Here is a 56,301-nt window from a genome sequence, read left to right as displayed (position 1 = left end):
AAGGTTGTAGTCCTCGCTCTGGTGGTGCACCGAATGGGCGGCCCAGAGGATGTTGCGTTCATGGCCCATGCGGTGCAGCCAGTAATAGCAGAAGTCGTAGAGCACAAAGGCAAACACCCAGGTCCAGGCCCGGTCGGCCGGCAGCTCGATGACAGCCAGGTGTTTCAACGCAAAGGCGTAGGTCACCAGCCCCACGCCCTTGGTCAACAGGCCCGTTGTGGTCGACAGCACGCCGGTGCTCAAGCTGTTGATCGCGTCTGCCACACGATAGTGGCTCACACCCCGCCAGCGATCAGCCAGCAACTCGACGGCGATCAGCACGAAGAAGAACGGCACGGCATACAGGATGAAGTTCATGACGCAACCCGGGCATGCAAGGCGGGGAGATAGTCGGCAGATTAGGTGTAGCTGCCCGATCCCCCTATGGCAACGAGTGACAAATTAGTAGACATTTAACGCCATGAATCTGGAGAAAAGCCCATGAGCAAAAAAATTGCAGTGATCCTTTCCGGCTGTGGCGTGTATGACGGCGCCGAGATCCACGAAAGCGTGATCACCTTGCTGCGCCTCGATCAGCGTGGGGCTCACGTCCAGTGCTTCGCCCCCAACATTGCCCAGTTGCATGTGATCAATCACCTGACCGGCGAGGAAATGCCCGAGAGCCGCAATGTGTTGGTGGAATCGGCACGGATCGCCCGAGGCAACGTGAAGGACTTGCGTGAAGCCAGGGCCGAGGACTTCGACGCCCTGATCGTACCCGGCGGTTTTGGCTCGGCGAAAAACCTCTCCAACTTTGCCGTCGAAGGCGCTGGCTGCACGGTCCAACCAGAAGTCCTGGCGCTGACCGAGGCCTTTGCCGAGGCCGGCAAACCGGTCGGGCTGATCTGCATCTCACCGGCCCTGGCGGCGAAAATCTATGGCCCGGGTGTGGTCTGCACCATCGGCAACGACGTCGACACTGCCGCCGCCGTGACCAAAATGGGGGCTACTCACGAAGAGTGCGCCGTCACCGATATCGTTGAAGACCGCGCACGCAAACTGGTCAGCACCCCGGCCTACATGCTGGCGCAGAACATCAGCGAAGCGGCTTCTGGCATCAACAAGCTGGTGGACCGGGTGTTGGAACTGACGCACGAGAACGACGCCTGACCCCACCACCACTACCCCTGTGGGAGCGAGCTTGCTCGCGATAGCGTCGGCTCAGCTACATTTGCATTGGCTGATACACCGCATCGCGAGCAAGCTCGCTCCCACAGGGGGTCGGGCAAGGCTCAAGCGATTCGGGTCAGGCGCGTCAGGATCCGATCCAGCGCATTGGCAAACCCCTGCTTGTCCCGCTCGCCATACGCCGCCGGGCCGCCGCCCATGTGGCCCTGTTCGCGCAAATCGGTGAACAGGTTGCGCACCGCCAGCCGATCGCCCATGTTCTGGGCATCGAACTCTTTGCCTCGTGGGTCCAGGGCGGCGACGCCCTTCTTCACCAACCGGTCGGCCAAGGGCACATCGCTGCAGATCACCAGCTCACCCGGCTCGGCGTGCTCCACCAGGTAATCGTCCGCCGCATCAGGGCCACTGGGCACCACGATCAGCTTCACACAAGCCAGGGCTGGCTTGATCTGCGGCTGACCAGCCACCAGCACCACCTGGAACCGGCGCTTCAAGGCGAACTTGACCACCAGGTCTTTCGCGGCCTTGGGACAGGCATCGGCGTCGATCCATACGCGCATTGAATGGTTTCCTCTAAATTAAAATGCATCGCGGGCAAGCCTTGCTCCCACAGGCGAGTGCCGACTGTGGGAGCAAGGCTTGCCCGCGATTATGAGCGCAGCGAATGGTTTTCAGGAAACCTGGAGCCGACGCTTCTCCACCACCCAACTGCGCCCATACAGCACCACGATCGCCAGGATCGCCACCACTTGAGCGGCCAGCGAATAGGCGTCGGCATGAATGCCCAGCCAGTCGAAGTCGAAGAACGCCACCGGATGGGTGCCGAAGATCCCGGCTTCCTGCAACGCCTTCACGCCGTGACCGGCGAATACCACCGACAGCGCGCACAGCAACGCGGCATTGATACTGAAGAACAGCGCCAGCGGCAGTTTCGCCGAGCCGCGCAGGATCACCCAGGCCAGCCCCACCAACAACACCAGCGCCGTCGCGCCACCGGCCAGCACCGCGTTGTGCCCGGCAGGGCCCGCTTGCAGCCACAGGGTTTCGTAGAACAGGATCACTTCGAACAGTTCGCGGTAGACCGAGAAGAACGCCAGGATCGCAAAACCAAAACGCCCACCGCCGCCCACCAGGCTGCTCTTGATGTAGTCCTGCCAGGCCGCTGCGTGGCGACGGTCGTGCATCCACACACCCAGCCACAGCACCATCACACTGGCGAACAACGCCGTCGCGCCTTCAAGCAGCTCACGCTGGGCACCGCTGACGTCGATCACATACGCCGCCAGCCCCCAGGTCGCCAGGCCGGCCAACAGCGCCAGGCCCCAACCGGCGTTGACGCTGCGCACGGCCGACTGCTGGCCGGTGTTGCGCAGGAACGCCAGGATCGCCGCCAGCACCAGGATCGCTTCCAGCCCTTCGCGCAGCAGAATCAGCAACCCGGAGATGTAACTCAACGACCAGCTCAAGCCATCGCCGCCCAGCAAGCCGGCTGACTCCTTCAACTTGGCCTTGGCCGCGTCCAGGCGCTGTACCGCCTGCTCGATCGGCAAACCGTCCTGCAAAGACTGACGGTAGGCCATCAGGGACTTTTCGGTGTCCTTGCGCACATTGGCGTCGACGTTATCCAGCGAGCTTTCCACCAGCTCGAAACCTTCCAGGTAAGCGGCTACCGACAGATCGTAGGCCTGGTCGTGGTCACCGGCACGGTACGCCGCGATGCTTTTATCCAGGGTGGCCGCCGTGTAGTCGAGCAACTGCGCCGGGCCACGTTGCACCTGCGGCGGCTGGGCGCGCTGGGCACGGAACGTCGCCGCCGCTGCCGGGCCTTGCGCGGCGAGGACTTCGGCCGGGGTCTGGCGCGCCAGGTCAGCGAGGTTGAAGACCTGTTCACCTTTGGCAGCGGCCGGGTCGGCGCTGAAACTGGCGATGTAGGTCGCCAGGTCCCAGCGCTGACGATCGTCGAGCTGATCGGCGAAGGCCGGCATGTCGGTGCCTTCGATACCCATGCCGACGGTGTTGTAGATCGCATAGAGACTCAGGCGATCCAGGCGCTGGGCGTCCCGCATGTTGGCGGGCGGCGGTTCCATGCCGACACCGGCAGGACCGTCGCCGGCACCGTTGGCCCCATGGCACACCGAGCAATTCTGGGCATACAGCGGCGCGCCGCGGGAGGGATCGGGGGTAATCACCGGCGCCTGGCTGACTTCATATGCCACCGCCAGCTTGGCCCCTAGTTGCCGCGCCAGGCGCGCGACGTCGCCGCCGTCCTGGCGCTGGGTGATCGCGCTGCGCAAGGTGTCGATACCCTGGGTCAGCTCAGCCTTTTCCGGTTTGGCCGACAGCCCGGCGATCAACCCTGCCAGCACCTGGGTGAATTCCAGCTGCTCGCGGTATTCCCCGTCCTCGATGACTTTGCCTGCCTCGACCGTCGCCGGGTAGTCCGCACCGATGTAATCCAGCAAATGCAGCGCCTGGGGGGCGCCCTCGACGGTGTCGGCCAGCAGCGAGGTGCTGCACAGCGCAAGCAATGGCAGTACAAGCCAGGCCAGGAAACGGAACGGCGCAGTCATGAATGACTCTCGATTGGTAATAAGAAGTAACACATTGTTCACTTCCAATGACTTTGGCTCAAGAGCCGATGTGCTTTGACGGCACATTTTCATCGGATTCCTGCTTTGGAGGTGATGTCACAAAAACGGCATTTCGAGATTGAAAAGCCATTACATAGCCAAGCGCCATGTTTATAATCGCGCCGCCTTCTTATTGTTCGATGGCATAAAAGCTCCTCTTCTTATGAGGAACCGACAGCGTCCCGACGTTTGTCCGTGGGATCGCTCCAGCCCGACCCGCAAACCCCGGCTGTTACTCAGGGAAGAAATGTTCATGGCATCCCGTGCCGTTTTTTCGGTCGCCCTCGGTGCGATCACCTTGTTGTCCGGCTGTTCAGCCTTTCGCAACTACGACAGCGAATTGGCCCAGACCAACCAGCAGTTGGCTTCCGGCAACGTCGACGGCGCATTGACGCTGCTGGAAAAGAACAACACCAGCCAGGACAAGGACCTGCTGTATTACTTCGAAAAAGGCGAGTTGCTGCGCGCCAAGGGCGACCTGTCTGGCAGCCAGACGGCCTGGACCAGCGCCGATCAACAGGTTGGCCAATGGGAGGACGCGGTCAAACTCGACACGGCCAAGTACCTGGCCCAGTTCGGCAGCTTCCTGGTCAACGATAAAGTGCGCCGCTACGAAGGCTACGATTACGAAAAGGTCATGCTGACCACGCAGATGGCGCTGAACCTGCTGGCCGTGAATGACTTCGACGGGGCGCGGACCCAGATCAAGAAGACCCACGAACGCGAAGCGGTGATCGCCGACCTGCGGGACAAGGAATACCTCAAGCGCGAGGAAGACGCCGAGAAACAAGGCGTCAAGACCGAATACAAGGACCTCAAGGGTTATCCGGTGGCCAGCCTCGACGCCCCGGAAGTGGTCAGCCTGAAAAACAGTTACCAGAGCGCGTTCAGCCATTACCTGGCCGGCTTCGTCTATGAAGCCCTGGGTGAAAAGGACCTGGCCGCACCGGGTTACCGCAAGGCCGCCGAACTGCGCCCCAACACGCCGCTGCTGGAGCAGGCCCTGCTCAACCTCGACAAGCCTGCTACCAAGAACGATGACAGCGACATCCTGATCGTAGTGCAGAGTGGCCTGGCACCGTCCCGGGACTCGATCCGCATTCCCCTGCCCTTGCCGATCAGCGGCAACGTGGTCATCACGCCGTTGTCGTTCCCGCTGATCAAGCCTGATACCTCCACGGCCACCTTCAGCCAGATCGGTGTCGACGGTCGTCAGTTGGACCTGACCCAGCTCAACAGCACCACCGCCATGTCCCGCCGCGCCCTGCGCGACGACATGCCGGGCATCATCCTGCGCACCACCGTGCGCGCCGTCACCCGTGGCGTGGCGCAAAAGCAGATCAACGACACCAATCCCTTGGCCGGCCTGGCCGTCGGCCTCACCTCGGCCGTACTCGAAGGTGCCGATACCCGAACCTGGCGCACCCTGCCCGACTACACCCAGGTGGTGCGCCTGCGCCTGAAGAAAGGCGAGCACCAGGTCACCTTGCCAAGCTCGGTGGGCGGCTCGGTGGTCAAGGTCACCGTCGACCAGCGCTATCAGGTCATCAGCCTGCGGGCGGTGGGTAACCAGGTGTTCGCCGGTGGCCTGGCGGCCCAGGTGATGCCAAGCGCCAACCCGACCGCCCTTGCCCTCAAGCAACCTTAAGAACGGAGTCTTGTTCACATGCGTTTAAAACTGATCGCCGTCGGTGCCCTGGCCTTGCTGGCCGGGTGCGCCACCCCACCGCCACCGGAGCCGGGCAGCGCCGCCAGCAAGGTCGTGGCGATGGGCAAGACCAAAAACATCGTGGTCGGCGCCATGCGCGTGGCCCGGGAAAACGGCTACATGACCGTCAACGTGCAGCTGAGCAACACCAGCTACAACAACAAGACGATGTATTACCGCTTTGCCTGGCTGGGGCCGGAAGGCTTTCCGATCGCCGAGGAAGAAACCTGGAAAAGCCTGACGCTGTACGGCGAACAGACCAGTTTCCTGCCGGCCATCGCACCGACACCCAAGGCGGTGGATTTCCGCTTGGAAATCAATACCCCTTGAGCCTGGGCCATAGGAGCTGATGTAGGCACTGTGTAGGAGCTGACGAGTGCAACGAGGCTGCGATCCTTCCCCAGACACTTGAGTCGCAAGCGAAAGATCAAAAGATCGCAGCCTTCGGCAGCTCCTACAGTGCGCAGCCAGCGGGGATAAATCCCCTCGCAACAAAACCTTTTATACAGTTATTGAGAGCACCCACATGTTCGTACGCATCTCCTCCCTCGCCCTCGCCGCCTTGCTGGTCAGCGGCTGTGCCAACAACTCGCCGGTCCTGGGCAACAAGAACATCAGCTACGGCGACACCAAGGCCGTGGAAACCGTGACCAACGAGTTCGGTTCCACCGACCTGCAAATGATCGCCGAGTCCATGACCCGCTCCCTGGCCCAGTCCGGCATCCTGCAGGGGCGCCCGGTTGTCCAGGTCTATGACGTGAAGAACAAGACCAGCGAATACATCGACACCCGTGAAATCACCACCAGCATCAAGACCCAACTGATGAAGACCGGGGCTGCCCGTTTTGCCAGCGACAACACCGCCATGGACAGCCAGGTCGACCAGCTCAAGCTGCAGAACCAGAGCGGTCTGTACAAGAAAAGCACCGTGGCCAAGACCGGCAACATGATCGCTGCCAAGTACCGTCTCGAAGGCTCCATCAGCTCGATCGTCAAGCGCAGCAGCGACTACAAGGACGTCTTCTACAAATTCAGCCTGCAATTGATCGACGTCGAAAGCGGTCTGGCCGAGTGGATGGACGAAAAAGAAATCCGCAAGACCACGGAGCGTTAAGCCATGCGCACATGGATAGGCATCATGGCCCTGGCCTGCGCATTTGGCGCGCAGGCGGCCCCGAAAGTCGCAGTGACCGACCTTGCGTACCAGGAACGGGTGGAGGAATACATCCACACCGTTTCAGCGCAGAGCAACTTCCAGGCGAACCCTTACAGCGCCAGTGCTTCCTCGAGCTACGACGAGATGGAAGCCACCAGCAGCTACATCGAGCAGGGCGAACTGCGCAAGTTCACCGGCGACATCAAGGGCGAGATCCTGCGCAGCGGGATGTTCCAGCTGACCCAGGGCACGCCCCACACCGCGGCATCCACGGGTGACGTCTATGACGTGATCAAGCGCATCAAGGCCGGGAACTTCAAGGGCGCCGACTACGTGCTGTTCGGCACCGTGTCGGACATCGACTTCACCCGCGACATCAACGAGCTGGCCAATACCGACAGCTACTCGGCGGTGCTGGCGCTGACCCTGGTGGCAGACTTCAGCCTGATCAACACCAAGACCTACGAAATCACCTCGGCCTTTACGGCCATGGGCGAAGGCCAGGACACCAAGCTGTTGAACCACCGGGACGTGCACATCAGCCTCAACCGCCCGCGGGTGGTGCGCGATGTGTCCAAGGCCCTGGGGGAAGACGTGGCGCGGCAACTGAGCGAACAGCTCGGCGGCCCGAGCTACCAACAACCCAGCGAGCCGGTGCAGCGCAACAACCTGCCACGGGATACGGCGCCGGTGATTTTGCGCTGAATCACTGAGCGAATGCTCTGTGGCGCAGAGGTCTTGTGGGAGCAAGGCTATGTGGGAGCAAGGCTTGCTCCCACAAAGTAACCTCGCCACGGGTTTTGTTTTACGCCGCAGCCTTGCGAATCGTCGCCAGCAAACCCGCCGCGCCAATGAACATACCCGCGAAGGCACGGTTCATTCGCCGTTGCTGTTTCGGGGTGCGCAACAACCGCAGGACTTTGGACGCCAGCCCGGTGTACCCGGCCATGACGATGAGATCGACCACGACCATCGTTACACCCAGGATCAGGTATTGCTGGATCAACGGGGCATGGGGATTGATGAACTGCGGCAACACCGCCAGCATGAACACCAGCGCCTTGGGGTTGCTGATGTTGACCAGGAAGCCGCGAAAAACCAGCGCCAAGGGCTTGCCGATGGGCCGCGGGCCCGTATCGTCGGTCATTTCACCGGGAATGGCTCGCCACTGTTTGACCCCCAGGTAGACCAGGTAGGCCACGCCGAACCATTTGATTGCATAGAACGCAGTGGCCGACGCAGTGAGGATCGCGCCAACACCGGCGGCGACGATCACGATTTGCAACGCCAGGCCCAATTGCAGGCCCAAGGCGTTCCAGTAACCGCGCCAGAAGCCGTAGCGCAAGCCACTGGACATCGATGCAATGGCACCGGCACCAGGGGAAAGACTGATCACCCAACATGCGGCAAAAAACGCCAGCCATGTTTCCAGCAACATTGCACACCTCAGCTCGGATTCATCGAAACGACTAAGCTAATGCGCCGCCAGGCCGTTGACCACCGTTTTTTGCGCAAGCACTTAAGCCGGCTTGAACACCGTGGCAAGGGAGCTTGCCCCCGCTGGGCTGCGCAGCAGTCCCTTACTCGACGAAACCACCCACCGGAAACGCCTCGCTGCCGCGCCAGCGCCGCACCGAACGCTGGAAGAACAGGCTGTTGGGTACTTGCACCATGGCGCTGCCGGTGCCGAGTTCCTCGGGCTCGATCAGTGTGGTGTACAGCAGATTGATCGCCACCACGCGTCCCTTGATGCCGGGCTTGTCGGTGGTGTCCACCAACTCGACCACATCGCCCAGGCGAAACGGTCCGACGGTGTAGATCAAAACGGCGCAGAACAGGTTCGACAGCACGCTCCAGATGGCAAAGAACGCCACCGCTGCCACCGCGACGAAGCCCGACAATGCGGTCCATAGCACCGTGGCCGAGACGCCCAAGCGCTCGAGCACCACCAGCACCGCAGTGCCCATGATCAGCCAGCGCAGCACACCCCGCAGGATAATGACCAGTTGGGGTGGGAACGGGTAACGCTCACCCAGGCCGGTAAGGGCCCGCGCCACGACACGCTGCGCGACATAACCGGCCAGCAGGATCAGCAGGATTTGCACACCCAGCCAGATCGGCTCGATCCACATGACGGGTACAGGCAACGCCAACGCTTCCATCAGGACAACGCCTCCAGCTCCGCTTGCAGGTTTTCCAGCAGTTCCAGCGCTTGCATCCACGCCTCCTCGAGCTCCGCTTCCCGAACCTTCAGCTTGGCCTGCTCGGCCAGCAAGTCGCGCAACTCATCTTTGCGCGCCGCCTCGTAGAGACCACTGTCGCCAAGGCTGGTTTCGATCTTCTGCAGTTTTTCATGCAGCTTGCCCAGCTCGGCTTCGAGCTTGTCGGCCTCACGCTTGTGCGGCGCCAGTTGCTGGCGCAATGCGGCGGCGGCCTGCCGTTGGGCTTTCTTGTCGGTCTTGTCCGGGTTGACCGGCGTGCTGCTGACCGGCGCGTTGCGCTGACGGTATTCCACCAGCCAACGGGCGTAGTCTTCCAGGTCGCCGTCGAATTCCTCGACCTTGCCATCGGCCACCAGGAAGAAGTTATCCGTGGTGCTCTTGAGCAAATGCCGATCGTGGGACACCACCAGCACCGCGCCACTGAATTCCTGCAAGGCCATGGTCAAAGCCAGGCGCATCTCCAGGTCCAGGTGGTTGGTCGGTTCGTCGAGCAGCAACAGGTTTGGCCGGCCCCAAGCGATCAACGCCAGCGCAAGGCGCGCCTTTTCGCCACCGGAGAAATTCAGCACCGGCTCGTCGATGCGCGCCCCGCGGAAATCGAAACCGCCGAGGAAATCCCGCAGAACCTGCTCGCGCTCGGTCGGCGCCAGGCGTTGCAGGTGCAACAGCGGGCTGGCCTTGGAATCCAGAGAATCGAGCTGATGCTGGGCGAAGTAGCCGACCACCGTGTTCTCGCCCCGGGTGAGACGCCCGGCCAGTGGCTCGAGTTCACCGGAAAGGTTCTTGATCAGGGTCGACTTACCAGCACCGTTGGGGCCCAGCAGACCGATCCGCGCACCCGGGGTCAGTTGCAGCTTGACCTTCTCCAGCACGGTCTTGTCGCCGTAGCCCAGGCGCGCGTCGGACAGGTCGATCAACGGGCTGGAAATCTTGGTCGATTCGCGGAAGACAAAATCGAACGGCGAATCGACGTGGGCCGCCGACAACTCTTCCATCCGCTCCAGCGCCTTGATCCGGCTCTGGGCCTGGCGCGCCTTGGTGGCCTGGGCCTTGAAGCGGGCGATGTAGCTTTCCATGTGCGCACGTTGCGCCTGTTGCTTCTCGTAGGCCTGCTGTTGCTGGGCCAGGCGTTCGGCACGCGCGCGCTCGAAGGCGCTGTAGCCGCCGCGGTACAAGGTGAGCTTGCGCTGATCGACATGGGCCACGTGATCCACCACCGCGTCGAGGAAATCACGGTCGTGGGAAATCAGCAGCAGCGTGCCCGGGTAACTCTTGAGCCAGTCTTCGAGCCAGATGATAGCGTCGAGGTCCAAGTGGTTGGTCGGCTCATCGAGCAACAGCAGATCCGAAGGACACATCAAGGCCTGGGCCAAGTTCAGGCGCATCCGCCAGCCACCGGAGAAGTCCCCGACCTGGCGATCCATCTGCTCATTGGTAAAGCCCAGGCCGGCGAGCAATTTGCGCGCACGGGCATCGGCGGTGTAGCCGTCGGCACTGTCGAGTTCCGCGTGCAGGCGGGCCTGTGCGGCACCGTCGTGGGCCGCTTCGGCCGCAGCCAGGTCACGTTGCACCTGGCGCAGGCGCAGGTCGCCATCGAGCACGTAGTCCACCGCCAGGCGCTCGAGGGTGTCGACCTCCTGGCGCATGTGGGCGATGCGCCAATCGGACGGCAACAGGCAATCACCCGAGTCCGGGTGCAGCTCGCCTCGCAGCAAGGCGAACAGGCTCGATTTGCCGGCGCCGTTGGCACCGATGAGGCCGGCTTTGTGGCCGGCGTGCAGGGTCAGCTCGGCGTCTTCTAGCAGACGTTGCGGGCCACGCTGTAAAGTCAGGTTCTGAAGTCGGATCATAATGGCGGCGGAGTCTACCAGCTTCGCTCGCAACTGGCGCGAGTAGCACGATGTCCCCAGACCTGTGGAGCTTTTCCCTCGACCTCTATGCCAAGCCTGGCGTAGAGCCTGCCTGCCTGACGTCGCAAGACGCGGGCGCCAACGTCTGCCTGCTGCTTTGTGGCCTGTGGCTGGCGCAGCGCGGCGTGGCCTGCAATGAACACAGGCTGCAGCAGCTTCGACTATTGGCCGAGCCGTGGGATGCCGAGGTGGTGCGGCCACTGCGCACACTTCGCAGCCAATGGAAAACCAGCGCCCTCCAGGACACGGCACTCAATGGCCTGCGCGAGCAGGTCAAGCAACTGGAGTTGGCAGCCGAACGGCAATTGCTGGAGCGATTGGAAGCGCTGGCCAAGGATTGGCCCGGGGAACAACAGAACGACTCAGCGCAATGGCTGCAAGGGCTGGCGGCGAATGCCGGGCCAGCGAGCCGCGACGCGCTGCATCAGCTGCGCGTCGCGGTGTCCGGCACTTAGGAAGCGCTGGTTGGGGTGCTGCTGGAGCTCGGCGCAACGGCGGCGGATGGGCTGGTCGCCGCAGCCGGAGCGCTGGCGGTTGAAGCCGGTGCCGCGGTCGGAGCCGGTGTCGCTGGCTTGGCAGCTGGCGCAGTCGCAGGTTTTGCAGCGACTGGCTTTTTCACGGCAGGCTTGGCCGCTGGCTTGGCAGCAGGTTTTGCAGCGGCCGGCTTCGCGACAGCTGGCTTGGCAGCAGGTTTTGCCGCAGCCGGTTTGGCGGCGGGTTTAGCCGCTACTTTGGCGGGTGCTTTGGCAGCGACTGGCTTGGCAGCCGTTTTCGCAGCAGGCTTGGCCGCAGCCGTTTTGGTTGCTGCTGGTTTGGCAGCCGGCTTGGCGGCAGCAGGTTTTGCAGTGGCTTTTACCGCCGCTTTGGCAGCAGGTTTAGCGGCGGCGGTTTTAGCGGCAGGTTTGGCTGCAACTTTTGCCGCAGGTTTGGCGGCTGGTTTAGCAGCAGCTTTTACCGCGGGCTTGGCGGCAGCAGGTTTAGCGGCCGCCGTTTTAGCGGCAGGCTTGGCCGCAGCTTTGACGACTGGTTTTTTTGCCGCAGGTTTTGCAGCGCTGGCAGCGACCGGCTTGGCAGCAGGCTTGCTGGCAGCTTTGGCCGGTGCTTTCGCCGCAGGCTTGGCAGCGACTTTGACCGGAGCTTTTGCCGCGACGGGTTTAGCCGCCGGCTTCTTGGCCGATACAGCGGCAGGCTTGGCAGCACGAAGCGTCAGCGCCTTGCCTGCGGCTTCCTGCACGCGACCGACACCCTGGGCCAGTTTCAGGCTTTCCTGGGCATCACGCTTGAGTTGCAGAATGTAGGTGCGGGTCTCGGACTGACGATCCTTCAAGGCATCGAGCAGGTCCTCGAGTTCTTTCACGACATCTTTGGCCTTGGCTTGTGCCTTGGCCTTGCCAGCGGTGGCTGCGTCTTGCAATTTGGTGCGCGACTTGTGCAGTTTTTCCTGCGCTTTGCCGCGTTGTTTTTCAAGTTTGGCGAGCAGTTTTTCAGCATCAGCCAGGGCTTGGGAGCAGGCATTTTCCAGATGTTCGAGCAAGCTGCCCGAGAGTTGTTGGAGCAAGTGCAACGGAGTGTTTACAGGCTTCTTGGTGGCCGACATGGTTTACCTCCTGACTGACGTGAGTGCGGCTCATACTAGACCTCTGCTTCAACCGCCGCTAGGGCATGTTGACAGTACACAAGACGTTGCGTTGCAAGAGACGAAAAATCTTCTGCGCCAGTGCCTTGGCAATCCACCTCTATAGATATCGGCACTGGCATAATTCCTCGATTCGAGGCCGGAGAGCACACATGTCGCGTCACCTGTTTTTATTCCTGTGCATGGCTTGCTCCACGGTCCAGGCCGTTGAAAAAACCAACGCAAACGATGCCCACGATTTGGCTTACAGCCTGGGCGCAAGCCTTGGCGAACGCCTGCGCCAGGACGTGCCGGACCTGCAGATCAAAGCCTTGGTCGAAGGCTTGCAACAGGCCTACCTGGGCAAGCCGCTGGCCCTCAAGGATGAACGCATCGAACAGATCCTCGCCGAGCACCAGGCACAACTGAATTCGCAATCGACGACGCCGCAGATCGAAGCCGCGTTGAAAACGGAGCAGAAATTTCTCAACGAAGAAAAGAACCGTCCCGGCGTCCAGCAACTCGCAGACGGCATCCTGCTGACCGAGATCAAGCCAGGCCACGGCGCGAAAGCCGGCCCTCACGGCAAAGTCCAGGTGCTGTATACCGGTCGATTGCCGGACGGCACCGTATTCGATTCCAACCACCAGGCACAGTGGTTCAACCTCGACAGCGTGATTGACGGTTGGCGCAGTGCATTGCCGCAAATGCCGGTAGGCGCAAAATGGCGGCTGGTGATTCCGTCGACCCTGGCCTATGGCGCCGATGGGGCGGGAGATGTGATCCCGCCGTACACGCCACTGGTGTTTGAAATCGAATTGCTGGGCGCGACGACCTGACGCGGGCCCAATAAAAAACGGTGCGCAATGCGCACCGTTTTTTCATGACCGCGAAACCCTCAGGCCTGGACCGCAGCTTCTTCCTTGTGAGCGTTGTGCAGCACTTCGATCAGGCAGTCTTCCAGTTCGAAACGTTCATGCAGCAAGCCGCCCAGCTCCTTGAATTTTTCCGCTACGCACTTGCCTTCATCGCAGAGGTCGTTGAACGCCAGCAGCTTTTCGGTGATGACATCGATGCGCGGGTAGATCTGCTCGGCCAGTTCCAGGCCGCGCTTGTCGTTGAAGGCCTTGGCCTCGCCCGTCAGTTGTTCGTAGATCTCGAAATGACCGGCAGACACATAGTCGACCAGCACACCGCAGAATTCCTGCAAGGGTTTGCGGCTTTCGCTCAGCGCTTCAGGCTTATCGCCGAGGGCATCGTAGGCCCGAACCAGTTCGTGACGCTCCTGCAACCAACGATCGATCAGCAGATGCACCCCACCCCAGCGTTCCTGAGCATTCTGACAACTTTCGAGCATGGTGATTTCTTCCCTTGTGAGTCATGCCACTCGCAGCCTGTGCACGCCTGATGATCAGGGACAAGCCAGACACAACATGATCGAGCGGCACAATTCCAATAACACGTGCGGGCCAGATTATGCCCGCACGACAATGGCTTCAAGGTACGCAGGAGATAAAGTTCATACAAGTGTTTAATCCACGGCCCTGAGCATCTGCGACGTATCGCCGCTGAGCGGTCGTACCAGAGCACTCCAGGCAAGGCGCAGCAGTAGATAGGCCATCGCGCTGGACACCGCGAGAAAAAACAACAGGCTCCATTCGGGGATACTCAGGTCGAACAGCGTCCAGGTGATGTTCGCGCAATCGACCGCGCCGTCGAGGACGCGATGCAACGCGCACCACCACGAATCCATCAGCTTGGGCTGGGCAATACAATCAGGAAACGGCTCGAACGAATGGCTTTGCATCAAGACCTGACGCCATGCCAGGGTCATTCCCCCCGTCGCAAAAACCAACCCTGCCGCGCCATAGAAGAGACTGCCTCTTTGGCCTGGACCGTGTACGCATGCCACAAGGCTGTTCACCAGGAGCAGCATCAGACACAACCGCTGCAAGACACACAGGCTGCAAGGCGTCAGGCCGACCGAATATTCCAGATAAGTGGCGATGCCCAAAGCCAGGGCTGCGGCGATGGAAGCCATGAAAAACAAGAAGCGTGAGCTGGCCAAAGACATGGCGGTTCCGTAACAGAAGAGACAAGCAGTTACGGTAGAGGAAAGCCCTCGGGCCTTTCAAGGCAGGCCCGCGCAGACACTTCACCAGGGATGTAGGGAATTCCCGACAGGCCAAAGAGGATTCAGCGCGATGGACTGTAGGACTTTACTGATGGCATGACCAAAGCCCCAAAAACAAACGGGTATCACCAGTGGGAGCAAGGCTTGCCCGCGATGAAGACGACGCGGTCCTTCAGAAACCGAGGCGCCTGTTTCGCGAGCAGGCTTTGCTCCCACCCGTACAGGCGCGCCACAATGACTCATCTCAAGTGGACAACACCTGGGCCGGAACCGGCAACGGCGCGGCCAGCAGGCGCTCGTCCAGCAGCCCCAACCCCTCCTGAAACAACTGGTTGCTGCGCTCGGCATCCCCCAGTTGCGCCAGCAATCGCGCCAGTTCAGCACAGGCTTCGGGATTGCGTTGGACGCGCAGGCTGCTTTCCAGATAGTCCCGCGCCTTGCCCCACAAACTGCTCTGCAGGCATAGGCGCCCCAAGGTCAGCAACAGGCTTGGATCGGCCGGATGATCCTTGAGCCAGCCTTCGGCCGTTTGCAACTGGCGGACCGGATCATTGCCCCGGACCAACCCATACAAGCGCGCCAGATGGCTGTCATAGTGACGCTTGAGCGCACTTCGCAGTACTTCTTCGGCCTCGACCTGGGCCCCCAACTGGCGCAACTGCTCGGCATAGGCCAGCACCAGCGCCGACTCCTGGCGCTGCGCGGAGGTCAGTTGTTGCCAGGCGCGATTGAGCGACTGCAAACCGACGCTGCCATCCTCCTCACGGTGGGCTGCCAGGGTGAGATTTTCGCCCCAGGCACGACGCTCCAGTTCCGCCAGTTCAGCCGGTGGCAGGACCTTGTCCTTGCGCAGCTCCGGCAACAGTCGGATCAATGCCGACCAGTCGCCGCGCTGCTGATGCAGTCGTTGCAGTTGGCGCAGGACCTGGACGTTATGGGGATGACGCTCATGCATGGCCTGCAGCGTGGTCAATGCGCCGTCCGTGTCGCCTCGGTCCGTCTGCAGTTGTGCGTGCGTCAGGGCAATGGCCAACTCCGCCTGGGGCTGACGCTCCAGGGCGCGTTCGAGCAAACTGTCGCTCTGTTCGTAGAGACCTTGTTCGTTGGCCGCACGGGCGGCACCGAGGTAATACAGCAGCGGCTGGCGCTCGGCTTCGGCGGCACGATGCAGGTGTCTTTGGGCACTGGCCCAGCGACCTTCGGCCAGGTCCAACTGGCCGTGCTCGATCGCCACTTGCACCCGCCGGCTGCGGTTGCGCCGCGACCACGGGTTGACCACACCACTCGACGTAGTCACCAGCCCAATCAGCGCCCTCAGACCTCGCCATAGCAGCCAGAGCACCGCCACCAGCGCCAGGGTGACCCACAGGCCGGCTTCATAACGGAAGTTCTTGTACGCCACCAGCACGTAACCCGAATGCTCGGCAATCGCCACGCCCAGCAAGGCAGCAGCAGCGATGACCACGAACAGAATCACGTAGAGACGCTTCATGGCGTGGCCTCCTGCGCGCCAGGCGCGGGCAGCGGCTTGACCGATTCCTGGGCATTGAGGTTGCGGCGCTCAAGGTAAGCCTGGACGCTGCTCAGCGTACCCGTCAGGTCCGGGGTGACCACCGTCACCGGCTGCTTGGACAGCTCGACCACGCGCTCGAGCATGATCTTGCTTTGCGGGTTGTCCTGGTTGAAGTTGTTCTTCAACACGTCCCGAGCCTCGGTCAGCGCCTGGGTGTAGACCGGCGCCTGACCATTGAGGGCGGCCCATTGCGCCTGTTCCAGCGCCAGGCTCAAGGCCAGGCGCACTTGCACCAGGCTTTGCCCGGCCAGCAGCGGACGGACATTCTCATCGGCGTTGAAGTCGATACGGATATAGCGCGAGATCTGGTCCCACCACTGCGCCCAACGACTTGCGCCATCGCCGTCGGCGGTCAGGCCCAGCAGGGATTCACCGCGGTCCTTGTACTCGGGCGCCAGCTCGGTCAGCTCCAGGACCTGATCACGCAAGGCGCCCAGTTGCAGGAACAGCCCGGTGCGATCCGGTTGCTCGGTGCTGCGCAACGCGGCGAGGGTCTTGGCCAGTTGCTCGCGGGCGGCGAACGAACCGGGGTCGTTCTGCTCGCGCAGGATTTCGTCAGCCCCCTGGACCAGCGCCTGGGCACTGTTGATGTCTTGCAGGGCGGAAAGACGCAGGCTAGCCAGGCGCAACAAGTGCTCGGCCTCCGCCAGACGCCAATCCTTGCGGCTGGCACCGAGCACGGTTTCCAGGCGCTGGTTCAGGTGCTGCTGATCACTTTGCAACTGAGCCACCAGGCGCCGCCGATCCTCCAGCTCTTCGGCCGGGGGCAATTGCGCCAGGCGTTCGCTCAGGCGTTGCTCGTTGAGCTTGAGGCTCTGGGCCTGGTCATTCAGTGCCTGGACCTGGGCGGACTGCTGCTGGTTATTGGTTTGCAGGTGACGCACCTGCCACACGCCCCAACCGCCCACGGCCACGCCGGCGGCGCCGAGCAGCAATGCAACAATGGCCAACCCGTTGCCGCGACGCGGCGCCATCGGGGGCGGAGTTTCAACCGGCGCATCGATCGCTGGCTGGTCTAGATCTTCTTTTGGCAAGGCTGTTTCGCTCACGTATCCATCCTTTGCATTAGAAAACGGCACGGAGTGTTCCCGTAACGCCGCCAGCAAAGCCGCGGCATTGGCGCCACGACAATCCACAACTGTTCGGGCCCCGGCGGCACGCGCCATCTCGGCAACCCTTGGGCTTGGAACAAACAACGGTAACCGCGCCAGGGCCGGCCACGCATCGCCGGCCAGCCGCTGCAGATGCTCGAAGCCCTGCCCACTGCTGACCACCAGTGCGTTCAAGCGTTCCGCTTCGACTTTCGCCGGCAACGCCCCTTCGCCGTAATCGGGCAAGTGGCGGCGGTACAATTCCAGATAATCGACACTAGCACCTTGCTCGCGCAAACGCTCTGCCAGCAAGCCACGCCCGCCCTCACCCCGCACGATCAACACCTTGGGGTCGGGCCGCGCAACAGCCTGGCGCAAGACCAAGTGTTCCAGCAAGGCTTCGCTGTCATCGCCGTTATCGGGATAAAACACCGTGAGGCCGGCATCGACGAGAATCTGTCCGGTGGCCGCACCCACGCTGAACCATGGTTGGTCTGGAGGTTGGGGCCAGTATTGGTGCAGCAGCTCGACGCACAGGCGTGCGGCCGGTTTGCTGACGACGATCACGGCAGAGTATTGGTCCAGCGCCTGGAATATCGCCCGCCCGGCATCGGACAGCGGGACCGGCTCGATATCCAGCAAGGGCAGGCTGCTGCTGTAGACCCCCGCTTCGGCCAGGACAGCCGCCAGCGCCGACGACTCGTCCGTCGGCCGGGTGAGCAGCAGCCGCCAACCCGTCACGTGTGGCCGGCCTCGCCGTAGACCGCCTTGAGAATGTCGGCGGCGCCCTGGCTCAGCAGGTCTTCGGCCACCCGCACGCCCAACGCCTCGGCATCGTGGCGCGGCGCCCGGGCTTCGGCGCTGAGCAGCCGGCCACCGTTGGGATCCCCCACCAGCCCGCGCAACCAGACCTGTTCGCCTTCCAGCACGGCGTAACAGGCGATCGGCACTTGGCAACCGCCATTGAGGTGTTTGTTGAGAGCGCGTTCGGCGAATACCCGCGTGGCGGTGTCTTCATGGTGCAGCGGCGCCAGCAAGGCGTGGATGTCGCTGTCGGCGCTGCGACACTCGATGCCCACCGCCCCTTGCCCACCGGCCGGCAGGCTGTCGTCGACGCTGATGGCCGAGGTGATGCGATCTTCAAAGCCCAGGCGGATCAGGCCGGCGGCGGCGAGGATGATCGCGTCGTACTCACCGGCATCGAGCTTGGCCAGGCGCGTATTGACGTTACCGCGCAGGAAACGGATTTGCAGGTCCGGACGGCGAGTCAGCAACTGTGCCTGGCGACGCAGGCTGGAAGTGCCGACCACGCTCCCGGCAGGCAGAGCTTCAAGACTGGAGAACGTGTTGGAGACGAACGCGTCGCGTGGGTCTTCCCGCTCGCAGATGCAAAACAGGCCCAGGCCTTCGGGAAAGTCCATGGGCACGTCTTTCATCGAATGCACGGCGATGTCGGCTTCGTTGTCCAGCAACGCGGTTTCCAGTTCCTTGACGAACAGGCCCTTGCCGCCGATCTTCGACAGCGGCGAATCCAGCAGCTTGTCACCGCGACTGACCATGGGCACCAGGGTCACGATCAGGCCGGGATGGGCCGCTTCCAGGCGGGCTTTGACGTATTCGGCCTGCCAGAGGGCCAAGGCACTTTTACGGGTGGCGATGCGGATCTCGCGAGGGGACATGGATCAATCCGTACTTAAAAGATACGGCAGATAATAACAGCTCAGCCAAAACCGCTTTGATTTGAATCACGACCCCAAGGCCTCCCTGGCCGCCAAATCCTCGAAATGAAACGCATGGAACGCCTTGGACCGCCGCATTAAAGCTGCTGCATCATTTTGCGCACGCCGGCCACGTGCCGTCGGCTGACAATCAGCGCATCGCCATTGAGGCCCTTGAGGAACAGTTGGAAATGCCCAAGGGGGGTGCGTTGCAAACGCTCGATCCGCTCGCGGGCCACGAGGGCGTTGCGGTGGATGCGTACGAAACGTTCGCCGAACTCGTCTTCGAGGGCCTTGAGTGGCTCATCCAACAACACCTCGCCACTCTCATGACGCAAGGTCACGTATTTGTGGTCGGCGATGAAATAGACCACCTGGTTCAATGGGATCAGCTCGATGCCTTTGCGGGTGCGCGCACTGATATGGCTGCGCGGGCCGCTACCGCTTTCGGCGGCCGGACGGGTCAGCGCCGCCAGTTGCACGCGGTTGGGTCGCTCGGCCTTGCGCAAGGCTTCAAGCAACGCCTCGGCCGCCACCGGCTTGACCAGGTAGCCCACGGCACCGGCCTGCAACACCTCGGGTGGGAAATCGTCCCGGGTGGTACAGAACACCACCGCAGGCGGCGACTCTCGTTCGCACAACTTCGCCGCAACCTGCAGACCGTCCAGGCCAGGCATGCGAATGTCGAGCAGCACGATATCCGGCTTGTGGCTGTCAATAAGGGCCAATGCCTCTTCGCCATTGGTGGCGCTCGGCTCCAGGACACTGTAACCCTCGAGCTCGCCAACCATTCGGCTCAGGCGCTCGCGGGCCAGTGGTTCGTCATCAACGATCAGGACATTCATATTGCGCTGGATTCCTGCGTGAGTCTCGCACAAGGATAGCGTAGACAGGGGAAGTGACATCCGTCACGGCGATCCACGCTAAGACTCGTTCGAGGGCCAAAAAGTGCCGCGCGGCGGTTGCCTATCTTTACCAGCGCTTGCCGACCGATGCCCGAGGCCCGTTGTCGCACGGCGTCGCCGTAGGGATTGTTAACTGTCGATCTGACCAATATGAGCACCCCCTTCTTATCTATATCCGCTGCGCCATGGGTAAAAAAAGCAAAAGTCCTACAGTCCACTGTAGACGGTTGCCACGACGATATTGCTCAATCGAAAAATATCGTTGCGGGAAAACCCGGTTGGATCCCAGGCTTGCATCGAAAAAACCTGCCGACCAGTGCCAGCGCCAGTCCCGGCAACCCTGCTATCATCCGCCGCAGCCTTTAACCGCTACTTTTTCCACAGCCGATCACGAGCGAATTCATGAGCACTGACAAGACCAATCAGTCCTGGGGCGGCCGCTTCAGTGAACCCGTCGACGCCTTCGTCGCCCGCTTCACCGCCTCCGTCAACTTTGACCAGCGCCTGTATCGCCACGACATCATGGGCTCGATCGCCCACGCCACCATGCTGGCCAAGGTCGGCGTGCTGACCGATGCCGAGCGCGACAGCATCATCGACGGCCTGAAGACCATCCAGGCTGAAATCGAAGCCAGCCAGTTCGACTGGCGCGTCGACCTTGAAGACGTGCACATGAACATCGAAGCGCGCCTGACCGACCGCATCGGCGTGACCGGCAAGAAACTGCATACCGGCCGCAGCCGCAACGACCAGGTCGCCACCGACATCCGCCTGTGGCTGCGCGATGAGATCGACCTGATCCTGGCCGAAATCACTCGCCTGCAAAAAGGCCTGCTGGAGCAAGCCGAGCGCGAAGCCGAGAGCATCATGCCGGGCTTCACGCACCTGCAAACCGCCCAACCTGTAACGTTTGGGCATCACATGCTGGCCTGGTTCGAAATGCTCAGCCGCGACTACGAGCGCCTGGTGGACTGCCGCAAGCGCACCAACCGCATGCCCCTGGGCAGCGCCGCGCTGGCCGGCACCACGTACCCGATCGACCGTGAATACACTGCGCAGTTGCTGGGCTTCGACGCCGTGGGCGGCAACTCGCTGGATAACGTCTCAGACCGCGATTTCGCCATCGAATTCTGCGCCGCCGCAAGCATCGCGATGATGCACCTGTCGCGCTTCTCCGAAGAGCTGGTGCTGTGGACCAGTGCGCAATTCCAGTTCATTGACCTGCCGGACCGCTTCTGCACCGGCAGCTCGATCATGCCGCAAAAGAAAAACCCAGACGTGCCGGAACTGGTGCGGGGCAAGAGTGGCCGGGTGTTCGGCGCATTGATGGGCCTGCTGACCCTGATGAAAGGCCAGCCGCTGGCCTACAACAAGGACAACCAGGAAGACAAGGAACCGCTGTTCGACGCCGCCGACACCTTGCGCGACTCGCTGCGGGCCTTCGCCGACATGATCCCGGCCATCAAGCCCAAGCATGCGGTGATGCGCGAAGCGGCCCTGCGCGGCTTTTCCACCGCCACGGACCTGGCCGATTATCTGGTGCGCCGTGGCCTACCGTTCCGCGACTGCCATGAGATCGTCGGCCATGCCGTGAAGTACGGCGTGGACAGTGGCAAGGATCTGGCGGAAATGAGCCTGGACGAACTGCGCCGGTTCAGCGACCAGATCGAACAGGACGTGTTTGCCGTGCTGACCCTCGAAGGCTCGGTCAATGCCCGCGACCACATCGGCGGCACCGCGCCGGCGCAGGTCAAGGCAGCCGTGGTGCGCGGCCAGGCGTTGCTCGCCAGCCGCTAAAAGCATCGCGAGCAAGCTCGCTCCCACAGTGGATCTTCAGTGCACACATATTTTGTGAACATGTAGAGACTCATTGTGGGAGCGAGCCTGCTCGCGATGACTCACTTCAAAACACCACGAAACTCACTTCTTGGCAGCGATCATCGCCAAAAACGCCGGCATCGCCGCCTCCCTATCCGCCGCAATCCGCTGCACATGCGGATTCTGCTCCAAGCGCTCCATCAGCGCCTTGGCCGCCGGCATGTCTGCCAGCAGGTCAATATCGAACAGTTTCCTGCCCACCTGGAGGGCCAGCGAAACGCTGTAGAAAAAATACAGGTCAGCAATACTCAGACTATCACCCGCCACATAGGGCGAGAATTTGCCGTGCCTGGCCAGTGACGCGAACCCCAGCAGCAATTCGGCCTTGGTCTTTTCCTTGATGGCCTCGGGCACCGACATGTCGAAAAAAGCCTCGGCAAAGCAAGCCCGCGCCGGCAGCTCGATGTACAACTCGATCTCCCTGCACAAGGCCAATACCTGGGCCCGCTCGAACGGGTCACTGGGCAGCAGGGCCTTGCCTGGTTGGGTTTGTTCGATGTACTCGAGGATCACGCTGGTTTCGTTGATAAACCCCTGCTCGGCTTTCAACACCGGCACCTTCCCGCGCGGGCTGATGGCCCACGCTTCGGGGGTCTGGTTGGGGTAGAACGGCACTTCTTCGAAGGGCAGGCCCTTCTCCAACAGCGCCAGTTTGACCATGTTGTAATAGTTACTGACAGAGAAACCATAAAGCTCGAGCATTACAAAGCCTCCAGGCCGTGCGGGGTTGGCAGCCTTGGGTTATAGACCGCCGGGGCATTTCTTGCCAGGCGCATCACGCCGCTGAATGCAGGTAAACTGGCGACCTTTCTCACAGGAGCCTGCCATGAGCGAGCCAACCGACATCGACAACGACGACGACGAAGAATTCGTCGAGAACACGCTGATCCAGGCCATCGAAAACCAGATCGAAAGTGACAATCCGCCTGCCGCCAAGGCCACTTTCAACAAGTTGACCCTGGTCGGTTATGATCGCGAAGAAATCCTCAACCTGATGGCCCATGTGCTGGCGGTGGAGATCGATGCGATCCTGGAAGAAGATCGCCCGTTCGATACCCAGTGGTACGAAGCCGCATTGCGCGCCTTGCCTGAGTTGCCGCCGGAAAAGAACTGAACGGCGCTTGTGGCGAGGGAGCAATCCCCTCGCCACAAAAAATGCTTTAAACAAAAAAAGCATGACACTGAGACTGGACAGCTCGGCCGAGTGCGCTCACCTTAGTGACGCTGTCGACCAAATTCCTAGAAAGTCTGGAGTCCTTATGTCGCTTACCCCTGAGCTGGTTGCCGAACTGGAAATCCTTGCACTCTTCAACCTGGACAGTTCCCAGGAAGGCCTGAAAATTCATCAGACCGCTGCCCCTAAAGCGATTGCCGCTGCCCAACGCCTGTTCGAAAAAGAACTGATCACCCAGCCCGACGGTGGTTACCTGACAAGCCTGGGCCGAGATGCCGCCCAAAACGTACAAACCGTCCTGACGATACTCAGCGTGCAAGAAGCCGCCTGATCCCCCCTGCCGCCCACGGAAATCTCCTTTACGGGATTTCCGCAGGCGCACGGGTGCCCTGCGAAAAAAACTGGCACCCGAATTCTGCTTTCAGCTTAAGAATTCCCAAGATCGGGCGCTAACCTGCCATCACCCCCCACGTTCGACGCCGCGAGCCGGTTTGAGCTGACATGACCCGCAATCACGAAATACGCCCCGATCTGGACGAGGGAATCGACCGCAAGGTCTTGAGCCAGTTGCGCGCACGTTTTCTCAAGCTCAACTCCGTGCGGATGGAACGCGCCCTCGAAGGCCTGTCGCCGCGCCAGCAAGGCGTGCTGACGTTGCTGCCGCTGTTCTTCCACGTCAACCATCCGCTGCTGCCCGGCTACGTTTCCGGCAGCACGCCTGCCGGGCTGTCGAACTACGAGCCTGACGCCAATATTCTTGCCGAAGCCCAGCGGCTGACCCGGTCGTTTTCCTACAAGCCCCGGCACGGCAGCAACCCTCCACGACCGATCCTTGGCCTGTTCCTGATGGGCAGCCTCGGCACCCTGGCCCAGGCCGACCAGAGCGACATGGACGTTTGGGTGTGCCACGGGCCGGACCTGAGCGACGACGAACTGGCCGAGCTGCGCAAGAAATGCCAGTTGCTGGAGATCTGGGCCGCGACCCAGGGCGCCGAAGCCCACTTTTTCCTGATCGACCCGGCGCGTTTCGTACGGGGTGACCGTGACAACCAGCTCAGCTCCGACGATTGCGGCACGACCCAGCATTACCTGCTGCTGGACGAGTTCTACCGCACCGCGATCTGGCTGGCCGGGCGCACGCCGATCTGGTGGCTGGTGCCGGTCTATGAAGAAGAGAACTATGAACAGTACACCCATACACTGATGACCAAGCGTTTCATCCGCGCCGACGAAACCCTGGACCTGGGGCACTTGGCCTACATTCCGCCGGGCGAATTCGTCGGGGCCGGGCTCTGGCAGTTGTTCAAAGGTATCGAGTCGCCCTACAAGTCCGTACTCAAGCTGCTGCTGACCGAGGTCTATGCCAGCGAACACCCGAATGTTCGCTGCCTGAGCCTGCGCTTCAAACAGGCCGTGTTTGCCAATCGCCTGGACCTCGAAGAGCTGGACCCGTACATGCTGGTCTACCGCCGTATCGAGGAATACCTCAATGCCCGCAGCGAATCCGAACGCCTGGAGTTGATCCGCCGCGCGCTGTACTTGAAGGTCAATCGCAAACTCACCGGCCAGGTACGCAGCAGCGGCTGGCAACGGGTACTGCTCGAACGACTGGCCCGGGAATGGGGCTGGGACCAGCGTCAACTGGCGCTGCTGGACAGCCGCAGCCAATGGAAAGTCCGCCAGGTCAGCCACGAGCGACGGGCCCTGGTCAACGAACTCACCCACAGCTACCGCTTCCTGACCCAGTTCGCCCGCACCGAGAAAACCGTCAGCCTGATCAACAAACGCGATCTCAACGTGCTTGGCCGGCGGCTGTACGCAGCCTTCGAACGCAAGGCCGACAAGGTCGAGTTCATCAACCCCGGCATTGCGCCGGACCTGGCCGAAGACACCCTGACACTGGTCCAGTCACCCAACAAGAAAGAACCGGGGCAGAACCAGTGGGCGCTTTACAACGGCAGCCTCAACGCCCTGGAGTGGGAGAACTTCGCGCCGATCAAGCGCTGCCGCGAGCTGCTGGAACTGCTGACCTGGTGCCATCGCAACGGCGTGATCGACAGCAGCACGCGCCTGGCGCTGCACCCAGGCGACAGCGACCTGAGCGAGTTCGAACTGTTCAACCTGCTGGGCAGCCTGCAACAGTCCATCGCCCTGCCCCTGACCACGGTGGATGAAGCACAGTTGCTGCGCGCCAGCGTGCCCAGCGAAGTGCTGATCCTGGTGAACGTCGGCGTCGACCCGCTCAAGCACCACCGCGACCTGAATATCCTGATGACCACCGAGCGCACCGACTCGCTGAGCTATGCCGGGGTCCGGGAAAACCTGGTGCTGACCCTCGACCAGGTCACGCTCAACAGTTGGAATGAGGTGCTGGTCAACCGTTTTGACGGCGAACACGCCCTGCTCGACTGCCTGCGCGATTACCTCAACGACCTGCCCGTCACCCAGCACCAGCCACGCTTGCAGGTGCGCTGTTTCTGCCACAACCGCGCCCAATTCATTGCGCGGCGCGTCGAAGAAGTCATCGACACGGCGCAGACCCTGCTGCTGAGCAGGCTCAATCACCGCTATCTGCTTCAGGTCCAGCAGCACTATCACGTACTGGAACTGGTGCCCGGCCAGGTCAACCACGTGGCGCTGGGCAGCCTATCGGCGCTGATGGATTACCTGGGCGAGGAACTGACGGCATACAGCCCCTTGCACCTGGACCCGATGGCCCTGGAGGACCACGACCTGGCGCTGATCCTGCCCATGGGCCAGCCCGAGTGCATCCAGGTGTTCTACCGCGTCGACGAAGACGAGGCCGATCTGTACGTGCTCGACGAGTTCAACGCACTGTGGCAACAACACGTGCCTTATCACGACGAACAAAGCCTGCTGGTGCCGCTGCAACGCTTTTTGCAATCGGTGCTGTACCGTCGCGACGCCCTGCTGCCGCTGGATGCCGCCCAGCCGCTGACCCTGGAAACCCTGTACTACCAGCTATTGCCCTCAGGCAGCGGCCGGGCGCGACGGATCGAAGCGCGGCAAGCCCCGCAGATGCTGGTCAACAAGCCGTTCTATGATGTGCAGGCGATCATCGGCAAAGCGGCGCACGGGCAGGTGCATGTCACCCTGTACTGCGATCAGCAGGAGTTTTCCGAACTGGAGCATGGCGACCAACTGTTCCGCGTGGTCGCCAGGGAGATCGTCGAACAGCGCCGCGAAGCCCAGCGCTATCGTTGCTACATCACCGACCTGGACCTCTCGGGCCTGGTGGGCGACGGCGCCTGTTCAAGCAATTTGTACCTGCGCTACAAGGCCGACCTGGAACGCGCCCTGAACGAGGCACTGAACCAGGTCTGAGACGGGTTCAGAACGCGCAGTCGCCGCCATTGACCGGCTGCGACTCGACCTCCAGCAACGTCAGCTTCAGCGTCTTGCCACCCGGGGCCGGCCAGTCGATGTGCTGGCCGACCTTCAGGCCCAGCAACGCACTGCCCACTGGCGCCAGGATCGAGATCCGGCCTTCGTCGGCATTTGCGTCCTGTGGATAAACCAGCGTCAGGTGATAGTCCTTGCCGCTGCTTTCTTCGCGACAGTGCACGCGCGAGTTCATGGTCACGACATCGGCGGGCACTTCTTCGTGGCCCACCACGTTCTCGGCGCGATCCAGTTCGGTTTGCAGCGCAATCACGCCCGGCAGCGTTTCATCAAGGCTGTCGATCAGGCGTTCCAGACGCTGTACGTCCAGACGGGTAAGGGTGATGGAAGGTGTGGTCATGATCCTGGCAGACTCCTTTCTTCTGCACAAAAAAAGCAAAACCCCGCCACAAAAAGGCGGGGTTTTCACGGACCTCGATGGATTGAGGCGTAACCGGACACTACCACAGCTCAATAAATAAACAACCCGGGCCAAATCTACCCACTGTCATGGGGAGCAGAATTACTGTGGCGGGGGGATTGTGGGAGCAAGGCTTGCCCGCGATGAATACAGCGAGGTCTCTCTGGAACCGAGGCGCTTGTATCGCGAGCAAGCTTTACTCCCACAGGGTTGCTAGGCAAGCCTTGCTCCCACGCAGCGGGCGATCACACCAGAGATTTGCGTTTAGCCGCCTCGGCACAGATGACCCGCCGGCGCTCGTCGTCGGCCGAGCGCCATTCGCGGATATCTTCCACGTGGCGCAAACATCCGAGGCAGACCTTCTGTTCATCCAGCTTGCACACGCCCGTACACGGCGACGGCACGGCCGGGCTGACGTTGCTGTAGAGCGGCTTGGATGGCCGTTGCGGGGCGGTCTGGCTCACGCCGTCACAGGCCTTCGAAATCGAGTTCCACGCCCGCCTGCTGCTTGACGATGCGCTCGAGCATTTCGCCCAGTTGCTCTTCGCTCTTGTCGCACATCCAGCGTTCGCTTTCTTCGTCGTAGTCGAAGTGAAAGCCACCGGAGACCGCCGCCAGCCACAATTGCCGCAACGGCTCCTGGCGACTGAAAATCAGCTGGCTGCCGTTCTCGAACTTGACGGTGAGCACACCGGCAGAGACTTCCAGGTCAATGTCCAGGCCACTGTCATCGAACACATCCTCCAGCGTTTGCTGGGTCGCATCGACCAGATCGTGGAAACGGGCTTCAGTCAAACTCATTGCGGCAACCTCGAAAATGTCTGCTCATGCTCAAGCGCCGCAAGATACGGACGCTTCCCGGCGATTGCAAAGGATATACCCACTGACGACCACCAGCGCCGCCGGACGGGCGCCCCGTTGCATAGGCAAGCTGACGGGTGGCCGGTATACTCCGGCGCAATTAAAGCATTTTCAAGGATTTCGCCATGAAGCGCCTGATCTCTTCCCTTGCTGCGCTCGTCGCGGTTGCCTGCCTCGTGACAGCCTGTGGTCAAAAAGGTCCGCTATACCTGCCTGATGACAGCAAGTCCCCTGAAGAACAGGCCAAGTCGTCGCAAGCCAAATCCCACTCGCACGACACCCACACCACCACTTACTAAGGGAACGCCATGGACGCTTTTAACTACCGTGGCGGGGAGCTGTTCGCGGAAGGGGTTGCCCTGTCCGCGATCGCCGAACGTTTCGGCACGCCGACCTATGTCTATTCCCGCGCCCACATCGAAGCCCAGTACCGGACGTTCGCCGATGCCCTCGAGGGCATGCCGCATCTGGTGTGTTTCGCTGTAAAAGCCAACTCCAACCTGGGTGTGCTCAATGTCCTGGCGCGTCTGGGCGCCGGTTTCGACATCGTCTCCGGTGGCGAGCTCGAACGTGTGCTGGCCGCTGGCGGCAGCGCCGACAAGATCGTGTTCTCCGGCGTCGGCAAGACCCGTGAAGACATGCGCCGTGCCCTGGAAGTTGGCGTGCACTGCTTCAACATCGAATCCACCGACGAGCTGGAGCGCCTGCAAATCGTCGCCGCCGAGCTGGGTGTCCGCGCGCCGATCTCCCTGCGCGTGAACCCGGATGTCGACGCTGGCACCCACCCGTACATTTCCACCGGTCTCAAGGAAAACAAGTTCGGCATCGCCATTGCCGACGCCGAAGACGTGTACGTGCGCGCCGCCCAGCTGCCGAACCTGGAAGTATTGGGTGTCGATTGCCACATCGGCTCGCAACTGACCACCCTGGAACCCTTCATCGATGCCCTCGACCGCCTGCTGGCGCTGGTCGATCGCCTCGGCGACTGTGGCATCTACCTGCGCCACATCGACCTCGGTGGCGGTGTCGGCGTGCGCTATCGCGATGAAGAGCCGCCACTGGTGGCCGACTACATCAAGGCCGTGCGTGAGCGCCTCGACGGGCGTGACCTGGCGCTGATGTTCGAACCGGGCCGCTACATCGTCGCCAACGCCGGCGTGCTGCTGACCCAGGTCGAGTACCTCAAGCACACCGAGCACAAGGATTTCGCCATCGTCGATGCGGCCATGAACGACCTGATCCGCCCGGCGCTGTACCAGGCCTGGATGGACGTCACCGCCGTGCGCCCTCGCGATACCGCTGCGCGCAGCTACGACATCGTCGGGCCGATCTGCGAAACCGGTGATTTCCTGGCCAAGGGTCGGGAGCTGGCGCTGGAAGAAGGTGATCTGCTGGCCGTGCATTCGGCCGGTGCCTACGGGTTTGTCATGAGTTCCAACTACAACACCCGCGGCCGCTGCGCCGAGGTGCTGGTGGACGGTGATCAGGCATTCGAAGTGCGTCGCCGCGAGACGGTAGCCGAGTTGTTTGCCGGCGAAAGCCTGCTGCCGGAGTAAGACCATGCTGCTGCGTTTTACCAAGATGCACGGCCTGGGCAATGACTTCATGGTCCTCGACCTGGTCAGCCAGCACGCGCACATCCTGCCCAAGCACGCCAAGCAATGGGGGGACCGGCACACCGGTATCGGTTTCGACCAGTTGCTGATCGTCGAGGCACCCAATAACCCGGACGTGGATTTCCGTTATCGGATCTTCAACGCCGACGGTTCGGAAGTGGAGCAATGCGGCAATGGCGCGCGCTGCTTCGCCCGCTTCGTGCTGGACAAGCGCCTGACCGCCAAGCGGCAGATCCGCGTCGAGACCAAGAGCGGCATCATCGAACTGGATGTGCGCAGCGACGGCCAGATCGGCGTCAACATGGGCGCTCCGCGCCTGGTACCGGCGGACATCCCCTTCCAGGCACCGGCCCAGGCCTTGAGCTATCAGGTGGACGTCGATGGCGCCACGGTGGAACTGGCAGCGGTTTCCATGGGCAACCCCCACGCCGTGCTGCGCGTGGCCGATATCAACAGTGCCCCGGTGCATGAGCTGGGGCCGAAAATCGAGCATCATCCGCGCTTCCCCGCGCGAGTGAACGTCGGTTTCCTGCAAGTCATCGACCGCCACCGCGCACAATTGCGCGTCTGGGAACGCGGTGCCGGGGAAACCCAGGCCTGCGGTACCGGCGCCTGTGCGGCCGCAGTCGCTGCGATCAGCCAGGGGTGGATGGATTCGCCGTTGTTGATCGACCTGCCCGGCGGGCGTCTGTCCATCGAATGGGCAGGCCCTGGCCAACCGGTGATGATGACCGGCCCGGCAGTGCGCGTATACGAAGGACAAGTTCGTCTTTGAGTGAGCCAAACCCATGACCGACCAGCCACAGGTTCCAGCCCCACAGCCCGACGAATCCCCCAGCCTGCCAGAAACCGCAGCCGTGGCGGCTTACCTGGAAGCTCATCCGGACTTCTTCGTCGAGCATGAAGAACTGCTTGCGACGATGCGCATCCCCCACCGGCGCGGCGATACCGTGTCGCTGGTGGAACACCAGATGAAAATCCTGCGCGAGCGCAACATCGAAATGCGCCATCGTCTTTCGCACCTGATGGACGTGGCCCGGGACAACGACCGACTGTTCGACAAGACCCGTCGGCTGATCCTGGCCCTGATGGACGCCAGCACCCTCGAAGACCTGGTCATGAGCGTCGAAGACAGCCTGCGCCAGGATTTCCAGGTGCCCTTTGTCAGCCTGATCCTGTTCGGCGACAACGCCATGCCGGTGGGCCGCTGGGTGACCCACGCCGAAGCGCAGACGGCCATCGGCGGCCTGCTCACGGAAGACAAAAGCGTCAGCGGCAGCCTGCGCGAGCATGAGCTGGACTTCCTGTTCGGCGAAGAACAGCGCAAGCAGATCGGCTCCACCGCCGTCGTTGCCATCGCCCATCAAGGCGTGCACGGTGTGCTGGCCATCGCCAGTCGCGATCCGCAGCACTACAAAAGCTCGGTGGGCACGCTGTTCTTGAGCTACATCGCCGAAGTCACCGGCCGGGTGCTGCCACGGGTTGCCGGTTCGCTGCGCTCGGTACGCTGATAATGGAACGACAGCTGGACGCCTACTGCGAACATCTGCGCAGTGAGCGCCAGGTGTCGCCCCACACGCTGTCGGCCTATCGCCGCGACCTGGAAAAAGTGCTGGGCTGGTGCCAGAAGCAGAACATCGGCAGCTGGGCGGCCCTGGACATCCAGCGCTTGCGCAGCCTGATCGCCCGCCTGCATCAACAAGGGCAATCCTCCCGCAGCCTGGCGCGCCTGTTGTCAGCGGTACGCGGCCTGTATCACTACCTCAATCGCGAAGGTTTGTGCGATCACGATCCGGCCACCGGCCTGGCACCGCCCAAGGGCGAGCGCCGACTGCCAAAGACCCTCGACACCGACCGCGCCCTGCAACTGCTCGAAGGCGCCGTCGAGGATGACTTCCTGGCCCGGCGTGACCAGGCGATTCTCGAGCTGTTCTATTCTTCCGGCCTGCGGCTCTCCGAGCTGACGGGGCTTAACCTGGATCAACTGGACCTGGCCGATGGCATGGTCCAGGTGCTCGGCAAGGGCAGCAAGACTCGCCTGCTGCCCGTCGGCCGCAAGGCCCGTGAAGCCCTGGAGCAATGGCTGCCGCTGCGGGCGCTGACCAACCCCGCCGACGACTCGGTCTTCGTCAGCCAACAGGGGCGGCGCCTCGGCCCGCGGGCGATTCAGTTGCGGGTCAAGGCTGCCGGCGAACGGGAGCTGGGACAGAACCTGCACCCGCACATGCTCCGACACTCCTTCGCCAGCCATCTGCTGGAGTCCTCCCAGGACCTGCGCGCCGTTCAAGAGCTGCTGGGGCACTCGGACATCAAGACCACCCAGATCTACACCCACCTGGATTTCCAGCACCTGGCGACGGTCTATGACAGTGCCCATCCCAGGGCCAAACGCATCAAGGGCGACGAATCATGACCATCGAACTGATCACTTTCGACCTGGACGACACCCTGTGGGACACCGCCCCGGTGATCGCCAGCGCCGAAGCCATACTCCGCCAATGGCTGACCGATAACGCGCCGAACCTGGGCGGCGTGCCGGTGGAGCATCTTTTTTCGATTCGCGAGCAAGTATTGCGCGAAGAACCCGGCCTGAAGCATCGCATCAGTGCACTGCGCCGACGCGTGTTGTTCCGTGCCTTGCAGGAAGCCGGCTACGACCAGTGGCAAGCTTCGGAGCTGGCGGACCAGGCCTTCGAGACGTTCCTGCACGCCCGTCATCAACTGGAGGTTTTCCCCGAGGTGCAGCCCACCCTGGAGATCCTGGCCAATCACTTCGCCCTCGGTGTGGTCACCAATGGCAACGCCGATGTGCGGCGCCTGGGGTTGGCGGACTATTTCAAGTTCGCCTTGTGCGCCGAAGACATCGGCATCGCCAAGCCTGACGCCCGACTGTTCCACGAAGCCCTGCAACGCGGCGGCGCCACGGCGCAAACCGCCGTGCACATTGGCGATCACCCGGGCGACGACATCGCCGGCGCCCAACAGGCCGGCCTGCGCGCCGTATGGTTCAACCCGGCAGGCAAGCCCTGGAATGCCGACCACGCGCCGGATGCAGAAATCCGCAGCCTGACCGAACTGCCAGGGTTATTGGCAGGGTGGCATCGCCAGCGCTGACCCCCGCCCTGTAGCCACTACAGCCCTCTGTGGGAGCGAGCTTGCTCGCGGTGACGGCGGCATATCCAACATCAATGCCAACGGACCCACCGCTTTCGCGAGCAAGCTCGCTCCCACAGGGACTGCGCCTGGCCTGGGGAATGGAATCGCACCCATGAAAAAGCCCGCAGCGACGGCGGGCTTTTTCAGCAAGCAATGAAGCCGATATTCAGATAGGGCGGCTGCCGTACTTGTTGTCAGGCTTCTTGGGTGGATCAGCGACCACGTTGGCCTCCACTTCCTGCACCTTACCGCCCCTGGCCAGGAATTCCTCCATGGCCTTGGCGAGCGCATCACGCTCCTTGTTCTTGGCCTCTACGCTCGGCAACTCGTCGACCGAAACGGCCGCCTTCGCCTTGCCTTTGGCGGTAGGAACCGGAACATCGGCCCCATCGTCGTCGGCAACGTCTTCCGCCGCCGCTTCAAGGCCTTCTTCGGTCTCGTCTTCGTCGCCTACTTCGAGGTCGTCGTTTTCCAGATCATCGTCGCTCATGTTCTACCTCATGACTTGCGAAAAGCAGATTAGTTATAGCCCAGCTTCGCCATCAGTTCGAAGGCTGCCAGAAAAAATTCAACATCCGCCGGCAATCAGCGGTTACGCCCCATCACCGTACAAGGTGGCGAGGACTTTACGAGCACCGCCGTGATCACGATGCTCGCCCAGATAAACACCTTGCCAGGTACCCAATGCCAGCCGTCCCGCCGTGACCGGCAGGCTGATCTGGCAGCCGAGCACACTGGCCTTGAAGTGCGCCGGGAGGTCGTCCAGGCCTTCGTCGTTGTGCTCATAGTCGGCGGTTCCTTGTGGGATCAACCGATTGAAAAATCGTTCGAAGTCTCGACGTACCGCCGGATCGGCGTTCTCGTTGATGGTCAACGAGGCCGAGGTATGCTGCAGCCACAGATGCAACAGACCGACACGACACGCCTGGAGTTCAGGCAGGCCGGCAAGCAACTCGTCCGTCACCAGATGAAAGCCCCGGGGCCTTGCCCGCAGGGTTATCAGCGTCTGTTGCCACATACAGATCTCCGCACGTTCGGCGCGCATTCTAGCGCGCTCTGGGAAAAAACAAAGGGCCTAATATTCTTGCTTCGGTGTAAGCCTTTGGCGGTATAAAAACCTGTGTCGCATCCACAACAAAAGGCGTCGGAAAAACCGCTGCACCTTGTGAGCAATGACAAATTCCAGACAAAAAAATGCCCGGCGAACCGGGCATTTTTTTATTGCGTGCGCTTACAGGTTGTAGCCACGCTCGTTGTGCTGGGCCAGGTCCAGGCCCACGGCTTCTTCTTCCTCGGTGACACGCAGACCCATGACGGCGTCCAGGACCTTGAGGATGATGAAGGTGACGATCGCGGTGTAGACCACCGTGAAACCCACGCCCTTGAATTGAATCCACACTTGCGCACCGATATCGGTCACGGTGCCGAAGCCACCCAGGGCCGGTGCTGCAAACACACCGGTCAGGATCGCGCCGAGGATACCGCCGATGCCGTGTACGCCGAAGGCGTCCAGGGAGTCGTCGTAGCCGAGCTTGCGCTTGAGGGTAGTGGCGCAGAAGAAGCACACCACGCCTGCTGCCAGGCCGATGACCAGAGCGCCCATCGGGCCCACGGTGCCGGCAGCCGGGGTGATAGCAACCAGGCCCGCCACCACGCCCGAGGCGATGCCCAGTGCGCTTGGCTTGCCGTGGGTGATCCACTCGGCAAACATCCAGCCCAGCGCCGCCGCAGCGGTCGCGATCTGGGTTACCAGCATCGCCATGCCGGCGGTGCCGTTGGCCGCGACAGCGGAACCGGCGTTGAAGCCAAACCAGCCGACCCACAGCATGGCCGCGCCCATCAGGGTGTAACCCAGGTTATGCGGCGCCATTGGCGTGGTCGGGAAGCCTTTGCGCTTGCCCAATACCAGGCACGCCACCAGGCCTGCGATACCGGCGTTGATGTGCACCACGGTGCCGCCAGCGAAGTCCAGCACGCCCCAGTCCCACAGCAGGCCGCCGTTACCGGACCAGACCATGTGGGCAATCGGTGCATACACCAGGGTGAACCACACGCCCATGAAGACCAGCATGGCGGAGAACTTCATCCGCTCGGCAAATGCGCCGACGATCAGGGCCGGAGTGATGATGGCGAAGGTCATCTGGAAGGTGATGAACACTGCTTCAGGGAACAGCGCCGCCGGGCCGGTCAGGCTGGCTGGCGTGACGCCTGCCAGAAACGCTTTGCCGAAACCGCCGATGAAGGAATTGAAGTTGACGACGCCCTGCTCCATGCCGGTGGTGTCGAACGCAATGCTGTAGCCATAGATGACCCACAGGATGCTGATCAGACCGGTAATGGCAAAGCACTGCATCATCACGGAAAGAAGGTTTTTCGACCGAACCATGCCGCCGTAGAACAGCGCCAGGCCAGGGATGGTCATGAACAGTACAAGAATCGTGGCCGTGAGCATCCAGGCGGTGTCGCCGGAGTTCAGGACTGGGGCTGCCGCTTCTTCTGCCATGGCCAGGCCAGGCATTGCGAAGGACAACAGGGCTCCTAGCCCTGCGAATTTACGCAGAGTCATATTGTTTTCTCCTGGGGCGTTGGGTTTGGCGGCTTAGATGGCGTCGGTATCGGTTTCGCCGGTACGGATGCGGATAGCCTGTTCCAGATTGACCACAAAGATCTTCCCGTCACCGATCTTGCCGGTGTTGGCGGCCTTGGTGATTGCCTCGATCACCCGATCAAGATCCTTGTCGTCAATGGCGACATCGATCTTCACCTTGGGCAGGAAATCGACCACGTACTCCGCGCCGCGATACAGCTCGGTGTGACCTTTCTGCCGACCGAAGCCTTTGACCTCAGTAACGGTAATGCCCTGCACGCCGATCTCGGACAACGACTCGCGCACGTCGTCCAACTTGAACGGCTTGATGATGGCAGTGACTAGCTTCATGAAACTTTCTCCCGAATTGGTGGACTTGCCCCAGGAAAACAAACCCGACTCAAGTCTAAGCGCAGTGCCTGGCTTTGTAACGCGTCGTCGGCCCAAGTTGCCCGACAGGTGCCAGTTAACCGATCCTGACGAAACTCCCCGTTCCGCCTGCTGCACTGCATTCGTCACAGCGACTGCATCAGTGCATGGGTCATCAGCCTCTAAGCAGAAACCTTGCCATCTGCACCAAACCCTCTGATTTCAGTCTCTTGGCCACCTGCTCGACGTGCGTTGCGCCAAGAACCGCAGCGATACGCACAACAACGGTGCAGCCACGCCCGGGCCTATGCGCGAAAAGCGTGCATCCCTGGCTTGCGAATTGACTATAGACACTGCGTGATACACTGCCCGCCATTGTTTTCAGGACACCTGCCATGCTTGCGCCCAAAGACCTCCTCGACGCCCTGAGCGGCCACGCCTCCCGCATCTTGAGTGGCGACACGCCGCTGCCCAAAAGCGAAATCGAAAGCCAGTTCAAGGCCCTGCTGCAAAGCGGCTTCAGCAAACTGGACCTGGTAAGCCGGGAAGAATTCGACAGCCAGATGGTTGTGCTGGCCCGGACCCGGGCGCGGCTCGAGAGCCTGGAGGCCAAGGTTGCCGAGTTGGAAGCGCGACTGGCTCCGGCACAGGAATAAGCCACGAGCCGGCGACATACGCCCGGTCACCCAGGCGTATTCACCCCGACGGGTCAGAGACGGAAACGGCCGACCAGGGTATTGAATGACAGGGCCAGGTTGGACAGCTCCTGGCTCGAAGCATTGGTCTGGTTCGCCCCAGCCGCAGTCTGGGTCGACAGATCCTGGATATTCACCAGGTTGCGATCGACCTCACGGGCCACATGGGCCTGTTCCTCGGACGCCGTGGCAATCACCAGGTTACGGTCATTGATCTGCGAAATACCGTCGGCAATCTGCTCCAGTGCCTCGCCAGTGGCCCGGGCCAGACCCTGGGTCTCGGTCACCAGCGCCTGGCTCTTGCCCATGGCATCAACCGCACTGTCGGCACGGTCCTGCACCGAGTGAATCATGCTCTCGATTTCACCGGTAGACGCCTGGGTCCGCGCCGCCAGGGCGCGAACCTCATCGGCCACCACGGCGAAGCCGCGACCCTGCTCCCCGGCGCGGGCCGCCTCGATGGCCGCGTTGAGCGCCAACAGGTTGGTCTGTTCAGCGATCCCGCGGATCACATCCAGCACCTTACCTATATCGCGAACCTGCACGGCAAGGTCCCTGACCAGCTCGGTAGACGAAGTAATTTCCCGGGTGGCGTTGTTGATCGCCTGCACCGCGCTACGGGCCTGATCACGCCCCTCGCTGGCCTGTGTGCTGGTCGATTGCGACGCCTGTGAAGTGGAGACCGCGTTGCGGGCCACTTCCTCGACCGCCGAAGTCATCTCGGTCACGGCCGTGGCGGCCTGCTGGATTTCATCATTCTGCCGAATCAAGGCACGACTGCCATCATCGGTGACCGCCGTCAGTTCCTCGGCGGCAGAAGCCAACTGGTCCGAAGCGCTGGCAATCTGCTGGATGGTGGTCTTCAAGCTCGTCTGCATATCGCCCAGGGCCTTGAGCAATTGGCCGGCCTCGTCGCGACCACGACTGGTGATGTGCTGGGTCAGGTCGCCCTGGGCGATGCGTTGCGCGCAATCGACCGCCGTGGCAATCGGTCGGCTGATCAGACGGCTGATAAACACGCCCAACAGCAGCGCGGCGATAAAGGCCACGACGATGCCGCTGTACAACACGGTCTTGGCGGTCACCTCCTGCTGCGTGGCGGCCTTGGCGTCTTCGCTGATCTGGCGATCATTGGAGTCGATCATGATGGTCAACTGGTCCATCACCTTGCGATAGGTTTTCTGCAGGTCACCCAGCAGCAGGGTGCGGCCGTTCTCCAGGTCGCCAGCCGCCATCATCGCCACGTACTGCTGAACCATGGCCTGGTAGACCGGCCAATCGCGGGCCATCTGGTCGCCGGCAAGGCGCTCGTCTTCAGCCAGGATCCCTTTACGGTAAGCGGCGAAAGCCTGTTCGCTGGCCAACTGATTGGCTTTCATCGAGGCAAGAAACTCATCCTTCATGCTCTGCGGGGCGTTGCCGGCGGTAGCGACATACAGCCGGTACATGTCGCGCGTCTGGCCGACCGCCTTGGTCTTGGTCTGCGACGTGTTGGCGACCGAGACCAGATTGTTGTTGAACACCCCCTGCAAACGTGTCGACAGCGCGGAAACACCACTGACGCCAAGCATGCCCACGGCGAGCGTGATCAAGGCACAGAGGAAAAACGAGGTGATCAGTTTGGTCGATAATTTTGCGTCATTGAGCCAGTTCATCGGTGGATCCTCATGGACTGCTGGTCCAGCAGCCCTGTTATGTGTGCATTTCCCTGCCCCGCGTAACGCCAGGTAAGGGCCTGTGTCCGGATTCCATCGCCGCTCGGGTCCGCCTGCCGACAGGACACTGTTGGCGCGACGCTTGATGGTTTTTTCGTCGTGACGTCGTACAACATCACAAACATACAAGCCAAAACCCCTGTTCCCCCTCAAGCTGGATGGAGCGACTTCCTTTCTCTCCCGCCCATTGCGCTCACGACGCTCTTGGCCATTACACTTCTGAAACACCTGAACTAGAGCCATTTCACAAAAACAAATAAATGATGGCTCTTAGCCATATTCATTGAGAAATGTTACATCATGTGAAATATCGATCGCAATGTAAGACATCGTACAACATCACAAACCTTAACGAACCGAGCCAACGGTCACGCGTCGAAACCCAACCGTGAGGAGTTACACATGCATCCGCAGAGGAGGGACCTGTCATTGCCCGGCGTGCGCAAGGCCAAGCCCATGAGGAATATGCTCGCGGGCGGCCTGGCCCTGTTGACGGTCAGCCTGGCGACCCACGGCGAGACGCTCGACACCAGCGCCTCGCCCGGCAAGCGACTGGCCGTGACCGCCGATTGCGTGGCCTGCCATAGCACCCGCGACGGCAAGCCTTTTGCCGGCGGTTACCCGCTCAACTCGCCGATGGGCGTCATCTACTCGACAAACATCACCCCCTCCATGAGCGCCGGCATCGGCCATTACAGCCAGGCAGACTTCGCCCGCGCCATGCGCGACGGCGTGACCCCGGACGGCACCCACCTGTACCCGGCGATGCCCTACACCTCCTACGCGAAGATGACCGACAGCGACGTCGCCGCCCTGTACCGGTACTTCATGGATGAAGTCGCGCCGGTGGATACGCCCAGCCCCAAGACCGAGCTCGATTTCCCGTTCAATATCCGCGCCTCGATGCTCGGCTGGAACGCCCTGTTCCATAGCCAGAAACGCTTCGAGGCGGATCCGGGCAAGTCCGCGCAGGTCAATCGCGGCGACTACCTGGTCAATGCGCTGGCTCACTGCGACACCTGCCATACCCCGCGCAACAGCCTGATGGCTGCAGATAACGCCAAGGCGCTTTCCGGTGGTTCGCTGGGGGCCTGGTACGCCCCGAACATCACTTCGGACAAGACCAGCGGGATCGGTGCCTGGTCGAGCGATGAGCTCGTTGCCTACCTGCGCAGCGGCCATGTGGAGGGCAAGGCGCAGGCAGCCGGGCCGATGGCCGAGGCAATCGAGAACAGCCTGCAATACCTCGGCGAAGATGATCTCAAGGCCATCGCCGCCTACCTGCTGCAGACCCAGCCGATCGCCACTGGCGAACGCCAGGCCCGCCATACCTTCGGCCAGGCGTCGAACGACGAACTCAGCCTGCGCGGCGGCAAGCCGCAGGACAATCCGGGCTGGCACATCTTCAGCGGCACTTGCGCCAACTGTCACCAGGCCAACGGCGAGGGCACCCGCGAGTACCCCTCGCTGTTCCACAACACCGCGACCAGCCGCCGCGACAACCTGATCGCGACCATCGTCCATGGCGTACACCGCGAAGTCGACGGCGTGGCAATCGACATGCCGGCCTTCGGTCCCACTGCACTGTTCACCGATCGCCTCGACGACCAGCAGATCGCCGATGTCAGCAACTACGTCCTGTCCCGTTACGGCAATGCCGGACTGAGCGTGACCGCCACCGATGTGGCACAGGTACGCGAAGGCGGACCCAAGGCTCCCATCACGGTGCTGGCACGATACGGCGGACCGACGCTGGTGGTGCTCGGCCTGCTGATCCTCCTGGGGCTTTACAGGCTCAAGGCTCGTCGCCGACTGCAGGAGGCCTGAGCAATGGAGACTTCAATGACCGACCAACACATGCCCGTTTCATTCACCCCCACCGACCGACTGTCCCGCCGCAGCCTGCTGCGCGGGTCGGTCACCCTGGGCCTGGCGGCCCTGGTCGGCGGCCTCGGTCCCTGGCAATCGGCGATGGCCGAAGGCGACCAGGACTTTATCGTCCTTTCGCAATTTCTCGTCAGTCGCCCAGTCAGCCCGCTCCTGGCGGCGCGCTACTACCGCGCCCTGAGCCGCCGCGCACCGAACTTCACGGGCAATGTCGGCGCCCTCAGGCAGATGATCGACTGGCAAGGCTTCAAGCATGTGGACGAATACCTGGCCCAGGCCAACCCGGACCCATCGTTGAAGGCGACTGCGACCAGCATTATCTCGGCCTGGTACCTGGGCATCGTCGGTGAGCTCGCCGACGCCGAGCTGATCAGCTACCGCGAAGCGCTGATGTATCGCCCGACCCACGGCATTCTCATCATTCCAACCTACGGTGGTGGCCCCGACTCCTGGGGTGCCAAGCCAGCCAGCACGCAGGATTTCAAACTATGAGCAGCGTTGTTTACGACGCCGATGTGGTCGTCATCGGCTCCGGCGTGATGGGTGGGCTGATTGCCAGCGGCCTGGCCAAGGCGAACAAATCCGTGATCGTCCTCGAGGCGGGCCCACGAGTGAATCGCCGCGACATCGTCGAGGCTTTCCGCAATGCGCCGGTCAAGCTCTCGCTGGCCAACGCCAAGCTGCAGGGTGCCGGCTCGCCCTATCCGAGCCTGCCCCATGCGCCCTCCACCTATGGCGACTACCTGCAACAGGTTGGCCCGGTGAAGTACAACACCTCCTACCTGCGGGTGGTTGGCGGCACCACTTGGCACTTCGGCTCCTCGCTGTGGCGCATGCTGCCCAATGACTTCCGCCTCAACTCCCTCTACGGGCGCGGGCGCGACTGGCCGATCAGCTACGACGAATTGGAACCCTTCTATGCCCGCGCCGAGACCGAGCTGGGCGTGTCCGGGGTCGACGGCCAGGATGAAAGCGGCCAGGGCGGTGCGGCCTATCCACCGCGCTCGATCCCCTATCCGATGGAAGGCCTGAAGCCCAGCTACATGTTCAAGCGTCTCTCGAGCCTGTTGAGCAAGGGCGGCTACAACCCGATCCTCGAACCCAATGGTCGCGCCACCCGCCCTTATGGCAAACGCCCACCGTGCGCGGGCAACAACAACTGCAACCCGGTTTGCCCGATTGCCGCCAAGTACGACGGTTCCATGCATATCGACGAGGCCGAGCGCCATGGCGCCAAGGTCCTGGACAATTCGGTGGTGTACCGGATCGAGGCCGGCGACGACGGCAAGATCAGCGCGATCTGGTACATGCGCCCCGACAAGACCCAGCATCGCCTGAGCGCCCGCTACTTCGTGCTGGCGGCCTATGGCATCGAATCGCCGAAGCTGCTGTTGATGTCCACGTCCGAGAAATATCCCAACGGCATCGCCAATACTTCCGACCAGGTCGGCCGCAACCTGATGGACCACACCGGCGTGAGCATGAACGTGATGACCAAGGAAGACATGTGGCCCGGCGAAGGGCCGACTCAGTTGCTGGTGTACCTGAACAGCCGCGACGGCGCGTTCCGCAAGGACTACCCGAGCTATAAGATCAAGGTCCGCAACACGGTGCCCACCTCGCAGATCACCACCAACCTGATCGCCAAGGGCGTGTTGGGCTCCAAGCTCGACGAACAGATCCGCCTGCAGTCGGCGCGCTCCTTGAACTGGGCGGTGGACTTCGAAACCCTGCCACTGTCGGAAAACCGCATCACCCCAAGCAAAACCCGCTTCGACGCAATTGGCCTGCCGGTACCGGAAATCTACTACAGCGTTCCCGACTACTGGCATGCCGGCAAGGAGAAGGCGCTGGAGGACCTCAAGCAGTTCGCCCACCTACTCGACGCCGACATCCTCAGCACCGACGTCAACTTCCAGAACCGCCAGCACATCATGGGCACCACCATCATGGGCGACGATCCGAAAAACTCGGTGGTCGATCGCGACTGCCGTAGCCACGACCACGTCAACCTGTTTATCGCCGGGACCAGCGTGATGCCGTCATCGTCCTGTGTGAACCCCACGTTGACAGGTGCCGCGCTGAGTATTCGTATCGCCGATCAATTGCTGAGGGAGGTATAGGGCCTGTTCAGCCATCCGCCACCCGCTGAGATGGGGCCGGGGCCTGTGTCAGCGGCAACTCCAGGATAAACAGCGCGCCCCTGCCCGGCCCGGCGCTCTGCACGGTCAGATCGCCACCCATCTCGTGCGCCGCCAGAATGCAGCTGTGCAAACCAAAGCCGTGGCCGTCGACACGCGTGGTGAAACCGTGCTCGAACACCCGTGCAAGATTGTCCTGCGATATCCCCTCGCCATTGTCCTCGACCTCAACTCGCACGCGCCCCTCGTCAACGACCTTCAGGCGCAGGATGATCTGCGGCGGCCGGTTCGCCCCCGCATCCAGCGCCTGCTTCGCGTTGTTGATCAGATTGACCAGGATCTGCAGCACTCGATGCTTGTCCAGGGGCATTTGCGGAACATCGCTGAACTCCTTGATCAGCGTGATGTGGTGGCGGGCCAGGGACACATCGCAAATGCGCACGACATCCTCGACCAGCTCACGCAACGAGCCCGGCTCCAGCACGCTGGCGTTGCCGGCGTAGGATTGCTGGGTGGCGACGATTTCCTTGATGTGGTCGATTCTGCGGGTCAACTGCGCCAACTCGGCGATCATGCCCTGCTGCTCGACGGCCAGCGCGTCGGCCAGCTTGTCGAGATAGTCCGGTAGCGCGCGACCTTTCGGGTCGCTGCTGATGAAGTCACCGAGGTCATCGGGATGCTCCTTCATCAACTGGGCTACCTTGGCCACCCCTGGCCCCTTGGAGGTGTGCACCTTCTCGTACAGGACCTGGGCTGACACATTGACACTATTGAGCACATTGCCCACGTTGTGCAGCACATTGGTGGCGATCTCTGCCATGCCGGCGCGGCGCGCGGTGGTGACCAGTTCAGCCTGGGCCTCGCGTAACTCGTCGTTGACCTTGGCCAATTGCTGCGGGCTGGGGATCTTCAGGGCCGCCGGCACCAGCCGGACCAACAGGATGGCGGTAATCACCGAGGCAATCGCGGTGATCACCTTGACCAGCGCTGTCAGCCAGTAATAAGGCTGCCAGATGGTCAGGATCTCCATCACATGGCTGGTCCCGCAAGCCAGGATAAACACGCCAAAGGCCGCGAGCATCCAGTCAAACGGCACGTCCTTGCGCTTGTGGATAAAGTACAGGAGCGTGAAGGGGATGGTGACGTAGGACAGGGCGATCAAGCCATCTGCGATCACATTGGTCCACAGCAGATCCGGACGCCACATGTAGCAATGCCCGTGGGGCATGAAGCGCTTGTCGGTTAACAGAGCCAGCAGATCGTTCATGGCTACTTCCTCGCTGTGCCGTTGATACCGCCAAGTGCCGACTGGGCAAATCGCAGTCTAGCAGAGGGCCCTTTCCGGGCATTTTGCGTGGCCAGGTGAGGCGGTGATATCCGCTACCGCATCACGCCTGGCGCCCCTCGGCTGTCACTTGCCCTCGAAACATCCTGCCAAATTTTCTCCCTTCAATTTCCCCGCCCAAGTTCATCCCCACGACTAATCTTCCAGAGCCGCAGGACGCGGCGCCCTATTCACTCAAGGAACGATTCATGTCGCTTGCCATCGTCCACAGTCGCGCCCAAGTAGGGGTCGAGGCTCCTGCCGTTACCGTTGAAGTCCACCTGGCCAATGGCTTGCCGTCGCTGACGATGGTTGGCCTGCCGGAGGCGGCGGTGAAGGAAAGCAAGGATCGGGTGCGCAGCGCGATCATCAATTCGGGGCTGAATTTCCCGGCACGGCGCATCACCCTGAACCTGGCGCCGGCGGACCTGCCAAAGGACGGCGGGCGCTTCGACCTGGCCATCGCCTTGGGGATCCTGTCGGCCAGCGTGCAGGTGCCAACCCTGACGCTGGATGACGTGGAATGCCTTGGTGAACTGGCATTGTCCGGCGCGGTACGACCGGTGCGCGGGGTATTGCCCGCAGCGCTGGCGGCGCGCAAGGCCGGGCGCATCCTGGTGGTACCGCGGGCCAATGCCGAGGAGGCCTGCCTGGCCTCGGGGTTGAAGGTGATCGCTGTGGACCATCTGCTCGAAGCGGTCGCGCACTTCAATGGGCACACACCGGTCGAGCCTTTCGTTTCCAATGGGCTGCTTTCGGCCAGCAAGCCCTACCCCGACTTGAACGAAGTACAAGGCCAGGCCGGAGCCAAGCGGGCCTTGCTGATTGCCGCCGCGGGGGCTCATAACCTGTTGTTCAGCGGGCCACCGGGCACCGGCAAGACGCTGTTGGCGAGCCGCCTGCCGGGGCTGTTGCCACCGCTGGCCGAGAGTGAGGCGCTGGAGGTCGCGGCCATCCAGTCGGTGGCCAGTTGCGTGCCGTTGAGTCATTGGCCGCAGCGTCCATTTCGACAGCCGCACCATTCGGCTTCCGGGCCCGCGCTAGTGGGTGGCGGGTCAAAACCGCAACCGGGAGAGATCACCCTCGCCCACCATGGCGTGCTGTTTCTGGATGAACTGCCGGAATTCGACCGCAGGGTGCTGGAGGTCCTGAGAGAGCCGCTGGAATCTGGGCACATCGTGGTTTCTCGCGCCCGTGACCGAGTACGCTTCCCGGCGCGCTTCCAGTTGGTGGCGGCGATGAACCCCTGCCCCTGTGGATATCTTGGCGAACCCAGCGGCCGCTGCTGCTGTACACCGGACATGGTGCAGCGCTACCGCAACAAACTCTCCGGCCCGCTGCTGGACCGCATCGACCTGCACCTGACCGTCGCCCGGGAAGCAACGGCGTTGAACCCCAGGAGAGAATCCGGAGACGATACAGCCACGGTCGCCGAGCAGGTGGCCGAGGCCCGGGAGCGTCAGCATAGACGCCAGGGCTGCGCCAACGCCTTCCTCGATTTGCCGGGGTTGCGTCAGCATTGCAAGTTATCCACAACCGATGAAACCTGGCTGGAAACCGCCTGCGAACGGCTGACCCTGTCGTTGCGCGCCGCCCACCGCTTGCTCAAGGTCGCCCGGACGCTGGCAGACCTGGAGCAAGCGGCGTGTATCCGCCGCGAACATCTGGCCGAAGCACTGCAGTATCGGCCGACTAGCTCCTGAACCGCCTTATGGTTTGCTCAGGTCCACCAACGGCGTTTCCCGCACCTCGGTTTTCTGACCGTTCTGGATGGTATCGATGCGCTTGAGGGCCTTATCCACAGCGCCCTTGTCCGCCAACAGGCTGTAGTGGATCTGGAACTGCTTGTGTTCTTTCGGTGCGATGGTGGGGACCAGACCCAAGGGGCGCTGATACCGACGGTTATAGGAAAAACTGGTGCCTGGCTCCAGACCGGTCACGTAGCCCTGGCCTTGGGTGTCGGTGTTTTTCCACAGGGAGAACACCGGAAGCGTGCTGGTGTTGAAGCCCACTGACACACCGAGGCTACCGGCCTTGTTGTGCAGCACGGTGAGTGTGTCGCCCTTGGCGTCGGCGTATGGCACGACGTTGTAGACGGTTTCGTCGTAATCCTTGGTGGGACCCCGGTAGGTTTGCCAATCGGACAAATCGCCCTTGGCCTTGTCGTTGAACGGCGAGACCTGCTTGACCGGTGCCACGAAACGGGCGCCCTGCTCCAGGAACGGCGTGCTGAAGTTGCTGTGGTAGAGCGCCTGGTACTCCTTCGGATAGTCACCGTTGTTGGTCAGCGTGTCGCTGAGCGCGAACGTCACGCTGCCGGGCTCGGTGACCAGTTCGGTCTGCACCGAGAAGTCGACCTTCTTGAACGCCTGCTCCTTCAACTCGCCGCGCAGGGTGATGGCGTAAGGCGGTTTTTCATCAATGTGCAACGTGACTTTGTTGGCTGGAATGTTGGCGGCGCGGCCATGCAGGGTCAGCAGCTCACCGTTGTCCATGCCGGGATGGCCGACCCACTCGTAGCCGCAACGGGTGACCAGCTCGTTGAAACCTTCGAGCCAGCCCAGCCCGCCTCGGCCGTTGAGTTCGATGAACGCCGGATTGACCACCTCCTTGACGGGCGAATCCCAACCCATGCGCACATTCCCGACCGAAGCCTGCAGCACGTTCATGCCACGGGTCGGTACGACTGACAGCTTCAGGGTGCCATTGTCGATGTCGACGATGCTGACGCCTTCCTGGCGGCCGCCGTGCAGGGTGCGCATCGTCACGGAAAAGGGTTTGCCGGTCTTCACGCCGAGTTGCTGGCTGGTGATTTGCCAGGGTTGAGCGGCTTTATCCGTATCCAGCAGGACGTAGTCCCAAGCCATCGCATGGGAGGCAGCGCCCAAGGCGCCAAGGGTGATGAGGAGTTTGAGCGGAGTCATGGTCACGACCTTTTATTGGAGTTGTGCGGTTTTTATAGACTTGAAGAAACGTTTCAGCAAGCTTAAAAACAGCAATATTCCTAAAAAAGAAACGACACCAGGGTGGTAGCTTTTGTGGGAGCGAGCTTGCTCGCGATAGCGGTGGGTCAGATTGAGATGATGTTGGCCGGGAAGCCGTCATCGCGAGCAAGCTCGCTCCCACAGGGGTGCGGGTGAACTTGCTCGTGACGGGACGCCTCAGCGGAACCGATCAACCTCTTGGCGCAGGTCCTGGGCCAGCTTTTCCAGTTCCTTGGCGGTGAGTGCCAGGTTCGAGACCACTTGGCGCTGTTCGCTGTTGGCCATGGCGATGCTTTGCAGGTTGCTGCTGAGCAGGGTCGCGGTGCTGCTTTGTTCCTGGGTGGCGGTGGTGATCGCCGCAAATTGCTGACCGGCCGAGCGGCTTTGCTCGTCGATGCGGGCCAGGGCCGTGGCCACGTTGGCGTTGCGCGACAGGCCTTCCTGCATCAACAGGTTGCCCTGCTCCATCGTGCTGATGGCATTGCCGGTTTCCTGCTGGATGCTGTTGATCATGCTGGAAATTTCGTCAGTGGCCTGGCGGGTGCGAGAAGCCAGGCTGCGGACTTCATCGGCCACCACGGCGAAACCACGGCCCTGCTCGCCTGCGCGGGCAGCTTCGATGGCGGCGTTCAAGGCCAGCAGGTTGGTCTGCTCGGCGATCGAGGTGATCACACCCACGATGCCGCCGATTTCCTGGGAACGCTGGCCCAAGGTATTGATGACCGTGGCCGTGCTGTTCAGCGCACCGGCAATTTGTTCCAGGGATGACGATGCTTCGTCCATCGAGGTCCGGCCAATGCGGGTTTGCTGGGCGTTTTCCTGGGCCAGGCGCTCGGTGTTGCCCATGTTGTCGGCAATGTTCAACGAGGTTGCGCTGAACTCTTCCACTGCGCCGGCCATACTGGTGATTTCGCCGGATTGCTGTTCCATGCCTTCATACGCCCCGCTGGACAACCCGGACAGCGCCTGGGCACGGCTGTTGACCTCCTGGGAGGCCTTGCGGATGTGCTCGACCATGGTCGACAAGGCCTGGCTCATCTGGTTGAAGGCACGGGCCAACTGACCAATCTCATCATGGCTGGACACGTTCAGGCGCACGCTCAGGTCACCGGCGCCCAAGGCTTCGGCCTGGCGTACCAGATCGCCGAGCGGTGCCAGTTTGCTGCGCAGCAACCACATCGCCGAGCCGACCGCCAACAACATCGCCAGCAGGCTGCCAATGGCCAGTTGCGTACCGACGCTCCAGGTCACGGCGCGAATCTCGGTTTTGGGCATGCTCGCCACCACCGCCCACGGCCCACCTTCGAACGGTACGGCAACGCTGTAGAAGTCTTCGGCGGTATCGGTCCAGAACGCGCCCTTGCCCGGTTTCTTGACCAGGCCAACGATGGTCGTGCTTGCCTGGTCCAGCGCCTGGACGCCGGCCGGTGGCACCAGCCACTTGTTTTGTTCGTCCAACAGCGCCAGGGAACCGGTCTGGCCGATGCGGAACCGTTTGAGGTTCTCGAACTGCGTGTTCTGCGCATCGGTGTAGTCGAAGCCTACGTACAGCACGGCAATGATCTTGCCGCTGCTGTCGCGTACAGGCGTGTACTGCGACATGTAGTAACGTCCGAACAGCAAGGCTCGACCAATGTAACTCTGCCCGCTGACCACCGGACCATAGGCAGGGCCGGCGCGGTCGAGCACAGTACCAATGGCCCGCGTACCGTCCTGCTTGGTCAATGACGTGCTGACGCGGATGAAGTCGTCGCCACTGCGCACGAAAACCGTGGCAACCCCGGCGGTCATCGTTTTGAAGTCATCCACTTCCTTGAAGTTGTTGTTCAACACTTCGCTGCCCAGGCTCAAGCCTGGGGTTTGTACGCCCGCCACCGTCACTGGCTGGTCCGGATGCACGCTCAGGCCCGCGCTGAAGCGCTTCTCGAACAGACCGGCCAACCGCTGGGTGCTCTCGCGCAGGGTGCTGTGGAAGGTATTGAGCTGATCGGCCATCAGGCGCGCTTCGCTGGCCAGGTGTTCTTCACGGGTGGCGAGGTTGGCAGCGTCCAGCGAACGCAGGGCAAAGACAGTACTGCCGGAGATCACGACCGCCAATATCACAGCGAGGGCAAGGCCTAGCTGTGAGGCGATCCGGGCACGGGGTTGAGACATGACGGCTCCTGGCCGAGAGACCGGATCATCCTGATCACGCTCGCACGCTCGGCATTTTTCGAATGAGGTGTAAGTTGGCCCTTTCTGCACGAAGGTTCCATCCTCACAAATTCGGCGGCAAAGCCAAATACTTGAGCGGTTCGCAAGGATTAATGCCAAGTGGCTAGCACACCAACTGCAACGTTTCAGCCCAAACGCTGCACGTCGGGTAATTGCATGGCCTTCACCTCACCCTGGAGAAAGTCGCTAAGCCGGCGCAAACGTTCACCTCCCGGTCGGGTTTTCGGCCAGACCAGATAATAGTGTTCACCGCTGGCGACAGCCGTCGGCCATGGCAGGCTCAGGCGTCCCTGGGCGACATCCTCGGCCACCATCAACAGATCACCCATGGAGACCCCATAGCCACGTGCGGCCGCGATCATGCCCAGCTCCAGGGTATCGAACACCTGCCCCCCCTTGAGCGAGACCTTGTCGGACAGGCCCATGCGTTGCAGCCAATTGCGCCAGTCCCGGCGATCGGGCGTGGGGTGCAGCAGTTCAGCGCTGGCCAACCGCGCCACATCCCAGGGCTGGTCGTTCAACAGGTTCGGCGCGCCCACTGGGATCAATTCCTCGGGAAACAGCAAGCTGGCTTCCCAGTCCGCCGGAAAATGCCCGTTGCCCAGCAATACGGCGCAATCGAAGGGCTCGACGTTGAAGTCCACTGAATCGATGTCCATCCAGGCACTGGTCAGTTGTACCTCGTTGCCAGGCTGCAAGTGCCGGAAGCGACTCAAGCGCGCCAACAACCAGCGCATGGTCAGCGTGGAAGGCGCCTTCATGCGCAGGATGCCATCCTCGCCATGCAAAGTGTGACAGGCCCGCTCCAGCGCCATGAAGCCCTCACGTACGCCCGGCAACAGCAACCGCGCCGCCTCGGTCAATTGCAGGTTGCGGCCGCTGCGCAGGAACAGCCGACAGGCAAAGTGATCTTCCAGCGTGCGAATGTGCCGGCTGACGGCGCTCTGGGTGATCGACAGCTCTTCAGCGGCGCGGGTGAACGAGCTGTAGCGCGCCGCGGCTTCGAATGCCCGCAGCGCATAAAGAGGAGGAAGACGACGAGACATCGCAAAAGCTCCATGGCGTTGTTTGCAAACCCTACCAGAAACGCCTCCAGCATGAGTTTTAATCATGCCAGCGATCTTTTTTATCCCTTTGTGCAATCCGCCGAGAGCGCCGAGAATCGTTGCTTTACTGCCTTGTTTGAACATGGAGCGTGATGATCATGCAGCATCCAGTGCGTACTGAACTCTGGGCCATCCTGCGGCTGGCGGGGCCGTTGATTGCCTCGCAGTTGGCGCACATGCTGATGGTGCTCACCGACACCGTGATGATGGCGCGCCTGAGCCCCGAAGCCCTGGCCGGCGGCGGGCTTGGGGCGGCCACCTATTCGTTCGTGTCGATCTTCTGCATCGGCGTGATCGCCGCGGTGGGCACCCTGGTCGCGATCCGCCAGGGCGCAGGCGATGTCGAAGGCGCCACCCGGCTGACCCAGGCCGGACTGTGGCTGGCCTGGCTGATGGCGCTGATGGCCGGGTTGCTGTTGTGGAACCTCAAGCCAGTGCTGCTGATGTTCGGCCAGACCGAAACCAACGTGCTGTCCGCCGGACAGTTCCTGTTGGCGCTGCCGTTCGCCCTGCCCGGCTATTTGAGCTTCATGGCCCTGCGCGGCTTCACCAGCGCCATCGGCCGGGCCACACCGGTCATGGTGATCAGCCTTGGCGGGACGGTGGCCAACTTCCTGCTCAACTACGCGCTCATCACCGGCATGTTCGGCCTGCCGAAACTCGGCTTGATGGGAATCGGCCTGGTCACGGCCATCGTCGCCAACTGCATGGCCCTGGCGCTGGCCTGGCATATCCATCGGCACCCGGCCTACCGTGCCTATCCATTGCTCGACGGTCTGTCGCGACCCAATCGCCAGTACCTCAAGGAACTGTGGCGCCTGGGCCTGCCGATTGGCGGCACCTACGCGGTGGAGGTCGGGCTGTTTGCGTTCGCCGCGCTGTGCATGGGCACCATGGGCAGCACGCCGTTGGCAGCCCACCAGATCGCGCTGCAAATCGTCTCGGTGGCGTTCATGGTGCCGGCCGGGATGTCCTACGCCATCACCATGCGCATCGGCCAGCACTACGGTGCCGGGCAACTGCTGATGGCACGCCTGGCCGGTCGGGTCGGGATTGGCTTTGGCGCGGCTGCCATGCTGGCGTTCGCCATGGTGTTCTGGCTGCTGCCCCATCAATTGATCGGCTTGTTCCTGGACCACGACGACCCGGCGTTCCGCGAGGTGATCAACCTGGCCGTGAGCCTGCTGGCCGTGGCGGCGTGGTTCGAGCTGTTCGATGGCACACAAACCATCGCCATGGGCTGCATTCGCGGGCTCAAGGACGCCAAGACCACCTTCCTGGTGGGGCTGGGTTGCTATTGGCTGATCGGCGCGCCGGCGGCGTGGTGGATGGCGTTCCACCTGAACTGGGGGCCGACTGGCGTCTGGTGGGGCCTGGCCCTGGGGCTGGCCTGCGCGGCCGTGAGCCTGACTGCGGCGTTTGAATGGAAGATGAAGCGGATGATTCGCAGTGAGCCCGGGCGGCGGCGTTTCGAGGCCATCCAGGCCGATTGAGATGTATCCCCCTGTGGGAGCGAGCTTGCTCACGATAGCGGTGTGTCCGTCAAAATAAATGGGACAGACCGATCGCCATCGCGAGCAAGCTCGCTCCCACAGGATTTTGTGTCAGCTGATTTCCAGCATCGATTGCTGATCACCTTCGAAGGTCAAGTACTCAACCAACTCCGGCAACGGCAACGGCTTGCTGATCAGGAAACCCTGCACCTGATCGCAACCGAAGCCGCGTAGCAGGTCCAGTTGCTCCTGGGTTTCCACACCTTCGGCCACCACTTCCAGGTTGAGGTTGTGCGCCAGGTTGATCATCGCGTGCACCAGTTTGCGGTTCTCTTCGCGCTGCTCCATGCCACCGACGAAGCTCTTGTCGATCTTCAGCAAGGCGATCGGCAGGCTGTTGAGGTGCACGAACGAGGAGAAACCGGTGCCGAAGTCGTCCAGGGAGAAGCGCACTCCCAGGCGGCCCAGGGCATCCATGGTCTGCTTGACCAGCTCGCTGCGGCGCATGACGGCGGTTTCGGTGAGTTCGAACTCCAGCCATTGCGCCTCGACACCCCGCTCGGCAATCAGCCGGCTCAAGGTCGGCAGCAACTGGCTGTCCTGGAACTGTCGGAACGACAGGTTGACCGCCATGTGCAACGGCGCCAGCCCCCGCTCGCGCAGGGCCTGCATGTCCCGCAGCGCCCGGGAAATCACCCAATAGCCCAGCGGCACGATCAGGCCGCTCTGTTCGGCCAGCGGCACGAACTCACTCGGTGGCAGCAAGCCACGTTCGCCGTGACGCCAGCGTACCAGCGCTTCGAGGCCGACAATGTGGCCGCCATCGAGGTTCAGCCGTGGCTGGTAATGCAGTTCCAGCTCGTCACGGCGCAGTGCCCGGCGCAGTTCGCTTTCCAGGTCGGCGAGGCTGCGGGCATTGCGATTGATGCGCTCGTTGAAGATATGAAAGGTGCAGCCCTGGGTGCTCTTGGCCTGCTGCATGGCGATGTGGGCGTGCCACATCAGCGGATCGGCACCGGCCTGGGCGCGAGCGTGGGCAACACCCAGACTGCAGCCGATCAGCAGGCTTTCACCATCCACCCAATAGGGTTCGGCCAAGGCTTCGGTAATACGCTCGGCCATCCACTCGGCCCGCTGTGGTGCGCGGCGGGTGTCGATCAGCAGGGCGAATTCATCACTGCCCAACCGCGCCAATTGATCGCCGGCCTCGAGCGAGCCCTTGAGCCGCGACACCACTTGCAGGATCAAGCGGTCACCGGCCTGGTGGCCGAGGGCGTCGTTGGCGTGACGAAAGTTGTCCAGGTCCAGGTGACCGAGCGCCAGGCCACGGCCGTCGTTTTCCGCCAGGCGCGCCGCCAGCAGCGTCTGGAAACCCTGGCGATTGGCGATGCCCGTCAATGGGTCCTGTTCGGCGAGGCGCTGCAAGGTGTTTTCCAGCACGCCGCGTTCGCGCACATGGCGCAGGCAACGACGCAGGGTCGCGCTGTCGAGGACATCGCGCACCAACCAGTCGCTGACACCGTCGGGGGCAACCGCCGGCTCGTGCTCAAGCAACAGGATCGTCGGCAGGCTGCAACGGCCCGGCGCCGGCTGCAATGCCGCAACGGTCAGCAACACCGCGTTGCGATTATCTTCGAACAGGCTGCTGACTGACTCCCAGTTCGGGGCGCTGATCAACACGACCGAGGGCCCCAAGGGCGCCAGGCACTCGCGCAATATTGCTGACCACGCAGGCTCTTGGGCCAATAACAGCAAACGCAAGGGTTCGACAGGCGTTGACAAGCTGACTCCCTAGACTCTGCAAGGTGGTAGGCGCCGGGCATTATGACGCGCCGATGGGCAATGACCAATGCCAATGGTTCTCAAACACGCGGTTTTGGTGGTTTTTTTCCCCTCAAATCCTGCGCTGGACGCAATTGGCCCCACATCCTGCGTGAAAGTAGCAGAAGCGGCAAATGACAATGCGCTGTGCGTCACAAGTCGGACAGAGCAGCACAATTCTCTGAGCCTGTTAAAATGCCGGCCCATTTCGCAAACGACTCCCTGACTCTGTCATGTCCCGACTCAATCCCCGGCAGCAAGAAGCCGTGAACTATGTCGGCGGCCCTCTTTTGGTGCTCGCCGGTGCAGGCTCCGGCAAGACCAGCGTAATCACCCGAAAGATCGCGCACCTGATCCAGAATTGTGGCATCCGCGCCCAGTACATCGTCGCCATGACCTTCACCAACAAAGCCGCCCGGGAAATGAAGGAACGGGTCGGCGGCCTGCTGCGCGCTGGCGAAGGCCGCGGCCTGACGGTCTGCACCTTCCACAACCTGGGCCTGAACATCATCCGCAAGGAACACGCGCGGCTGGGCTATAAACCGGGCTTCTCGATTTTTGACGAGACCGACGTCAAGGCCCTGATGACCGACATCATGCAGAAGGAATACTCGGGCGACGACGGCGTGGATGAGATCAAGAACATGATCGGCGCCTGGAAAAACGACCTGATCCTGCCGCCCGAGGCTCTGGAAAACGCCCGCAACCCCAAGGAACAGACCGCCGCCATCGTCTACACCCACTACCAGCGCACGCTCAAGGCGTTCAACGCGGTGGACTTCGACGACCTGATCCTGTTGCCGGTCAAACTGTTCCAGGACCACGCCGACATTCTCGAAAAATGGCAGAACAAGGTCCGCTACCTGCTCGTGGACGAATACCAGGACACCAACGCCAGCCAGTACTTGCTGGTGAAGCTGCTGATCGGTACGCGCAACCAGTTCACCGTGGTAGGCGACGACGATCAGTCGATCTATGCCTGGCGCGGCGCGCGGCCGGAAAACCTGATGTTGCTCAAGGAAGACTATCCGTCGCTCAAAGTGGTGATGCTGGAGCAGAACTACCGCTCCACCAGCCGCATCCTGCGCTGTGCCAACGTGCTGATTTCCAACAACCCCCACGAGTTCGAGAAACAACTGTGGAGCGAGATGGGCCACGGCGACGAGATCCGCGTGATCCGTTGCCGCAACGAAGACGCCGAAGCCGAACGCGTCGCCATGGAAATCCTCAGCCTGCACCTGCGCACCGACCGGCCATACAGTGATTTTGCGATCCTGTACCGCGGCAACTACCAGGCCAAGCTGATCGAGCTGAAACTGCAGCATCACCAGATCCCTTATCGCCTGTCGGGGGGCAACAGCTTTTTCGGACGCCAGGAAGTGAAGGACCTGATGGCCTACTTCCGCCTGATCGTGAACCCGGACGACGACAACGCCTTCCTGCGGGTGATCAACGTGCCGCGCCGGGAAATCGGTTCGACCACCCTGGAAAAACTCGGCAACTACGCCACCGAACGCAAGATCTCGATGTACGCCGCCACCGACGAAATCGGCCTGGGCGAACATCTGGACAGCCGCTTCACCGACCGCCTGGCGCGCTTCAAGCGTTTCATGGACAAGGTTCGCGAACAGTGCGCCGGGGAAGATCCGATTTCGGCGCTGCGCAGCATGGTGATGGACATCGACTACGAGAACTGGCTGCGCACCAACAGCTCCAGCGACAAGGCTGCCGACTACCGCATGAGCAACGTCTGGTTCCTGATCGAGGCGTTGAAGAACACTCTGGAAAAAGACGAAGACGGCGACATGACGGTCGAGGACGCCATCGGCAAACTCGTGCTGCGCGACATGCTCGAGCGCCAGCAGGAAGAGGAAGACGGTGCCGAAGGTGTGCAGATGATGACGCTGCACGCCTCCAAGGGCCTGGAATTCCCCTACGTATTCATCATGGGCATGGAAGAAGAAATCCTGCCGCACCGCTCCAGCATCGAGGCCGACACCATCGAGGAAGAACGGCGCCTGGCCTATGTCGGGATTACCCGGGCCCGCCAGACGCTGGCCTTCACCTTCGCCGCCAAGCGCAAGCAATACGGCGAAGTGATCGACTGTGCCCCCAGCCGCTTTCTCGATGAACTGCCGCCGGATGACTTGGCCTGGGAAGGCAACGACGACACGCCGACGGAAGTCAAAGTCGTTCGCGGCAACAGTGCCCTGGCCGATATACGCGCGATGTTGAAGCGTTAGAATCGACTACTTTTTTTCACCAGGTTGTTTACCCAATCCAGACGCTGAAGGCGTCACCAGAGGAGGCTTCATGGAAGCCCTGCACCAGAAAATTCGCGAGCAAGGTATCGTGCTTTCCGATCAGGTCCTGAAAGTCGACGCGTTCCTGAACCATCAGATCGACCCGCAGTTGATGAAGCTGATCGGCGATGAATTTGCCGCGCTGTTCAAGGACTCGGGCATCACCAAGATCGTTACCATCGAAGCCTCAGGGATTGCCCCGGCAATCATGACCGGGCTGAACCTGGGCGTACCGGTGATCTTCGCCCGCAAGCAACAGTCCCTGACCCTGACGGAAAACCTGCTGTCGGCCACCGTGTATTCGTTCACCAAGAAAACCGAAAGTACCGTCGCCATCAGCCCGCGTCACCTGACCAGCAGCGACCGAGTGCTGATCATCGATGACTTCCTGGCCAACGGCAAAGCCTCCCAGGCGCTGATCTCTATCATCAAGCAGGCCGGCGCCACCGTCGCCGGGCTGGGGATCGTGATCGAGAAGTCATTCCAGGGCGGTCGTGCGGAACTGGATGCCCAGGGCTATCGGGTTGAATCCCTGGCGCGGGTGAAGTCGTTGGCCGGTGGGGTCGTGACCTTTATCGACTGACCCTGTGCCTCCTGTGGGAGCGAGCTTGCTCGCGATAGCGGTCTGTCAGACACATTTTGTGTACCAGATTCACCGCTATCGCGAGCAAGCTCGCTCCCACAGGGGTTTCAGGTGGGTCGCCAAGGCGCAGTCGCCTTGAGCCCCGCCAGCAGCAACCGTTGAAACAACTCATCCTTCAGCCCTTCAGGGCTGGCCAGCTGCATCCGCTCCAGATGCCCGGCAAACTCCCATGGCTCCGGCGCATCGAGCGCGGCCTTGCCCAATTCCAGGATCTCGGTGAGTTTGAACTTGCTCTTGAGCCAGTTCAGCGCCCGCAACAGGTCCCGCTCGACCTCGTCGAAATCACACCCCAGGGGGTATTCGGGAAACAGGTTCGGATGGCGTGCCTGGATCGCCTGCAAGCGTTCCGATGTGTTGTCGGCGAAGCGCGGATCGAGGCGGAAATCCTTCGGCAATTTGCCGGCGGTTTGCGCCTGCTCGATCAACCCGGGCTGGAAGCGTGAATCGCTGATGTTCAGCAACGCCTCGATCACCGCGGCGTCGGTCTTGCCTCGCAGGTCGGCAATGCCGTACTCGGTCACCACGATGTCGCGCAAGTGCCGGGGAATCGTGCAATGGCCGTACTCCCAGACGATATTCGAGCTGATCTCGCCCCCGGCCTCACGCCAACTGCGCAGCAGCAGGATCGAACGCCCGCCCTCCAGCGCATGGCCCTGGGCAACGAAGTTGTACTGCCCGCCCA

General features: G+C 61.9%; 53 protein-coding genes and 3 pseudogenes (1 of these 56 only partly in view). 25 read left to right on the top strand and 31 right to left on the bottom strand.

The features are described from left to right. On the bottom strand, positions 1 to 357 hold the 5' portion of the coding sequence (locus tag KGA89_RS16845) for a sterol desaturase family protein (RefSeq protein ID WP_223472077.1). Its footprint begins 891 nt before the window's first position; the window shows 357 of its 1,248 coding nt (coding positions 1-357); the start codon lies at positions 355 to 357; its stop codon lies beyond the left edge, outside the window. 123 nt (positions 358 to 480) lie between these two features. Here KGA89_RS16845 and elbB point away from each other — a divergent pair, with 123 nt between their 5' ends. Then, complete coding sequence (gene elbB / locus KGA89_RS16840; RefSeq protein ID WP_003206746.1) at positions 481 to 1,149, top strand: isoprenoid biosynthesis glyoxalase ElbB; 669 nt, start codon at positions 481 to 483, stop codon at positions 1,147 to 1,149. Positions 1,150 to 1,271: 122 nt separating this feature from the next. Here elbB and KGA89_RS16835 read toward each other — a convergent pair whose 3' ends face one another. After that, positions 1,272 to 1,727, bottom strand: a complete 456-nt coding sequence (locus KGA89_RS16835) for a YaiI/YqxD family protein (RefSeq protein ID WP_003206748.1) — start codon at positions 1,725 to 1,727, stop codon at positions 1,272 to 1,274. A 111-nt stretch (positions 1,728 to 1,838) separates the two neighbouring features. Then, entirely contained in the window at positions 1,839 to 3,737 is a 1,899-nt protein-coding gene (locus KGA89_RS16830; protein WP_223472076.1) for an FTR1 family protein, read from the bottom strand. Positions 3,738 to 4,050: 313 nt separating this feature from the next. Here KGA89_RS16830 and KGA89_RS16825 point away from each other — a divergent pair, with 313 nt between their 5' ends. The 4 genes from KGA89_RS16825 (at position 4,051) to KGA89_RS16810 (ending at position 7,366) form a co-directional block, all read left to right on the top strand. Then, positions 4,051 to 5,445 (top strand): COG3014 family protein, encoded by a 1,395-nt coding sequence (locus KGA89_RS16825; RefSeq protein ID WP_027912773.1) that lies wholly within the window; start codon positions 4,051 to 4,053, stop codon positions 5,443 to 5,445. Between the two features lie 18 nt (positions 5,446 to 5,463). Beyond that, a complete protein-coding gene (locus tag KGA89_RS16820) occupies positions 5,464 to 5,835 on the top strand; it encodes a YcfL family protein (protein ID WP_003206754.1) in 372 nt (123 codons plus the stop codon). Between the two features lie 196 nt (positions 5,836 to 6,031). Beyond that, on the top strand, positions 6,032 to 6,619 hold the full coding sequence (gene lpoB / locus KGA89_RS16815; RefSeq protein ID WP_003177333.1) for a penicillin-binding protein activator LpoB: 588 nt from the start codon (positions 6,032 to 6,034) through the stop codon (positions 6,617 to 6,619). Between the two features lie 3 nt (positions 6,620 to 6,622). Continuing rightward, positions 6,623 to 7,366: a hypothetical protein gene (locus KGA89_RS16810; protein ID WP_003206756.1), complete on the top strand. Its 744-nt coding sequence runs from the start codon at positions 6,623 to 6,625 to the stop codon at positions 7,364 to 7,366. Between the two features lie 100 nt (positions 7,367 to 7,466). Here KGA89_RS16810 and rhtB read toward each other — a convergent pair whose 3' ends face one another. The 3 genes from rhtB to KGA89_RS16795 form a co-directional block, all read right to left on the bottom strand. Continuing rightward, the gene (rhtB, locus tag KGA89_RS16805) at positions 7,467 to 8,099 is read right to left on the bottom strand and encodes a homoserine/homoserine lactone efflux protein (protein WP_003206758.1); all 633 of its coding nucleotides are present in this window, start codon (positions 8,097 to 8,099) and stop codon (positions 7,467 to 7,469) included. 142 nt (positions 8,100 to 8,241) lie between these two features. Continuing rightward, complete coding sequence (locus tag KGA89_RS16800; protein WP_003206760.1) at positions 8,242 to 8,823, bottom strand: mechanosensitive ion channel family protein; 582 nt, start codon at positions 8,821 to 8,823, stop codon at positions 8,242 to 8,244. Continuing rightward, entirely contained in the window at positions 8,823 to 10,733 is a 1,911-nt protein-coding gene (locus KGA89_RS16795; protein WP_003206762.1) for an ATP-binding cassette domain-containing protein, read from the bottom strand. The genes KGA89_RS16800 and KGA89_RS16795 overlap by 1 nt, the downstream gene beginning before the upstream one ends. 50 nt (positions 10,734 to 10,783) lie before the next feature. On the opposite strand from KGA89_RS16795, the gene KGA89_RS16790 reads away from it, so the two are divergent. Continuing rightward, positions 10,784 to 11,248: a TIGR02444 family protein gene (locus KGA89_RS16790; RefSeq protein WP_223472075.1), complete on the top strand. Its 465-nt coding sequence runs from the start codon at positions 10,784 to 10,786 to the stop codon at positions 11,246 to 11,248. Here the strand turns inward: KGA89_RS16790 and KGA89_RS16785 are convergent. Continuing rightward, positions 11,245 to 12,390, bottom strand: coding sequence for an AlgP family protein (locus KGA89_RS16785; RefSeq protein WP_223472074.1), 1,146 nt, complete (start codon positions 12,388 to 12,390; stop codon positions 11,245 to 11,247). The genes KGA89_RS16790 and KGA89_RS16785 overlap by 4 nt on opposite strands. Positions 12,391 to 12,581: 191 nt before the next feature. Here KGA89_RS16785 and KGA89_RS16780 point away from each other — a divergent pair, with 191 nt between their 5' ends. Next, the gene (locus tag KGA89_RS16780) at positions 12,582 to 13,247 is read left to right on the top strand and encodes an FKBP-type peptidyl-prolyl cis-trans isomerase (RefSeq protein WP_013694534.1); all 666 of its coding nucleotides are present in this window, start codon (positions 12,582 to 12,584) and stop codon (positions 13,245 to 13,247) included. Between the two features lie 59 nt (positions 13,248 to 13,306). Here KGA89_RS16780 and KGA89_RS16775 read toward each other — a convergent pair whose 3' ends face one another. From KGA89_RS16775 to KGA89_RS16740, 8 genes and pseudogenes are all read right to left on the bottom strand, one after another. After that, positions 13,307 to 13,765, bottom strand: a complete 459-nt coding sequence (locus KGA89_RS16775) for an Rsd/AlgQ family anti-sigma factor (RefSeq protein WP_003206770.1) — start codon at positions 13,763 to 13,765, stop codon at positions 13,307 to 13,309. 174 nt (positions 13,766 to 13,939) lie between these two features. Next, positions 13,940 to 14,482: a disulfide bond formation protein B gene (locus tag KGA89_RS16770; protein ID WP_003206773.1), complete on the bottom strand. Its 543-nt coding sequence runs from the start codon at positions 14,480 to 14,482 to the stop codon at positions 13,940 to 13,942. 304 nt (positions 14,483 to 14,786) lie between these two features. Then, positions 14,787 to 16,034 carry a heme biosynthesis protein HemY gene (locus KGA89_RS16765; RefSeq protein WP_003206775.1) on the bottom strand — a complete coding sequence of 416 codons (1,248 nt, stop codon included), beginning with the start codon at positions 16,032 to 16,034 and terminating at the stop codon, positions 14,787 to 14,789. Then, positions 16,031 to 17,164, bottom strand: a complete 1,134-nt coding sequence (locus KGA89_RS16760) for a uroporphyrinogen-III C-methyltransferase (protein WP_027912775.1) — start codon at positions 17,162 to 17,164, stop codon at positions 16,031 to 16,033. The genes KGA89_RS16765 and KGA89_RS16760 overlap by 4 nt, the downstream gene beginning before the upstream one ends. A gap of 36 nt (positions 17,165 to 17,200) precedes the next feature. Next, positions 17,201 to 17,947, bottom strand: a pseudogene (locus tag KGA89_RS16755) (uroporphyrinogen-III synthase); the annotation flags it as partial. Next, on the bottom strand, positions 17,944 to 18,885 hold the full coding sequence (gene hemC, locus KGA89_RS16750) for a hydroxymethylbilane synthase (protein ID WP_003206778.1): 942 nt from the start codon (positions 18,883 to 18,885) through the stop codon (positions 17,944 to 17,946). The pseudogene KGA89_RS16755 and the gene hemC, both read right to left, overlap by 4 nt. Before the next feature lie 137 nt (positions 18,886 to 19,022). Continuing rightward, entirely contained in the window at positions 19,023 to 19,769 is a 747-nt protein-coding gene (locus KGA89_RS16745; RefSeq protein ID WP_003206780.1) for a LytR/AlgR family response regulator transcription factor, read from the bottom strand. Next, positions 19,766 to 19,915: pseudogene (locus KGA89_RS16740) on the bottom strand (sensor histidine kinase); the annotation flags it as partial. The pseudogene KGA89_RS16740 and the gene KGA89_RS16745, both read right to left, overlap by 4 nt. 316 nt (positions 19,916 to 20,231) lie before the next feature. On the opposite strand from KGA89_RS16740, the gene argH reads away from it, so the two are divergent. Continuing rightward, positions 20,232 to 21,626 carry an argininosuccinate lyase gene (gene argH / locus KGA89_RS16735; protein ID WP_223472073.1) on the top strand — a complete coding sequence of 465 codons (1,395 nt, stop codon included), beginning with the start codon at positions 20,232 to 20,234 and terminating at the stop codon, positions 21,624 to 21,626. 123 nt (positions 21,627 to 21,749) lie between these two features. Here the strand turns inward: argH and KGA89_RS16730 are convergent, their stop codons facing one another. Further along, positions 21,750 to 22,409 (bottom strand): glutathione S-transferase family protein, encoded by a 660-nt coding sequence (locus tag KGA89_RS16730; RefSeq protein ID WP_223472072.1) that lies wholly within the window; start codon positions 22,407 to 22,409, stop codon positions 21,750 to 21,752. A 124-nt stretch (positions 22,410 to 22,533) separates the two neighbouring features. Between KGA89_RS16730 and KGA89_RS16725 the strand changes: the two genes are divergently transcribed. The 3 genes from KGA89_RS16725 (at position 22,534) to KGA89_RS16715 (ending at position 26,226) form a co-directional block, all read left to right on the top strand. Then, entirely contained in the window at positions 22,534 to 22,821 is a 288-nt protein-coding gene (locus KGA89_RS16725; protein ID WP_223472071.1) for a hypothetical protein, read from the top strand. A 145-nt stretch (positions 22,822 to 22,966) separates the two neighbouring features. Next, complete coding sequence (locus tag KGA89_RS16720; protein ID WP_003206789.1) at positions 22,967 to 23,212, top strand: TIGR02647 family protein; 246 nt, start codon at positions 22,967 to 22,969, stop codon at positions 23,210 to 23,212. 170 nt (positions 23,213 to 23,382) lie between these two features. After that, entirely contained in the window at positions 23,383 to 26,226 is a 2,844-nt protein-coding gene (locus KGA89_RS16715) for a class I adenylate cyclase (RefSeq protein WP_223472070.1), read from the top strand. Positions 26,227 to 26,233: 7 nt separating this feature from the next. Here KGA89_RS16715 and rnk read toward each other — a convergent pair whose 3' ends face one another. The 3 genes from rnk to cyaY all read right to left on the bottom strand — a co-directional run bounded on the left by rnk (position 26,234) and on the right by cyaY (position 27,505). Beyond that, positions 26,234 to 26,644, bottom strand: a complete 411-nt coding sequence (gene rnk / locus KGA89_RS16710) for a nucleoside diphosphate kinase regulator (protein ID WP_003206792.1) — start codon at positions 26,642 to 26,644, stop codon at positions 26,234 to 26,236. Positions 26,645 to 26,949: 305 nt separating this feature from the next. Then, positions 26,950 to 27,168: a DUF1289 domain-containing protein gene (locus KGA89_RS16705; protein WP_013694541.1), complete on the bottom strand. Its 219-nt coding sequence runs from the start codon at positions 27,166 to 27,168 to the stop codon at positions 26,950 to 26,952. A 4-nt stretch (positions 27,169 to 27,172) separates the two neighbouring features. Further along, on the bottom strand, positions 27,173 to 27,505 hold the full coding sequence (cyaY, locus tag KGA89_RS16700; protein WP_003206795.1) for an iron donor protein CyaY: 333 nt from the start codon (positions 27,503 to 27,505) through the stop codon (positions 27,173 to 27,175). Positions 27,506 to 27,690: 185 nt separating this feature from the next. On the opposite strand from cyaY, the gene lptM reads away from it, so the two are divergent. From lptM to KGA89_RS16670, 6 genes are read left to right on the top strand one after another with little or no spacing between them, the layout of a single operon-like run. Further along, positions 27,691 to 27,864, top strand: a complete 174-nt coding sequence (lptM, locus tag KGA89_RS16695) for an LPS translocon maturation chaperone LptM (protein WP_013694543.1) — start codon at positions 27,691 to 27,693, stop codon at positions 27,862 to 27,864. Positions 27,865 to 27,873: 9 nt separating this feature from the next. After that, positions 27,874 to 29,121 (top strand): diaminopimelate decarboxylase, encoded by a 1,248-nt coding sequence (gene lysA / locus KGA89_RS16690; RefSeq protein ID WP_003206799.1) that lies wholly within the window; start codon positions 27,874 to 27,876, stop codon positions 29,119 to 29,121. Between the two features lie 4 nt (positions 29,122 to 29,125). After that, a complete protein-coding gene (dapF, locus tag KGA89_RS16685; protein ID WP_003206804.1) occupies positions 29,126 to 29,956 on the top strand; it encodes a diaminopimelate epimerase in 831 nt (276 codons plus the stop codon). Positions 29,957 to 29,969: 13 nt separating this feature from the next. Further along, positions 29,970 to 30,692 (top strand): DUF484 family protein, encoded by a 723-nt coding sequence (locus KGA89_RS16680; protein ID WP_003206807.1) that lies wholly within the window; start codon positions 29,970 to 29,972, stop codon positions 30,690 to 30,692. A 2-nt stretch (positions 30,693 to 30,694) separates the two neighbouring features. Further along, positions 30,695 to 31,594, top strand: a complete 900-nt coding sequence (gene xerC / locus KGA89_RS16675; RefSeq protein ID WP_223472069.1) for a tyrosine recombinase XerC — start codon at positions 30,695 to 30,697, stop codon at positions 31,592 to 31,594. Continuing rightward, positions 31,591 to 32,295: an HAD family hydrolase gene (locus KGA89_RS16670; protein WP_223472068.1), complete on the top strand. Its 705-nt coding sequence runs from the start codon at positions 31,591 to 31,593 to the stop codon at positions 32,293 to 32,295. Before xerC ends, KGA89_RS16670 begins: the two co-directional genes overlap by 4 nt. Before the next feature lie 208 nt (positions 32,296 to 32,503). Here KGA89_RS16670 and sutA read toward each other — a convergent pair whose 3' ends face one another. The 4 genes from sutA to glnK form a co-directional block, all read right to left on the bottom strand. Next, positions 32,504 to 32,827: a transcriptional regulator SutA gene (gene sutA, locus KGA89_RS16665; RefSeq protein WP_003206813.1), complete on the bottom strand. Its 324-nt coding sequence runs from the start codon at positions 32,825 to 32,827 to the stop codon at positions 32,504 to 32,506. A gap of 102 nt (positions 32,828 to 32,929) precedes the next feature. Beyond that, positions 32,930 to 33,355 carry a secondary thiamine-phosphate synthase enzyme YjbQ gene (locus KGA89_RS16660; RefSeq protein ID WP_003206814.1) on the bottom strand — a complete coding sequence of 142 codons (426 nt, stop codon included), beginning with the start codon at positions 33,353 to 33,355 and terminating at the stop codon, positions 32,930 to 32,932. 213 nt (positions 33,356 to 33,568) lie between these two features. After that, positions 33,569 to 34,903: an ammonium transporter gene (locus tag KGA89_RS16655; RefSeq protein WP_003206817.1), complete on the bottom strand. Its 1,335-nt coding sequence runs from the start codon at positions 34,901 to 34,903 to the stop codon at positions 33,569 to 33,571. A 33-nt stretch (positions 34,904 to 34,936) separates the two neighbouring features. After that, positions 34,937 to 35,275 carry a P-II family nitrogen regulator gene (glnK, locus tag KGA89_RS16650; RefSeq protein WP_002555808.1) on the bottom strand — a complete coding sequence of 113 codons (339 nt, stop codon included), beginning with the start codon at positions 35,273 to 35,275 and terminating at the stop codon, positions 34,937 to 34,939. 413 nt (positions 35,276 to 35,688) lie between these two features. Between glnK and KGA89_RS16645 the strand changes: the two genes are divergently transcribed. Beyond that, positions 35,689 to 35,949 (top strand): accessory factor UbiK family protein, encoded by a 261-nt coding sequence (locus KGA89_RS16645; protein WP_060740084.1) that lies wholly within the window; start codon positions 35,689 to 35,691, stop codon positions 35,947 to 35,949. Between the two features lie 53 nt (positions 35,950 to 36,002). Here the strand turns inward: KGA89_RS16645 and KGA89_RS16640 are convergent, their stop codons facing one another. After that, positions 36,003 to 37,643, bottom strand: coding sequence for a methyl-accepting chemotaxis protein (locus tag KGA89_RS16640; RefSeq protein ID WP_223472067.1), 1,641 nt, complete (start codon positions 37,641 to 37,643; stop codon positions 36,003 to 36,005). A 462-nt stretch (positions 37,644 to 38,105) separates the two neighbouring features. Between KGA89_RS16640 and KGA89_RS16635 the strand changes: the two genes are divergently transcribed. The 3 genes from KGA89_RS16635 to KGA89_RS16625 are packed head-to-tail and all read left to right on the top strand — an operon-like array spanning position 38,106 to position 41,713. Then, entirely contained in the window at positions 38,106 to 39,530 is a 1,425-nt protein-coding gene (locus KGA89_RS16635; protein ID WP_223472066.1) for a cytochrome c, read from the top strand. A 15-nt stretch (positions 39,531 to 39,545) separates the two neighbouring features. After that, positions 39,546 to 40,082: a sorbitol dehydrogenase family protein gene (locus tag KGA89_RS16630; protein ID WP_223472065.1), complete on the top strand. Its 537-nt coding sequence runs from the start codon at positions 39,546 to 39,548 to the stop codon at positions 40,080 to 40,082. Beyond that, positions 40,079 to 41,713 carry a GMC family oxidoreductase gene (locus KGA89_RS16625; RefSeq protein ID WP_223472064.1) on the top strand — a complete coding sequence of 545 codons (1,635 nt, stop codon included), beginning with the start codon at positions 40,079 to 40,081 and terminating at the stop codon, positions 41,711 to 41,713. The genes KGA89_RS16630 and KGA89_RS16625 overlap by 4 nt, the downstream gene beginning before the upstream one ends. A 7-nt stretch (positions 41,714 to 41,720) precedes the next feature. Here the strand turns inward: KGA89_RS16625 and KGA89_RS16620 are convergent, their stop codons facing one another. Further along, positions 41,721 to 42,998, bottom strand: a complete 1,278-nt coding sequence (locus KGA89_RS16620; RefSeq protein ID WP_223472063.1) for a sensor histidine kinase — start codon at positions 42,996 to 42,998, stop codon at positions 41,721 to 41,723. A gap of 266 nt (positions 42,999 to 43,264) precedes the next feature. On the opposite strand from KGA89_RS16620, the gene KGA89_RS16615 reads away from it, so the two are divergent. Continuing rightward, positions 43,265 to 44,758 carry a YifB family Mg chelatase-like AAA ATPase gene (locus KGA89_RS16615; protein WP_223472062.1) on the top strand — a complete coding sequence of 498 codons (1,494 nt, stop codon included), beginning with the start codon at positions 43,265 to 43,267 and terminating at the stop codon, positions 44,756 to 44,758. A gap of 6 nt (positions 44,759 to 44,764) precedes the next feature. Here the strand turns inward: KGA89_RS16615 and KGA89_RS16610 are convergent, their stop codons facing one another. The 4 genes and pseudogenes from KGA89_RS16610 to KGA89_RS16600 all read right to left on the bottom strand — a co-directional run bounded on the left by KGA89_RS16610 (position 44,765) and on the right by KGA89_RS16600 (position 49,299). Next, positions 44,765 to 45,979 (bottom strand): aldose 1-epimerase family protein, encoded by a 1,215-nt coding sequence (locus KGA89_RS16610; protein ID WP_003206824.1) that lies wholly within the window; start codon positions 45,977 to 45,979, stop codon positions 44,765 to 44,767. A 237-nt stretch (positions 45,980 to 46,216) separates the two neighbouring features. Then, entirely contained in the window at positions 46,217 to 46,939 is a 723-nt protein-coding gene (locus tag KGA89_RS30845; protein ID WP_375538591.1) for a methyl-accepting chemotaxis protein, read from the bottom strand. A gap of 180 nt (positions 46,940 to 47,119) precedes the next feature. Next, positions 47,120 to 48,034: pseudogene (locus KGA89_RS30840) on the bottom strand (Cache 3/Cache 2 fusion domain-containing protein); the annotation flags it as partial. 344 nt (positions 48,035 to 48,378) lie between these two features. Beyond that, on the bottom strand, positions 48,379 to 49,299 hold the full coding sequence (locus KGA89_RS16600; RefSeq protein WP_003206829.1) for a LysR substrate-binding domain-containing protein: 921 nt from the start codon (positions 49,297 to 49,299) through the stop codon (positions 48,379 to 48,381). Positions 49,300 to 49,457: 158 nt separating this feature from the next. On the opposite strand from KGA89_RS16600, the gene KGA89_RS16595 reads away from it, so the two are divergent. Next, positions 49,458 to 50,852 carry a NorM family multidrug efflux MATE transporter gene (locus KGA89_RS16595; protein WP_038858199.1) on the top strand — a complete coding sequence of 465 codons (1,395 nt, stop codon included), beginning with the start codon at positions 49,458 to 49,460 and terminating at the stop codon, positions 50,850 to 50,852. 111 nt (positions 50,853 to 50,963) lie between these two features. Here KGA89_RS16595 and KGA89_RS16590 read toward each other — a convergent pair whose 3' ends face one another. Further along, positions 50,964 to 52,634 (bottom strand): putative bifunctional diguanylate cyclase/phosphodiesterase, encoded by a 1,671-nt coding sequence (locus tag KGA89_RS16590; protein WP_003206833.1) that lies wholly within the window; start codon positions 52,632 to 52,634, stop codon positions 50,964 to 50,966. Between the two features lie 272 nt (positions 52,635 to 52,906). On the opposite strand from KGA89_RS16590, the gene rep reads away from it, so the two are divergent. Both rep and KGA89_RS16580 read left to right on the top strand, forming a co-directional pair. Further along, entirely contained in the window at positions 52,907 to 54,916 is a 2,010-nt protein-coding gene (gene rep / locus KGA89_RS16585) for a DNA helicase Rep (RefSeq protein WP_013694550.1), read from the top strand. Between the two features lie 70 nt (positions 54,917 to 54,986). Then, positions 54,987 to 55,559 (top strand): xanthine phosphoribosyltransferase, encoded by a 573-nt coding sequence (locus KGA89_RS16580; protein WP_003206836.1) that lies wholly within the window; start codon positions 54,987 to 54,989, stop codon positions 55,557 to 55,559. A gap of 107 nt (positions 55,560 to 55,666) precedes the next feature. Here KGA89_RS16580 and KGA89_RS16575 read toward each other — a convergent pair. Further along, positions 55,667 to 56,301 (bottom strand): acetyl-CoA hydrolase/transferase C-terminal domain-containing protein (locus tag KGA89_RS16575; RefSeq protein ID WP_317851099.1); only part of this gene is annotated, 635 nt, incomplete at its 5' end.

It is taken from the genome of Pseudomonas sp. A-RE-22, from assembly GCF_019956035.1.
GTDB classification, from domain to species: Bacteria; Pseudomonadota; Gammaproteobacteria; order Pseudomonadales; family Pseudomonadaceae; genus Aquipseudomonas; species Aquipseudomonas brassicacearum.
The sequence above is the reverse complement of the archived record's forward strand: the minus strand, read 5'-3'. Positions and strand labels throughout refer to the sequence as shown.

Coding starts and splice junctions, on each gene's coding strand:
- elbB (WP_003206746.1), top strand. CDS start 481: ATGAGCAAAAAAATTGCAGTGATCCTTTCCGGCTGTGGCGTGTATGAC.
- KGA89_RS16835 (WP_003206748.1), bottom strand. CDS start 1,727: ATGCGCGTATGGATCGACGCCGATGCCTGTCCCAAGGCCGCGAAAGAC.
- KGA89_RS16830 (WP_223472076.1), bottom strand. CDS start 3,737: ATGACTGCGCCGTTCCGTTTCCTGGCCTGGCTTGTACTGCCATTGCTT.
- KGA89_RS16825 (WP_027912773.1), top strand. CDS start 4,051: ATGGCATCCCGTGCCGTTTTTTCGGTCGCCCTCGGTGCGATCACCTTG.
- KGA89_RS16820 (WP_003206754.1), top strand. CDS start 5,464: ATGCGTTTAAAACTGATCGCCGTCGGTGCCCTGGCCTTGCTGGCCGGG.
- lpoB (WP_003177333.1), top strand. CDS start 6,032: ATGTTCGTACGCATCTCCTCCCTCGCCCTCGCCGCCTTGCTGGTCAGC.
- KGA89_RS16810 (WP_003206756.1), top strand. CDS start 6,623: ATGCGCACATGGATAGGCATCATGGCCCTGGCCTGCGCATTTGGCGCG.
- rhtB (WP_003206758.1), bottom strand. CDS start 8,099: ATGTTGCTGGAAACATGGCTGGCGTTTTTTGCCGCATGTTGGGTGATC.
- KGA89_RS16800 (WP_003206760.1), bottom strand. CDS start 8,823: ATGGAAGCGTTGGCGTTGCCTGTACCCGTCATGTGGATCGAGCCGATC.
- KGA89_RS16795 (WP_003206762.1), bottom strand. CDS start 10,733: ATGATCCGACTTCAGAACCTGACTTTACAGCGTGGCCCGCAACGTCTG.
- KGA89_RS16790 (WP_223472075.1), top strand. CDS start 10,784: ATGTCCCCAGACCTGTGGAGCTTTTCCCTCGACCTCTATGCCAAGCCT.
- KGA89_RS16785 (WP_223472074.1), bottom strand. CDS start 12,390: ATGTCGGCCACCAAGAAGCCTGTAAACACTCCGTTGCACTTGCTCCAA.
- KGA89_RS16780 (WP_013694534.1), top strand. CDS start 12,582: ATGTCGCGTCACCTGTTTTTATTCCTGTGCATGGCTTGCTCCACGGTC.
- KGA89_RS16775 (WP_003206770.1), bottom strand. CDS start 13,765: ATGCTCGAAAGTTGTCAGAATGCTCAGGAACGCTGGGGTGGGGTGCAT.
- KGA89_RS16770 (WP_003206773.1), bottom strand. CDS start 14,482: ATGTCTTTGGCCAGCTCACGCTTCTTGTTTTTCATGGCTTCCATCGCC.
- KGA89_RS16765 (WP_003206775.1), bottom strand. CDS start 16,034: ATGAAGCGTCTCTACGTGATTCTGTTCGTGGTCATCGCTGCTGCTGCC.
- hemC (WP_003206778.1), bottom strand. CDS start 18,885: ATGTCCCCTCGCGAGATCCGCATCGCCACCCGTAAAAGTGCCTTGGCC.
- KGA89_RS16745 (WP_003206780.1), bottom strand. CDS start 19,769: ATGAATGTCCTGATCGTTGATGACGAACCACTGGCCCGCGAGCGCCTG.
- argH (WP_223472073.1), top strand. CDS start 20,232: ATGAGCACTGACAAGACCAATCAGTCCTGGGGCGGCCGCTTCAGTGAA.
- KGA89_RS16730 (WP_223472072.1), bottom strand. CDS start 22,409: ATGCTCGAGCTTTATGGTTTCTCTGTCAGTAACTATTACAACATGGTC.
- KGA89_RS16725 (WP_223472071.1), top strand. CDS start 22,534: ATGAGCGAGCCAACCGACATCGACAACGACGACGACGAAGAATTCGTC.
- KGA89_RS16720 (WP_003206789.1), top strand. CDS start 22,967: ATGTCGCTTACCCCTGAGCTGGTTGCCGAACTGGAAATCCTTGCACTC.
- KGA89_RS16715 (WP_223472070.1), top strand. CDS start 23,383: ATGACCCGCAATCACGAAATACGCCCCGATCTGGACGAGGGAATCGAC.
- rnk (WP_003206792.1), bottom strand. CDS start 26,644: ATGACCACACCTTCCATCACCCTTACCCGTCTGGACGTACAGCGTCTG.
- cyaY (WP_003206795.1), bottom strand. CDS start 27,505: ATGAGTTTGACTGAAGCCCGTTTCCACGATCTGGTCGATGCGACCCAG.
- lptM (WP_013694543.1), top strand. CDS start 27,691: ATGAAGCGCCTGATCTCTTCCCTTGCTGCGCTCGTCGCGGTTGCCTGC.
- lysA (WP_003206799.1), top strand. CDS start 27,874: ATGGACGCTTTTAACTACCGTGGCGGGGAGCTGTTCGCGGAAGGGGTT.
- dapF (WP_003206804.1), top strand. CDS start 29,126: ATGCTGCTGCGTTTTACCAAGATGCACGGCCTGGGCAATGACTTCATG.
- KGA89_RS16680 (WP_003206807.1), top strand. CDS start 29,970: ATGACCGACCAGCCACAGGTTCCAGCCCCACAGCCCGACGAATCCCCC.
- xerC (WP_223472069.1), top strand. CDS start 30,695: ATGGAACGACAGCTGGACGCCTACTGCGAACATCTGCGCAGTGAGCGC.
- KGA89_RS16670 (WP_223472068.1), top strand. CDS start 31,591: ATGACCATCGAACTGATCACTTTCGACCTGGACGACACCCTGTGGGAC.
- sutA (WP_003206813.1), bottom strand. CDS start 32,827: ATGAGCGACGATGATCTGGAAAACGACGACCTCGAAGTAGGCGACGAA.
- KGA89_RS16660 (WP_003206814.1), bottom strand. CDS start 33,355: ATGTGGCAACAGACGCTGATAACCCTGCGGGCAAGGCCCCGGGGCTTT.
- KGA89_RS16655 (WP_003206817.1), bottom strand. CDS start 34,903: ATGACTCTGCGTAAATTCGCAGGGCTAGGAGCCCTGTTGTCCTTCGCA.
- glnK (WP_002555808.1), bottom strand. CDS start 35,275: ATGAAGCTAGTCACTGCCATCATCAAGCCGTTCAAGTTGGACGACGTG.
- KGA89_RS16645 (WP_060740084.1), top strand. CDS start 35,689: ATGCTTGCGCCCAAAGACCTCCTCGACGCCCTGAGCGGCCACGCCTCC.
- KGA89_RS16640 (WP_223472067.1), bottom strand. CDS start 37,643: ATGAACTGGCTCAATGACGCAAAATTATCGACCAAACTGATCACCTCG.
- KGA89_RS16635 (WP_223472066.1), top strand. CDS start 38,106: ATGCATCCGCAGAGGAGGGACCTGTCATTGCCCGGCGTGCGCAAGGCC.
- KGA89_RS16630 (WP_223472065.1), top strand. CDS start 39,546: ATGACCGACCAACACATGCCCGTTTCATTCACCCCCACCGACCGACTG.
- KGA89_RS16625 (WP_223472064.1), top strand. CDS start 40,079: ATGAGCAGCGTTGTTTACGACGCCGATGTGGTCGTCATCGGCTCCGGC.
- KGA89_RS16620 (WP_223472063.1), bottom strand. CDS start 42,998: ATGAACGATCTGCTGGCTCTGTTAACCGACAAGCGCTTCATGCCCCAC.
- KGA89_RS16615 (WP_223472062.1), top strand. CDS start 43,265: ATGTCGCTTGCCATCGTCCACAGTCGCGCCCAAGTAGGGGTCGAGGCT.
- KGA89_RS16610 (WP_003206824.1), bottom strand. CDS start 45,979: ATGACTCCGCTCAAACTCCTCATCACCCTTGGCGCCTTGGGCGCTGCC.
- KGA89_RS30845 (WP_375538591.1), bottom strand. CDS start 46,939: ATGGCCGGCGCAGTGGAAGAGTTCAGCGCAACCTCGTTGAACATTGCC.
- KGA89_RS16600 (WP_003206829.1), bottom strand. CDS start 49,299: ATGTCTCGTCGTCTTCCTCCTCTTTATGCGCTGCGGGCATTCGAAGCC.
- KGA89_RS16595 (WP_038858199.1), top strand. CDS start 49,458: ATGCAGCATCCAGTGCGTACTGAACTCTGGGCCATCCTGCGGCTGGCG.
- rep (WP_013694550.1), top strand. CDS start 52,907: ATGTCCCGACTCAATCCCCGGCAGCAAGAAGCCGTGAACTATGTCGGC.
- KGA89_RS16580 (WP_003206836.1), top strand. CDS start 54,987: ATGGAAGCCCTGCACCAGAAAATTCGCGAGCAAGGTATCGTGCTTTCC.